This window comes from Enterobacter sp. Taxon_8, from assembly GCF_058354585.1.
Map to the genome: position 1 here is coordinate 2,798,586 of NZ_CM177989.1, position 57,671 is coordinate 2,856,256.

56 protein-coding genes (2 of these 56 cut by a window edge) are annotated in these 57,671 nt (G+C 55.0%); 21 read left to right on the forward strand and 35 right to left on the reverse strand.

From position 1 onward, the window contains the following. Nucleotides 1–18 carry the beginning of a transcriptional regulator gene (locus AC4IBF_RS13330; RefSeq protein ID WP_491462903.1) on the reverse strand. 225 nt of this gene lie to the left of the window's left edge, so the window shows 18 of its 243 coding nt (coding positions 1–18); it begins with the start codon at nt 16–18; its stop codon lies off the left edge, out of view. A 94-nt stretch (nt 19–112) separates the two neighbouring features. Between AC4IBF_RS13330 and AC4IBF_RS13335 the strand changes: the two genes are divergently transcribed. From AC4IBF_RS13335 to AC4IBF_RS13375, 9 genes are all read left to right on the forward strand, one after another. Beyond that, complete coding sequence (locus tag AC4IBF_RS13335) at nt 113–508, forward strand: hypothetical protein (RefSeq protein ID WP_236903562.1); 396 nt, start codon at nt 113–115, stop codon at nt 506–508. A gap of 859 nt (nt 509–1,367) precedes the next feature. Then, complete coding sequence (locus AC4IBF_RS13340; RefSeq protein WP_491462904.1) at nt 1,368–1,640, forward strand: hypothetical protein; 273 nt, start codon at nt 1,368–1,370, stop codon at nt 1,638–1,640. A gap of 220 nt (nt 1,641–1,860) precedes the next feature. Beyond that, a complete protein-coding gene (locus AC4IBF_RS13345; protein ID WP_491462905.1) occupies nt 1,861–3,765 on the forward strand; it encodes a RecE-related exodeoxyribonuclease in 1,905 nt (634 codons plus the stop codon). Beyond that, nucleotides 3,752–3,991 carry a DUF4060 family protein gene (locus AC4IBF_RS13350; RefSeq protein WP_157188947.1) on the forward strand — a complete coding sequence of 80 codons (240 nt, stop codon included), beginning with the start codon at nt 3,752–3,754 and terminating at the stop codon, nt 3,989–3,991. The genes AC4IBF_RS13345 and AC4IBF_RS13350 overlap by 14 nt, the downstream gene beginning before the upstream one ends. 61 nt (nt 3,992–4,052) lie before the next feature. Further along, a complete protein-coding gene (xisR, locus tag AC4IBF_RS13355) occupies nt 4,053–4,268 on the forward strand; it encodes an excisionase family protein (RefSeq protein WP_010429804.1) in 216 nt (71 codons plus the stop codon). Continuing rightward, on the forward strand, nt 4,268–5,554 hold the full coding sequence (locus AC4IBF_RS13360; protein ID WP_213374010.1) for a site-specific integrase: 1,287 nt from the start codon (nt 4,268–4,270) through the stop codon (nt 5,552–5,554). The genes xisR and AC4IBF_RS13360 overlap by 1 nt, the downstream gene beginning before the upstream one ends. A 73-nt stretch (nt 5,555–5,627) precedes the next feature. Next, the gene (phoP, locus tag AC4IBF_RS13365; protein ID WP_024908594.1) at nt 5,628–6,299 is read left to right on the forward strand and encodes a two-component system response regulator PhoP; all 672 of its coding nucleotides are present in this window, start codon (nt 5,628–5,630) and stop codon (nt 6,297–6,299) included. Next, nucleotides 6,300–7,763: a two-component system sensor histidine kinase PhoQ gene (gene phoQ, locus AC4IBF_RS13370; protein ID WP_133294180.1), complete on the forward strand. Its 1,464-nt coding sequence runs from the start codon at nt 6,300–6,302 to the stop codon at nt 7,761–7,763. A 92-nt stretch (nt 7,764–7,855) separates the two neighbouring features. Next, a complete protein-coding gene (locus tag AC4IBF_RS13375) occupies nt 7,856–8,977 on the forward strand; it encodes a ribosomal protein uL16 3-hydroxylase (RefSeq protein WP_111965561.1) in 1,122 nt (373 codons plus the stop codon). Between the two features lie 41 nt (nt 8,978–9,018). Here AC4IBF_RS13375 and pepT read toward each other — a convergent pair whose 3' ends face one another. Then, the gene (pepT, locus tag AC4IBF_RS13380) at nt 9,019–10,242 is read right to left on the reverse strand and encodes a peptidase T (RefSeq protein ID WP_133294179.1); all 1,224 of its coding nucleotides are present in this window, start codon (nt 10,240–10,242) and stop codon (nt 9,019–9,021) included. A gap of 237 nt (nt 10,243–10,479) precedes the next feature. Here pepT and potA point away from each other — a divergent pair, with 237 nt between their 5' ends. Genes potA through potD form a run of 4 tightly spaced genes read left to right on the forward strand, consistent with a single transcriptional unit; the run spans nt 10,480 to nt 14,282 of the window. Then, nucleotides 10,480–11,622 carry a spermidine/putrescine ABC transporter ATP-binding protein PotA gene (potA, locus tag AC4IBF_RS13385; protein ID WP_181574049.1) on the forward strand — a complete coding sequence of 381 codons (1,143 nt, stop codon included), beginning with the start codon at nt 10,480–10,482 and terminating at the stop codon, nt 11,620–11,622. Beyond that, nucleotides 11,606–12,463, forward strand: a complete 858-nt coding sequence (potB, locus tag AC4IBF_RS13390) for a spermidine/putrescine ABC transporter permease PotB (RefSeq protein ID WP_143344941.1) — start codon at nt 11,606–11,608, stop codon at nt 12,461–12,463. The genes potA and potB overlap by 17 nt, the downstream gene beginning before the upstream one ends. Next, the gene (gene potC / locus AC4IBF_RS13395; RefSeq protein WP_033145228.1) at nt 12,460–13,251 is read left to right on the forward strand and encodes a spermidine/putrescine ABC transporter permease PotC; all 792 of its coding nucleotides are present in this window, start codon (nt 12,460–12,462) and stop codon (nt 13,249–13,251) included. Before potB ends, potC begins: the two co-directional genes overlap by 4 nt. Next, nucleotides 13,248–14,282, forward strand: a complete 1,035-nt coding sequence (potD, locus tag AC4IBF_RS13400) for a spermidine/putrescine ABC transporter substrate-binding protein PotD (protein WP_133294177.1) — start codon at nt 13,248–13,250, stop codon at nt 14,280–14,282. The genes potC and potD overlap by 4 nt, the downstream gene beginning before the upstream one ends. A gap of 46 nt (nt 14,283–14,328) precedes the next feature. On the opposite strand, the gene AC4IBF_RS13405 is transcribed toward potD, so the two are convergent. Continuing rightward, nucleotides 14,329–15,558, reverse strand: a complete 1,230-nt coding sequence (locus tag AC4IBF_RS13405) for an EAL and HDOD domain-containing protein (RefSeq protein ID WP_115874747.1) — start codon at nt 15,556–15,558, stop codon at nt 14,329–14,331. A 237-nt stretch (nt 15,559–15,795) separates the two neighbouring features. Here AC4IBF_RS13405 and AC4IBF_RS13410 point away from each other — a divergent pair, with 237 nt between their 5' ends. Continuing rightward, the gene (locus AC4IBF_RS13410; RefSeq protein ID WP_491462906.1) at nt 15,796–17,727 is read left to right on the forward strand and encodes a methyl-accepting chemotaxis protein; all 1,932 of its coding nucleotides are present in this window, start codon (nt 15,796–15,798) and stop codon (nt 17,725–17,727) included. 45 nt (nt 17,728–17,772) lie between these two features. Here the strand turns inward: AC4IBF_RS13410 and cobB are convergent, their stop codons facing one another. The 5 genes from cobB to lolC are packed head-to-tail and all read right to left on the reverse strand — an operon-like array spanning nt 17,773 to nt 22,711. Next, nucleotides 17,773–18,594, reverse strand: a complete 822-nt coding sequence (cobB, locus tag AC4IBF_RS13415; RefSeq protein WP_021240739.1) for a Sir2 family NAD+-dependent deacetylase — start codon at nt 18,592–18,594, stop codon at nt 17,773–17,775. 14 nt (nt 18,595–18,608) lie between these two features. Beyond that, nucleotides 18,609–19,520: an N-acetylglucosamine kinase gene (gene nagK / locus AC4IBF_RS13420; RefSeq protein ID WP_491462907.1), complete on the reverse strand. Its 912-nt coding sequence runs from the start codon at nt 19,518–19,520 to the stop codon at nt 18,609–18,611. A 53-nt stretch (nt 19,521–19,573) separates the two neighbouring features. Beyond that, nucleotides 19,574–20,818, reverse strand: a complete 1,245-nt coding sequence (lolE, locus tag AC4IBF_RS13425; protein WP_127730412.1) for a lipoprotein-releasing ABC transporter permease subunit LolE — start codon at nt 20,816–20,818, stop codon at nt 19,574–19,576. Next, on the reverse strand, nt 20,818–21,519 hold the full coding sequence (gene lolD, locus AC4IBF_RS13430; protein ID WP_008500772.1) for a lipoprotein-releasing ABC transporter ATP-binding protein LolD: 702 nt from the start codon (nt 21,517–21,519) through the stop codon (nt 20,818–20,820). The genes lolE and lolD overlap by 1 nt, the downstream gene beginning before the upstream one ends. Continuing rightward, entirely contained in the window at nt 21,512–22,711 is a 1,200-nt protein-coding gene (gene lolC, locus AC4IBF_RS13435) for a lipoprotein-releasing ABC transporter permease subunit LolC (protein WP_127730410.1), read from the reverse strand. Before lolC ends, lolD begins: the two co-directional genes overlap by 8 nt. 256 nt (nt 22,712–22,967) lie before the next feature. On the opposite strand from lolC, the gene AC4IBF_RS13440 reads away from it, so the two are divergent. The 3 genes from AC4IBF_RS13440 to ldtC all read left to right on the forward strand — a co-directional run bounded on the left by AC4IBF_RS13440 (nt 22,968) and on the right by ldtC (nt 28,749). Then, the gene (locus tag AC4IBF_RS13440; protein WP_491462908.1) at nt 22,968–24,041 is read left to right on the forward strand and encodes an acyltransferase family protein; all 1,074 of its coding nucleotides are present in this window, start codon (nt 22,968–22,970) and stop codon (nt 24,039–24,041) included. Nucleotides 24,042–24,190: 149 nt separating this feature from the next. Beyond that, complete coding sequence (mfd, locus tag AC4IBF_RS13445) at nt 24,191–27,637, forward strand: transcription-repair coupling factor (protein WP_111965551.1); 3,447 nt, start codon at nt 24,191–24,193, stop codon at nt 27,635–27,637. Nucleotides 27,638–27,783: 146 nt separating this feature from the next. Then, nucleotides 27,784–28,749 carry a L,D-transpeptidase LdtC gene (ldtC, locus tag AC4IBF_RS13450; RefSeq protein WP_111965550.1) on the forward strand — a complete coding sequence of 322 codons (966 nt, stop codon included), beginning with the start codon at nt 27,784–27,786 and terminating at the stop codon, nt 28,747–28,749. Between the two features lie 75 nt (nt 28,750–28,824). On the opposite strand, the gene bhsA is transcribed toward ldtC, so the two are convergent. Next, nucleotides 28,825–29,082: a multiple stress resistance protein BhsA gene (bhsA, locus tag AC4IBF_RS13455; protein WP_023616599.1), complete on the reverse strand. Its 258-nt coding sequence runs from the start codon at nt 29,080–29,082 to the stop codon at nt 28,825–28,827. A gap of 244 nt (nt 29,083–29,326) precedes the next feature. Between bhsA and AC4IBF_RS13460 the strand changes: the two genes are divergently transcribed. Continuing rightward, nucleotides 29,327–29,962: a TetR/AcrR family transcriptional regulator gene (locus AC4IBF_RS13460; RefSeq protein ID WP_024909039.1), complete on the forward strand. Its 636-nt coding sequence runs from the start codon at nt 29,327–29,329 to the stop codon at nt 29,960–29,962. Nucleotides 29,963–30,022: 60 nt separating this feature from the next. On the opposite strand, the gene AC4IBF_RS13465 is transcribed toward AC4IBF_RS13460, so the two are convergent. The 22 genes from AC4IBF_RS13465 to yceD form a co-directional block, all read right to left on the reverse strand. Further along, nucleotides 30,023–30,562, reverse strand: coding sequence for a glycine zipper 2TM domain-containing protein (locus tag AC4IBF_RS13465; protein WP_133294172.1), 540 nt, complete (start codon nt 30,560–30,562; stop codon nt 30,023–30,025). A gap of 193 nt (nt 30,563–30,755) precedes the next feature. Continuing rightward, on the reverse strand, nt 30,756–32,060 hold the full coding sequence (locus AC4IBF_RS13470) for an NAD(P)/FAD-dependent oxidoreductase (protein WP_127730402.1): 1,305 nt from the start codon (nt 32,058–32,060) through the stop codon (nt 30,756–30,758). A 238-nt stretch (nt 32,061–32,298) separates the two neighbouring features. After that, a complete protein-coding gene (gene ycfP, locus AC4IBF_RS13475) occupies nt 32,299–32,841 on the reverse strand; it encodes an alpha/beta hydrolase YcfP (protein WP_008500781.1) in 543 nt (180 codons plus the stop codon). A 34-nt stretch (nt 32,842–32,875) separates the two neighbouring features. After that, entirely contained in the window at nt 32,876–33,901 is a 1,026-nt protein-coding gene (nagZ, locus tag AC4IBF_RS13480; RefSeq protein ID WP_136195008.1) for a beta-N-acetylhexosaminidase, read from the reverse strand. Nucleotides 33,902–33,912: 11 nt separating this feature from the next. After that, nucleotides 33,913–34,737: a thiamine kinase gene (gene thiK, locus AC4IBF_RS13485; protein ID WP_136194686.1), complete on the reverse strand. Its 825-nt coding sequence runs from the start codon at nt 34,735–34,737 to the stop codon at nt 33,913–33,915. Further along, nucleotides 34,718–35,362: a penicillin-binding protein activator LpoB gene (gene lpoB, locus AC4IBF_RS13490; protein ID WP_197737691.1), complete on the reverse strand. Its 645-nt coding sequence runs from the start codon at nt 35,360–35,362 to the stop codon at nt 34,718–34,720. The genes thiK and lpoB overlap by 20 nt, the downstream gene beginning before the upstream one ends. 13 nt (nt 35,363–35,375) lie before the next feature. After that, entirely contained in the window at nt 35,376–35,750 is a 375-nt protein-coding gene (locus AC4IBF_RS13495; protein ID WP_111965547.1) for a YcfL family putative periplasmic lipoprotein, read from the reverse strand. Between the two features lies 1 nt (nt 35,751). After that, a complete protein-coding gene (hinT, locus tag AC4IBF_RS13500; protein WP_491462909.1) occupies nt 35,752–36,111 on the reverse strand; it encodes a purine nucleoside phosphoramidase in 360 nt (119 codons plus the stop codon). A gap of 247 nt (nt 36,112–36,358) precedes the next feature. Further along, nucleotides 36,359–37,792 carry a PTS glucose transporter subunit IIBC gene (ptsG, locus tag AC4IBF_RS13505; protein WP_023311158.1) on the reverse strand — a complete coding sequence of 478 codons (1,434 nt, stop codon included), beginning with the start codon at nt 37,790–37,792 and terminating at the stop codon, nt 36,359–36,361. 297 nt (nt 37,793–38,089) lie between these two features. Next, nucleotides 38,090–38,884 carry a metal-dependent hydrolase gene (locus AC4IBF_RS13510; protein WP_252092735.1) on the reverse strand — a complete coding sequence of 265 codons (795 nt, stop codon included), beginning with the start codon at nt 38,882–38,884 and terminating at the stop codon, nt 38,090–38,092. A gap of 10 nt (nt 38,885–38,894) precedes the next feature. Continuing rightward, the gene (gene holB, locus AC4IBF_RS13515; RefSeq protein WP_133294168.1) at nt 38,895–39,899 is read right to left on the reverse strand and encodes a DNA polymerase III subunit delta'; all 1,005 of its coding nucleotides are present in this window, start codon (nt 39,897–39,899) and stop codon (nt 38,895–38,897) included. After that, nucleotides 39,896–40,537 carry a dTMP kinase gene (tmk, locus tag AC4IBF_RS13520; RefSeq protein WP_133294167.1) on the reverse strand — a complete coding sequence of 214 codons (642 nt, stop codon included), beginning with the start codon at nt 40,535–40,537 and terminating at the stop codon, nt 39,896–39,898. The genes holB and tmk overlap by 4 nt, the downstream gene beginning before the upstream one ends. Next, nucleotides 40,527–41,549: a cell division protein YceG gene (yceG, locus tag AC4IBF_RS13525; protein WP_111965543.1), complete on the reverse strand. Its 1,023-nt coding sequence runs from the start codon at nt 41,547–41,549 to the stop codon at nt 40,527–40,529. Before yceG ends, tmk begins: the two co-directional genes overlap by 11 nt. 2 nt (nt 41,550–41,551) lie before the next feature. Then, nucleotides 41,552–42,361 carry an aminodeoxychorismate lyase gene (pabC, locus tag AC4IBF_RS13530; protein WP_491462910.1) on the reverse strand — a complete coding sequence of 270 codons (810 nt, stop codon included), beginning with the start codon at nt 42,359–42,361 and terminating at the stop codon, nt 41,552–41,554. Between the two features lie 120 nt (nt 42,362–42,481). Beyond that, the gene (gene fabF / locus AC4IBF_RS13535) at nt 42,482–43,723 is read right to left on the reverse strand and encodes a beta-ketoacyl-ACP synthase II (RefSeq protein ID WP_032639670.1); all 1,242 of its coding nucleotides are present in this window, start codon (nt 43,721–43,723) and stop codon (nt 42,482–42,484) included. A gap of 91 nt (nt 43,724–43,814) precedes the next feature. After that, nucleotides 43,815–44,051 carry an acyl carrier protein gene (acpP, locus tag AC4IBF_RS13540; RefSeq protein ID WP_003857954.1) on the reverse strand — a complete coding sequence of 79 codons (237 nt, stop codon included), beginning with the start codon at nt 44,049–44,051 and terminating at the stop codon, nt 43,815–43,817. A 153-nt stretch (nt 44,052–44,204) separates the two neighbouring features. Continuing rightward, complete coding sequence (gene fabG, locus AC4IBF_RS13545; protein ID WP_008500795.1) at nt 44,205–44,939, reverse strand: 3-oxoacyl-ACP reductase FabG; 735 nt, start codon at nt 44,937–44,939, stop codon at nt 44,205–44,207. 12 nt (nt 44,940–44,951) lie between these two features. Then, nucleotides 44,952–45,881, reverse strand: a complete 930-nt coding sequence (gene fabD, locus AC4IBF_RS13550) for an ACP S-malonyltransferase (protein WP_111965541.1) — start codon at nt 45,879–45,881, stop codon at nt 44,952–44,954. 15 nt (nt 45,882–45,896) lie between these two features. Continuing rightward, nucleotides 45,897–46,850: a beta-ketoacyl-ACP synthase III gene (locus AC4IBF_RS13555; protein WP_115874729.1), complete on the reverse strand. Its 954-nt coding sequence runs from the start codon at nt 46,848–46,850 to the stop codon at nt 45,897–45,899. Between the two features lie 6 nt (nt 46,851–46,856). Continuing rightward, nucleotides 46,857–47,891, reverse strand: a complete 1,035-nt coding sequence (gene plsX, locus AC4IBF_RS13560; RefSeq protein WP_060568787.1) for a phosphate acyltransferase PlsX — start codon at nt 47,889–47,891, stop codon at nt 46,857–46,859. 80 nt (nt 47,892–47,971) lie between these two features. Next, complete coding sequence (rpmF, locus tag AC4IBF_RS13565; RefSeq protein ID WP_003857964.1) at nt 47,972–48,145, reverse strand: 50S ribosomal protein L32; 174 nt, start codon at nt 48,143–48,145, stop codon at nt 47,972–47,974. Between the two features lie 16 nt (nt 48,146–48,161). Then, the gene (yceD, locus tag AC4IBF_RS13570; RefSeq protein ID WP_014883375.1) at nt 48,162–48,683 is read right to left on the reverse strand and encodes a 23S rRNA accumulation protein YceD; all 522 of its coding nucleotides are present in this window, start codon (nt 48,681–48,683) and stop codon (nt 48,162–48,164) included. A 140-nt stretch (nt 48,684–48,823) separates the two neighbouring features. Between yceD and AC4IBF_RS13575 the strand changes: the two genes are divergently transcribed. Beyond that, on the forward strand, nt 48,824–49,408 hold the full coding sequence (locus tag AC4IBF_RS13575; protein WP_115874728.1) for a Maf family protein: 585 nt from the start codon (nt 48,824–48,826) through the stop codon (nt 49,406–49,408). A gap of 66 nt (nt 49,409–49,474) precedes the next feature. On the opposite strand, the gene rluC is transcribed toward AC4IBF_RS13575, so the two are convergent. Next, complete coding sequence (gene rluC / locus AC4IBF_RS13580) at nt 49,475–50,422, reverse strand: 23S rRNA pseudouridine(955/2504/2580) synthase RluC (RefSeq protein ID WP_021240761.1); 948 nt, start codon at nt 50,420–50,422, stop codon at nt 49,475–49,477. 572 nt (nt 50,423–50,994) lie between these two features. On the opposite strand from rluC, the gene rne reads away from it, so the two are divergent. After that, nucleotides 50,995–54,114, forward strand: a complete 3,120-nt coding sequence (gene rne, locus AC4IBF_RS13585; RefSeq protein WP_133294164.1) for a ribonuclease E — start codon at nt 50,995–50,997, stop codon at nt 54,112–54,114. Nucleotides 54,115–54,171: 57 nt separating this feature from the next. Here the strand turns inward: rne and AC4IBF_RS13590 are convergent, their stop codons facing one another. Next, a complete protein-coding gene (locus AC4IBF_RS13590) occupies nt 54,172–55,065 on the reverse strand; it encodes a LysR family transcriptional regulator (protein ID WP_434088384.1) in 894 nt (297 codons plus the stop codon). A gap of 145 nt (nt 55,066–55,210) precedes the next feature. Between AC4IBF_RS13590 and AC4IBF_RS13595 the strand changes: the two genes are divergently transcribed. Further along, on the forward strand, nt 55,211–56,425 hold the full coding sequence (locus AC4IBF_RS13595) for an MFS transporter (protein WP_115874725.1): 1,215 nt from the start codon (nt 55,211–55,213) through the stop codon (nt 56,423–56,425). Nucleotides 56,426–56,500: 75 nt separating this feature from the next. Here the strand turns inward: AC4IBF_RS13595 and flgL are convergent, their stop codons facing one another. Continuing rightward, nucleotides 56,501–57,454 carry a flagellar hook-associated protein FlgL gene (gene flgL / locus AC4IBF_RS13600; RefSeq protein ID WP_136194682.1) on the reverse strand — a complete coding sequence of 318 codons (954 nt, stop codon included), beginning with the start codon at nt 57,452–57,454 and terminating at the stop codon, nt 56,501–56,503. A gap of 14 nt (nt 57,455–57,468) precedes the next feature. Further along, on the reverse strand, nt 57,469–57,671 hold the 3' portion of the coding sequence (gene flgK / locus AC4IBF_RS13605; protein ID WP_111965536.1) for a flagellar hook-associated protein FlgK. Its footprint extends 1,438 nt past the window's final position; only the last 203 of its 1,641 coding nucleotides appear in the window; its start codon lies off the right edge, out of view — the gene reads right to left on this strand; the stop codon is at nt 57,469–57,471.

Consider the following 57,671-nt stretch of genomic DNA (forward strand, 5'->3'; position numbering starts at 1 on the left):
AAAGTCATTGAGTTGCATAATTGCTCCTGTGTGTTGAGTTGTAAGTTTATAAAATACTAAACATTGATGTCAAGTTTTTGCTTGTTTAGAAATTACTAATCAAAATGACTGCATGGACACAAAAGAAATCAGGCGTAAGCGCCTAGCGGCATGGTTTTCCAGCAGAACCCTGCCGGAGAAAGAGAAGAGCTACCTTTCACAGCTGATCAACGGCAAAGCGTCGTTCGGCGAGAGAGCTGCGCGCCGTATTGAACGAGATTACGGCATGGCTCCTGGTTATCTTGATGAAGAACCTATGGGTGAAGATATAAGATCCCCTCGCCCATTTGACGCGCGCCATGAAGAATTACTAGACCTTTTCGACAGCCTTGCTGAATGGGAAAAAGAGCAGCACATGGTAAACCTCAGGGCCCAAGTTAACTCCATTGACAATGAGCTCAAGGCAAGGCTGAAAGGCAAGAGCAAACAAGAAATCCTTCAGATGCTCAAAGACCTCGAAATAGACTAACTCCCCTATATAGACCGCCTGTTGCGGTCTTTTTTTTCTCCAAATTCAACCACATCCAATTTTTCACGCCTTTTTGTTTACTATTAACTTTACATGTTGGTTTATTTGTTTATAAACTTAGACCAACAAAACACGCAGTAATCAGTAAACGTTCCGCCTACCCGGCGATAAGGGTGATAAGCCGAGCAAAGCAGCAACAGGGGTTCGAGATGGAAAAAGCATACGAAGAGTATTTCAACAGTCTGGCGGAAGGTGAAGAAGCACTGAGCTTTTCCGAGTTCGTCCAGGCAGTTTCATGAATGTGGCGTAAGCCAAAGGCTTGAAGGCGGTTTTCTCAGGTTGCGCGCTAAAGCATAGCGGGGAGAACCTGGGGCGGAGAGCAAACCCCGCGATGCAGGACATGAAATACCTGCGCAGACCAATAAGCCGCATGGCAGCGTAACTGCCCTTTACATCTGCCCTGGCGAGGTGGCGCCGCCGGACCAGGGCAGATGAATCGTCCACAACATGGAAGCGCATTCCACTCTGTCACTAATGGGGATTGGTTTGTTAGCTGGCGGAGTGTGCTTCCAGTTGTGGACAATCGAAAATTCTAGATGGCTGTTAATAACCTTAATAGGGGATTCATTATGACAGACTTTAATCGTCAACCATCACGGCAACAGGCAGTCCGCCTTAACTGGTTTGAAATAAAACTTCGACAACTTTGTTATTTTCTTGCTCAAAAAGGCAACCCTGAACTCTGACTGTTAATAGCATCGATAAAAACGCAATAACCTGACTGTCATTTAATTATATACGATTAAAAACCATGCTTTAAACGGCAGGGAGTTTCACACCCCGAACTAAGGAGCTTAAAATGAAAGTAAGCGTTGCAACTGTTGAGCTTAATATTGTTATCGTAAATAAAGAAATTGCCACTTTTAATATTAACGGTGCCATTTCAGGTGTGGTTCATGTGCCATATTCAGGCCCTGTAACCGTCGTGCTAGACGGTGGCTACGTATTCGGTGAGTTTCATTGCCCGGTTTGCGCTGTTAAGCACATTAGCTTGCTGTGTGTGAATTTTGCAGAAGCGCAGAACGCTTGTGGCATGTCTTATTACGATCACAAACGCCAACAACTTAACTGATATGGATGACATCATTTGTCATTGCGCTGTTTGCTGCCACGAATATAAAAAATCGGAAATGCATGAAAGGAAAACAGACATATACCCCTTTAAGCGCACGATTTATTTATGTGAGCAATGCAATGAAAAAAGAGAAAGGCGTAACGCGTTAAAAAATGTAAAGCGCGTTATTCGAAAACCATATCGCTAAAAATCACCCCCTATAATTATAGAGGTAATTATGTCTGTTGAATTAAAAATATTCGGCGGTGCTTATTTCCCAAAAGATAAAGCATTGAAAAAACACCCAGATTTAAAACCGCTTGCTACAGCAGTAAACTCGGCCACAAAAGCCATTGCAGAAGCTGTTATTTTCGGCAAGCTGGCAGCTGAACATCCTGAACATATTGATGATTATTTCAAGGTGAAAATATGGGAGCACCATGAAGAACTCCCCTGCCCTGAGCTTGATGTGTTTAGCTCTGACTTCTTTGGTGAGCACGTTGTCTGGAATACCAACCGAGGTGAACCAGCTGCGGCACCACAGCCTGAATCTGAGGAAAAGACGGAATGGGACGACAACAAGGCAGTGGAAGAAATTAAAACTGTTGCACGGCTCGACCAGGCATCCCGCGCAGCATGTCTGGCACTGTTCGGCCCGGTCCCTGGAATCACTACGGCGCAGTACGGCCAGATCGTAGACCTGATTAACGATGATGCTAGCAGTTTTACCCGAGAACTGGCAGATGCACTGGCGAAAGAGACCCGCGCGCTGGCTCTGGCTCCGGAACGGCAGGAGCAGCTGCTCGCATGGATACGTGAGAACACAAAAGACTCTGCACAGTGGCCGGACATTAAAAAGCAGATCGCTAAATGGATCGATACGCCGATTGAAAAGCGACCTCAGGTTGTAAGCACTACCACCGCAGAAAACTGCACAGACACTGGCTCCACTCTGGGTGGAGGAAACAAGACAGACCGTAGCCCGGATCTGGTGCACAACCTGTCTACGCTCAAGATAGAGGTTGCTGTTGCAATTCTGGGCATGTACGACGAGATCGACATTTACTGGATCCCGAACAGATTATTGATTCCGGCGAAAGCCATGGCCGAAGCAGAACAGGATCCCCGCTTTACTGCATGGTGGAAAAAACTGCGCGGTACCCCCGGTATTTTGGATTATTCCCGCGCAGCCATCATCGCCTTGATTAAATCAGCTCCGGAAGAACTTTGGATAGATCCTGTCGCATTGCGCGAGTACATCAATCGTGAGTTAGTTGAATGTAATCACGCGCACCCAGAACAGAAAACGGTTGATATGGCTTGTCGTCCAAAATCTCGCGCCAATCATGAGGGAAACGAACATGATGAAGCCAAACCGCCTGTACCTGGCGAAACTCAGCCACCAGCAGTTTGCCCTGCCAAAGCTGCGCAGCTCGACAAAGAACTCAATGAGGCATTCGCTCAGAGCTCTGCGCCAGTGCAGCAGCCCACGGACCAGCCGAAAGTGGAGAACCTGGGAGGAGGCGTCTTTTCTGTCGATGCACTGATAAATACCGCCCCCTCAAATGAAGTCGAAAAACAGGAAGTGCCACCAGCGCTAAGTGTTCGCGAGATTGAAATTGCCCATGCATTAAACGAGCTAATGTCCGGGCGCACAAACATCGGTGACCAGGATGATATCGAAAATCTCATCACCACCACGGGTAAAGACATCGAGCATATTTTCCCGTTACTGATTGCAGATATCACCACGACTGAATTCTGTCTGTCGCCTGATTTCAGTGATGAAGAAGTACAGGACGTTGCTACTACGATTCTTGAACAGTGGTCTGACGATATCAGCGTTCGCCAGAAAATAGCTCTTGATGCGATCGTGGAATACCGACGTCCGGAACCACCAAAATCTGTCGTGCTCGATCCGCCGGCAGTTACTGCAAAGCCGAAAGCAGAGCCCGAACCAGCACCTGAAACAAACGCTCCGCATTCTTCTGTTACCTACCTGCAGCAGCTGACCATTGCAGCGCTACAGGGCTTATGTTCCAACCCGGCATATTGCAATCAGTATGACGAATTACCGGCTATGGCCGCCGGGCTTGCACACAGCGTTATCAACCATCAGGAAGGCTCCTATGCGTCTGATTAACCGTAGCAAGGGAGACAGCATCGGCGGACCAGCATGCGCCGCCGCGCTCAAATGTCATCTTGAGAAATATGGCGAGCATGGCCGCAGTGACAAACAGACTTTTTACACCATCAAGCTCCAAGGGAGAAAAATTACGGTCGAGGTTGTTAACAGGCCACGCAGCTATGTGGCCACGGCAATGACCAGGGCCAGACATCTGCAATGCCTCCCTGGGCTTGGTCGGTGATTTTTGACAATCAATATACTATCTGCCGCTGCGGTATCGTGGCGGCGTCATGGAGTTAAGCATGGCGCAAATCATTTTCGATGAAGAGTGGATGGTGGCGGGAAAGCTAACTGAGAAAACGGGGCTGGATGACAGGCAAATAAAAGCTTATCGCCTCGGATGCTGGATTGAAGGGGTTCATTTTAAGCGAGTACCCGCGGTACCCGGTGGAGAAAGCAAACGCGCTTTGGTCTGGTACAACTTTCCGCTGATTAATAGATTTATTCAGGAAGCATGATGAACTTTCCAACCGGCGTTGAACTTCATAACGGAAAAATCAGGATCACGTTTACCTATCGCGGCATTCGCTGCCGCGAAGTTCTCCGTGGCTGGGTGGTTAACAGCAGTAATATCAAGAAGGCAGGAAACCTTCGCGCCGTCATCGTGAGTGAGATCCAGTTCGGCCAGTTCGACTACGCGGCGCGATTCCCTGAATCAAAGGCTCTTAAAAAATTCTCATCAATAAAGCGGATCACGACATTTAAAGAGCTGAGCGATTTTTTCATTGATACAAAGGCACTGGAGGTGTCAGGGGCTACGCTGCATTCACTCACATCTGCCGTTAACACACTGAAACGTGTTGTGGGAGAAAATACTCCCCTGGCTGATATTCAGCACGCCGATATTCTGAATTACCGCAAAGAGCTGCTGACCGGCAGCGTATTAAACCCTTCAATGCCTAACCTGGTTAAAAAGGGACGCGCGCCCTCAACAGTCAATAAACAGATGGCGGTTTTATCAGAAATGCTGAAGCTTGCGAATCGAAGTCAGTTTATATTACACGCTCCTTATGAGGGCGTATCCCGGCTCAAGCTATCTAAGGCAGCCCCCGATCCGCTTCTACTTCATGAGTACCAGGCACTGATTGCCGCCCTTCCCCGAAAACTGGCTTTGATCATCATTGTAGCCGTCCACACGGGAATGAGGCCCGGCGAGATCTGTGCCCTGGCGTGGGAGGATATCGATCTGAGAAAAGGTGAAATTCACGTATCAAGAAGCCTGACGAACAAGCGGGTGTTTGTGCCGCCGAAAACAGATGCTGGTATACGAACGATCACCCTGCTTAAGCCTGCACATGATGCGCTGCTGGAGCAGTTCGACATCACAGGCAATAACCCAAGGCAGCAGATCATTTTCCATCACAGGGAAATCGGCAAAACAGAGCCACAAAATCTGCGTTTTGTGTTTTCTCCTGAAAAGAAATCGTCAGTGAATGAGAGCTTTTTTTCGAAAAACTCGATTTCGTATGGATGGAAACGGGGCACTAAACTTTCGGGAATACGTGAGAGAAATCCTTATCAGTCCCGACACACATACGCCTGCTGGACGCTTATGGCCGGTGCTAACCCTTCCTTTATCGCCAGCCAGATGGGTCATGAGGATGCGCGTATGGTGTACGAGGTGTATTCGAAGTGGATCGGAGATATGAACCAGGATCAGGTCAACATGTTGAACAATCAGATGCCGACAGCCTTGCCCCCAGGACGCCCCCAAGGTATTGGGAACATTAAAAAAGTCATTTAATTTCATGACGCTGGTTTCAAACTACATAATCAGCGTTAAACTATTCATACCAATTATTTAGGGAGAAGAGATGATGCGCGTACTGGTTGTTGAGGATAACGCATTGCTACGTCATCACCTGAAGGTTCAGCTTCAGGAGATGGGACATCAGGTGGACGATGCTGAAGACGCAAAAGAAGCCGATTATTATCTCAATGAACACCTGCCGGATATCGCCATTGTCGATTTAGGGCTGCCTGACGAAGACGGTCTGTCGTTGATTCGCCGCTGGCGCAGCCATGATGTCTCCCTACCGGTTCTGGTTCTGACCGCCCGTGAAGGCTGGCAGGATAAGGTCGAAGTGCTGAGCGCGGGTGCGGATGATTACGTCACCAAGCCGTTTCATATTGAAGAGGTGGCGGCGCGCATGCAGGCGCTGTTACGCCGCAACAGCGGTCTGGCGTCTCAGGTTATCTCCATCCCGCCTTTCCAGGTCGATCTCTCCCGCCGGGAATTATCCATCAATGATGAAGTGATCAAGCTCACCGCCTTCGAATACACCATTATGGAAACGCTGATCCGTAACAACGGCAAAGTGGTAAGCAAAGATTCCTTAATGCTCCAGCTTTACCCTGATGCTGAACTGCGCGAGAGCCATACCATTGACGTGCTGATGGGCCGTTTGCGCAAGAAAATTCAGGCGCAGTATCCGCAGGATGTGATCACCACCGTCCGTGGTCAGGGCTACCTGTTCGAATTACGCTAAATGAGAGTGATTTTGCGCCACATTCTGCCCCTCTCGCTGCGGGTTCGTTTCTTACTGGCAACGGCCGCCGTCGTGCTGGTGCTGTCACTCTCCTACGGCATGGTCGCCCTGGTGGGCTATAGCGTCAGCTTTGATAAAACCACCTTTCGGCTGCTGCGTGGCGAAAGCAATCTTTTTTATACCCTGGCGAAGTGGGAAAACAATCAAATCACCGTCGAAATGCCGGAAAACCTCAACCAGCAGAGTCCAACGCTGGCCCTGATTTATGACGAAAAGGGCAAGCTACTGTGGGCGCAGCGTGACATCCCATGGCTGGTCAAAAGCATTCGTCCGGACTGGCTCAGAACCAACGGGTTTCATGAAATTGAAGCCGATCTCAACACCACCAGCTCGCTGATCCGTGAAGATCGCTCCCTGCAGCAAAAGCTGAACGAGATCCGCGCCGACAATGCCGAAACGGAGATGACGCACTCCGTCGCGATTAACCTCTATCCGGCGACGCTAAACATGCCGCAGCTGACCATTGTGGTGATCGACACCATTCCGGTCGAGCTGAAGCGTTCTTATATGGTCTGGAGCTGGTTCATCTATGTTCTGGCTGCGAATCTCCTGCTGGTGATCCCGCTGCTGTGGGTGGCGGCATGGTGGAGCTTGCGCCCCATTGAATCACTGGCGAAAGAGGTTCGCGAGCTGGAGGAACATCATCGCGAGAAGCTGAACCCGGAAACCACGCGCGAGCTCACCAGCCTGGTGCGAAACCTCAACCGCCTGCTGAAAAGCGAACGCGAACGCTATGATAAATACCGTACGACGCTTACCGACCTGACCCACAGCCTGAAAACCCCGCTCGCGGTCATGCAAAGTACCCTCCGTTCAATGCGCAGTTCGAAGCTGAGCGTCGACGATGCTGAGCCGGTGATGCTGGAACAGATCAGCCGTATTTCACAGCAAATTGGCTATTACCTGCATCGCGCCAGCATGCGTTCCGGCAGCGCGCTGCTGAGCCGCGAGCTGCACCCGGTTGCCCCGCTTCTGGATAACCTCACGTCCGCCCTCAACAAGGTGTATCAGCGTAAAGGGGTGAATATCAGCCTCGATATCTCGCCAGAGATAAGCTTTGTGGGTGAAAAAAATGACTTCATGGAAGTGATGGGTAACCTGCTGGATAACGCCTGCAAATACTGCCTGGAGTTCGTGGAAGTATCTGCGCGCCAGACGGAAACCGAGCTGCATATTATCGTTGAGGATGATGGTCCGGGGATCCCGCGCAATAAGCGTGACGTGGTGTTCGATCGCGGTCAGCGCGCCGATACGCTACGTCCTGGCCAGGGCGTAGGATTAGCCGTCGCGCGCGAGATTGTCGACCAGTACGACGGGAAAATCGAAACCAGCGAGAGCCTGCTGGGCGGCGCCAGAATGGAGGTCATTTTTGGTCGCCAGCAGCCCACATTGAGCGATAGTTAACCCGTTATGTGAAAAATGCGAGGATCTCGCAGCCGGGGGGCTGAGCTTCCGTTATAATCCGAGTCAGTAAGAGCCTGCGGAATAAAAAAATTATGGATTATCACTTAACGCTTAACTGGCCCGAGTTTATTGAACGTTACTGGCAAAAACGCCCGGTGGTTCTGAAACGCGGATTCAGCAATTTTGTCGACCCTATCTCGCCTGACGAGCTGGCAGGTCTGGCCATGGAAAACGAAGTCGACAGCCGTCTGGTCAGCCACCAGGACGGGAAATGGCAGGTTAGCCACGGTCCTTTCGAAAGCTACGATCACCTCGGTGAAAACAACTGGTCGCTGCTGGTGCAGGCGGTCAACCACTGGCACGAGCCGACTGCCGCCTTAATGCGTCCGTTCCGCGCCCTGCCCGACTGGCGCATGGACGATCTGATGATCTCCTTCTCCGTGCCTGGCGGCGGCGTGGGTCCGCATCTGGACCAGTACGACGTATTCATCATTCAGGGTACGGGCCGCCGCCGCTGGCGCGTGGGCGAAAAAGTGCCGATGAAGCAGCACTGCCCGCATCCGGACCTGCTGCAGGTTGATCCGTTTGAAGGGATTATCGACGAAGAGCTGGAGCCGGGCGATATTCTCTACATTCCGCCTGGATTCCCTCACGAGGGTTACTCCCTGGAAAACTCCCTCAACTACTCCGTGGGGTTCCGCGCGCCAAGCGGCCGCGAGATGATCAGCGGATTTGCCGACTACGTTCTGCAACGCGAGCTGGGCAGCTATCGTTACAGCGACCCCGATGTGCCTGCACGCGAGCATCCGGCCGATATCCTGCCCGCAGAGCTGGATAAGCTGCGCGGCATGATGCTGGATTTGATCAACGAACCGGAACATTTCCGTCAGTGGTTTGGCGAGTTTATCAGCCAGTCTCGTCATGAGCTGGACGTTGCGCCACCGGAGCCGCCTTATCAGGCTGACGAGATTTATGATGCGCTCCAGCAGGGCGACAAGCTGGTACGTCTGGGCGGGTTGCGCGTGCTGCGCATTGGCGAGGAGGTATTCGTCAACGGCGAGAAGCTGGACTCTCCGCACCGTCCAGCGCTCGAATCCATTGCCAGCCATCTGGTGCTGACTGCCGATACCTTTGGCGATGCGCTGGAAGACCCGTCTTTCCTCGCGATGCTTGCCGCGCTGGTTAACAGCGGGTACTGGTTCTTTGAGGACTGAGTCGCCTTAATGCCCGGTGGCGCTTCGCCACCGGGCTTTTCTTACCGCTTAGCGGTCAACTCCGCTATCCGCACTATCACCTTCACCGCTTTTTCCATTCCTTCCAGCGTCACAAACTCATGCTTGCCATGGTAGTTGTAGCCACCGGTAAACAGGTTCGGGCACGGTAGCCCCATGAATGACAGCTGAGAGCCGTCGGTGCCGCCACGAATCGGTTTTAATGTCGGTTCAATATCGCAGTCGCGCATCGCCTGCTGGGCGATATCGAGAATATGCGGATGCGCCATCACCTTCTCGCGCATATTGTAATAGCTGTCTTCGATGATGAGCTCAATGTAGCAATCGGGATGCAGGCCCTTACCCACCTTCTTGGCGATCTCCATCATCTTACGCTTGCGTGCCTCAAAGGCTTTACGGTCGAAATCGCGGATGATGTAGTGCATCTGCGCGCTGTCCACGGTGCCTTTGATGCTGGTCAGGTGATAGAAACCTTCATACCCCTCGGTCTGTTCGGGGCTCTCTTCCGCCGGGACTTCCGCATGAATTCGCGACGCCAGCGACAGCGCGTTCACCATGACGCCTTTCGCCGAACCGGGATGAACGTTGTTGCCGACAATTTTGATCGTGACGGACGCGGCATTGAAGTTTTCATATTCCAGCTCACCGACGCCGCCACCGTCGACGGTGTAGGCCCACTGGGCGTTAAAGGCGTCCACGTCGAAGTGCTTCGCGCCCTTGCCGACCTCTTCATCCGGCGTAAAGGCCACGCGGATGTCGCCGTGCGGAATATCTTTGCCCTTCAGCACCGCCAGCGCCGTCATGATTTCCGCGATCCCCGCTTTGTCATCCGCCCCCAGCAGGGTTTTCCCGTCGGTGGTGATCAGCGTCTGGCCCAGCAGCTGATGCAGCACCGGGAACATCACGGGCGAGAGCACTTCGTCGCCAATGCCCAGCGCAATGTCGCCGCCGCGGTAATTTTCCACAATCTGCGGGTTCACATTTTTACCGCTAAAATCAGGAGAGGTGTCGACATGGGAGATAAAGCCAATCGCCGGAATGTCACCCGGGACATTCGCCGGCAGCGTTCCCATCACAGTGCCTTTCTCGCTTAACGTGACGTTGACCAGCCCCATGGCGTCAAGCTGCTCTTTCAGCAGGTTTAATAACTTCCACTGGCCTTCGGTGCTCGGCACCTGGCGAACACCCGGCTTAGATTGGGTATCCAGCGAAACGTACTGTAAAAAACGCTCAAGTAATTTATCCATGCAGTCACCCTCACTTTTTGTGACAACATTATCAATAAGCATCAAAACGCAAATATTGCGTCAGGTCACTTTTATCCCGCAAACGAGAATATTTTCCGTTTATATCGTTATGCGTTAGTAAATGTAGCTTATGAATCAGTGACAAGGATTGGCGATTACCGGGGATTGCCGTAGAATGTCCGCCCTCATTACGAGTCACCAAGGTGGTTACACACAAACCCCGCTTCAGTCTGCTGCCTGAGGCGTCTATATGGGACAGCGCAAAAATTGAATACACAAACCCGTTCACCGCTGGTGAAACTGGAACGAATTCGTAAAAGTTTTGATGGCAAAGACGTTATTTCCGACCTCACTCTCACCATCAATGACGGTGAGTTTCTGACGCTGCTTGGCCCCTCCGGCTGCGGCAAAACAACCGTACTGCGCCTTATCGCCGGGCTGGAAAGCGTCGATAACGGCCATATCCATCTAGAGAACCAGGACATTACCCGGGTTCCTGCCGAAGATCGCCACGTTAATACCGTCTTTCAGAGCTATGCCCTGTTCCCGCACATGACCGTTTTTGAAAACGTGGCGTTTGGCCTGCGGATGCAAAAAACCCCGGCGCATGAGATCGAACCGCGCGTCACCGACGCCCTGCGCATGGTTCAGCTTGAGACGTTTGCCCAGCGTAAACCCCATCAGCTTTCCGGCGGCCAGCAGCAGCGCGTGGCCATCGCCCGCGCCGTGGTTAACAAGCCGCGTCTGCTCCTGCTGGATGAATCCCTCTCCGCGCTGGATTACAAGCTGCGCAAGCAGATGCAGAACGAGCTCAAAGCCCTGCAGCGCAAGCTCGGCATTACCTTTGTCTTCGTCACCCACGATCAGGAAGAAGCCCTGACCATGTCAGACCGCATCGTGGTGATGCGCGACGGCAAAATCGAGCAGGACGGCACGCCGCGCGAAATCTACGAAGAGCCGAAGAACCTGTTTGTCGCCAGCTTCATTGGCGAGATCAATATCTTTGACGCCACGGTGATTGAACGTCTGGACGACCAGCGCGTGCTCGCCAGCGTCGAAGGACGCGAATGCAATATCACGGTGAATTTCCCCGTCGAGAAGGGACAAAAGCTCAACGTTCTGCTGCGCCCGGAAGATCTGCGCGTCGATGAAATCCACGGCAATACCGAGGCCGAAGGGTTAATCGGCTATATCCGCGAGCGCAACTACAAAGGGATGACCCTGGAGTCTGTCGTCGAGCTGGAGAACGGTAAAATGGTGATGGTCAGCGAGTTCTTTAACGAGGACGACCCTGACTTCGACCACTCGCTCGACCAGAAAATGGTTGTCAACTGGGTAGAAAGCTGGGAGGTTGTGCTGGCTGATGAAGAACACAAGTAAGTTCCAGAATGTGGTGATTGCCACGATCGTCGGTTGGCTTGTGTTGTTTGTCTTTTTACCCAACCTGATGATCATCGCCACCAGCTTCCTGACCCGCGACGACGCTAACTTCGTTTCGCTGGTCTTTACGCTGGATAACTACGCGCGCCTGCTCGATCCGCTCTATTTTGACGTGCTGCTGCACTCGCTCAATATGGCGCTAATTGCCACCGTTGCCTGTCTGGTGCTCGGGTATCCCTTCGCATGGTTCCTCGCGGGCCTGCCGCAAAAGGTGCGGCCCCTGCTGCTGTTTTTACTGATTGTTCCATTCTGGACCAACTCGTTAATCCGCATCTACGGGCTGAAAATCTTCCTCAGCACCAAAGGCTACCTCAATGAGTTTCTACTGTGGCTGGGGGTGATTGATACGCCGATCCGCATCATGTTTACCCCGAGCGCGGTCATTATCGGCCTGGTCTATATCCTGCTGCCGTTTATGGTGATGCCGCTCTACTCCAGCATAGAGAAGCTGGATAAACCGCTGCTGGAAGCGGCAAGAGATCTGGGTGCCAACAAGCTCCAGACCTTTACCCGCATTATCATCCCGTTGACCATGCCCGGCATTATCGCGGGCTGTTTGCTGGTAATGCTTCCGGCCATGGGTCTGTTCTACGTTTCTGACCTGATGGGTGGCGCGAAAAACCTGCTGATTGGGAATGTGATCAAGAGTCAGTTCCTGAACATTCGCGACTGGCCGTTCGGGTCCGCCACCAGCATCACGCTGACGGTGGTGATGGGTCTGATGCTGCTGGTCTACTGGCGCGCTTCACGGCTGCTGAACAAGAAGGTGGAACTCGAATGATCGGTCGACTGCTTCGCGGCGGTTTTATGACCGCCATTTACGCTTACCTGTATATCCCGATCGTTATTTTGATCGTGAACTCGTTTAACAGCTCACGCTTCGGGATTAACTGGCAGGGCTTTACCACCAGCTGGTACAGCCTGCTGATGAACAACGACAGCCTGCTGCAGGCCGCTCAGCACTCGCTGACGATGGCGATCTTCTCCGCCACCTTCGCCACGCTAATTGGTTCACTGACCGCCGTGGCGCTCTACCGCTACCGCTTTCGCGGTAAACCGTTCGTCAGCGGCATGCTGTTTGTGGTGATGATGTCGCCGGATATCGTGATGGCGATTTCGCTGCTGGTGCTGTTTATGCTGCTGGGCGTACAGCTTGGCTTCTGGTCGCTGCTGTTTTCCCATATCACCTTCTGCCTGCCGTTTGTGGTGGTGACCGTCTTTGCGCGCCTGAAAGGGTTCGACGTGCGCATGCTGGAGGCGGCGAAAGATCTGGGCGCCAGCGAGATGACAATCCTGCGCAAAATCATCCTGCCGCTGGCGATGCCCGCCGTGGCGGCCGGATGGCTGCTGAGCTTTACCCTGTCGATGGATGACGTGGTGGTCTCCTCCTTCGTGACCGGGCCGAGCTATGAAATTCTGCCGTTGAAAATCTATTCGATGGTGAAAGTCGGCGTTTCACCCGAGGTGAACGCGCTGGCGACCATTCTGCTGGTATTTTCGCTGGTTCTGGTGATCGCCAGCCAGGTTATTGCTCGTGATAAAACAAAATCTCAGGGGACAATGAAATGAAAAAAATGCTCGCCGCTGCGGCGCTGGTGCTCGGCATGGGTGCCGCGCACGCTGATGACAGCAAAACGCTCTACTTCTACAACTGGACTGAGTACGTGCCGCCGGGCCTGCTGGAACAGTTCACAAAGGAGACGGGCATCAAAGTGATCTACTCGACCTACGAGTCGAATGAAACCATGTACGCCAAGCTGAAAACTTACAAAGATGGCGCGTACGATCTGGTGGTTCCTTCCACCTACTTTGTCGACAAAATGCGCAAAGAGGGCATGATCCAGAGGATCGACAAAACGAAGCTTACCCATTTTTCAAACCTCGATCCTGAGATGCTCAACAAGCCGTTCGACCCGAATAACGACTACTCCATTCCGTATATCTGGGGGGCAACCGCGATTGGCGTTAACAGCGAGGCCGTCGATCCGAAATCGGTGACAAGCTGGGCCGATCTGTGGAAACCGGAATACAAGGGCAGCCTGCTGTTGACCGACGACGCGCGCGAAGTCTTCCAGGTGGCGCTGCGCAAGCTTGGCTACTCTGGCAACACGACGGATCCTAAAGAGATTGAAGCGGCATATGCCGAGCTGAAAAAGCTGATGCCTAACGTGGCGGCGTTCAACTCTGATAACCCGGCAAACCCGTATATGGAAGGCGAAGTAAACCTGGGGATGGTGTGGAACGGCTCCGCGTATGTGGCCCGCCAGGCCGGTACGCCGCTTGAGGTAGTCTGGCCAAAAGAAGGCGGGATCTTCTGGATGGACAGCCTCTCCATTCCGGCTAACGCGAAAAATGTGGATGGGGCGCTGAAGCTGATTAACTTCCTGCTGCGCCCGGACGTGGCGAAACAGGTTGCCGAGACGATTGGCTACCCGACGCCAAACCTGGCCGCACGCAAGCTGCTGAAGCCGGAAGTGGCTAACGATAAGTCGCTCTACCCGGATGCGGAAACCATCAGCAAAGGCGAATGGCAGAACGATGTCGGCGACGCCAGCCGCCTCTACGAAGAGTATTACCAGAAGTTAAAAGCGGGCCGGTAACGGTATCGCGTTCTTCCTCACGCCGCCTGTACGGCGTGAGGAAGGATTAACTGACCGCATTCTCTCCTGCCCAGATCGTCGCCTTTCGCATCGCCTCAACCACTTCTTCATCCGACAGCCCCAGCCTCTGACGTACTCTGGTCGCTTCGTCCCACTGCTGCTGTTCATAGTAACGGCAAAGGTTAATCATATCGGCTAACCGTCCTTCCTGATGACAAAGCGCGTTGCTCACGCTCTGCGGGACCGCAATTTGCTTCATCAACTCTGCCATCGGCAGCTCAAGGAGGGTATCCAGAAGAGAAAACAGGCCGCACATGAACGCATTTTCAGCCAGAATCGGTTCGTTCATCGTCTCTGCGATCAGCTCGCAGAACTTGCCGCGCATCATGCTCAGCGGATAAAGCTCGCTGACGGTATCATTGCCCGCACTGGCGAGGACCACGACGGCAACAAACCGTCGGAGCTGATTTTCGCCAAGATACCTGAGCACCTCGCTCAGGGTTAACTTGCTGAAATTACAGGCGCCGACATGCTTAAACGCCGTATGCTTCATATAGCGCATGATTTTATAAGAGAGCGTGAGATCGGTTTTTATCAACGACTCGATAATTCGAAAATCAGGCTTATTGCGTCCGACCTCCATTTGCAGTCGAAAAATCGCCAGCTGATTTTGCGACAGCCGTTTATATTTAATGACCTCCGGGCGGCAGAAAAAATAGCCCTGAAAAAGGGAAAACCCTTCGTCCCTGTATTGGTTGAATTCCTCTTTAGTCTCAATTTTTTCAGCGAGATATTTAATATGACCGGTCAGATGTTTACGCGTTTTCAGATACTGTTTAATTTGCGCTAAGGTGTAATTTCTGACGTCAAATTTCAGTATTGAAATATAGGGTAAAAAAGCATCCCATTCTGGTGCAAGGGTGAAATCATCAAGCGCAAACTGATAACCATGCGCATTCATCTCCCTGACGGCCTGCAGCAGTTCCGCTCCCGGCACAGCATCTTCAAGGATCTCAATGACCACGCTCTCTTTATCCAGCGCTTCTCCACTGCGGTCTATGACCATTCGCGAAGGGAAATTAATAAACGACGTATGAGCCCCGGCGATGCGCTGGGACGGCACGCATAAAAACTGATCGGATATCATTCTGGAGGTGGCATATTCCGCCGACACATCCGGAAAACGGTTTGTCATCCCGTCTCTGAAGAGCAGCTCATAGGCCACCGTCTTCATCTCAGGGTTAAAAATGGGTTGTCGCGCAATAAATCCGTACATATCCCATCCTCCTTTACCACTTAATATTTATTAGCATCCTCTTTCTACACGATGATAACGAGCATTATCGAGCGCTATTTTGATTGAATGCACAAAATAAAAGCATCCACACTAATTAACGGGATTAAATATTCTGGAATTTAAATTAAATATATCCGGCGCTCTACAGAAAGAGGATGAAATATCCGATAAGTACTGTGTGCCTGCCCGACATGCACAACATTACGGGAGATGAGAATGAAAGACGCCATGGTCCGAAAACAAAAAATAAGAGTCAAGACGTTGATGCTATTGTCCATTTTCCTCACCGTGACGGTGGGCTTTACGGCAACGATCGGGTTTATGATGTGGCAGTGGATGGCGCAGCAGGAGGTGCTGGCCAAAAAACATATCCGCCAGATAGCCGAGGTACAGGCTTTACAGGTCAGCAAACAGCTGGATTCCGCCCTGACTGCCGCCCGGGATATGGGCAACAGCGCCCTGGCACTGCGCGAGGCGGGCGTATCCGACCGCCAGAGCCTGAACCAGCTGCTTATCCACTACCTCTCGGCTCACCCACAGTTTCTCTCCATGTCGATGGCCTTTGAGCCCAACGCGTTCGACGATAAAGATGCCGCCTTTGCCGGTCAGAGCGGTGAAGATCCTGCCGGACGCTACGCCCGCTACGTCGACCGCGATGCCACCGGCAAACCGGCATTACACCTGCTGACTGACATCGAAACACCCGGCAGTGGTGATTATTATTTGCTGCCGAAACAGCGGCATAAAGATGTGATCATCGAGCCCTATATTTACCCCTACAACGGCGTGGACGTGATGCTCACCTCGATTGCCGCACCCATCATGCGTGACGGACAGTTTCTGGGTTCGGTCACCTCTGACTTCTCCCTCGCCACGCTGCAGTCCACGATCGGCGCGATTAAACCGTGGAACGGCACAGGCTACGCCCTGCTCCTCTCAGCGGGTAATAACGTGGTGTCCAGCCCGGACAAACGCGCGGCAGGCAAGCCATACGCCGGTCCGATTGCCGGTCATGACGTCACCCGGGTAAACGATCCGCTGCTGAAGGAGGACGTGTTCATCACCTGGCAGGACATCGCCGTCGGTAACAGCCAGACGCCGTGGAAGCTGGCCATTATCACTCCGGTTAGCGAAGTGATGGCCGAAGCGCGGGCATTTTTACTGAAAGCCATCATCATGATGGTGTTAAGCATCGTTGCGGTCAGCCTGGTGATGGCCCAGATCTTTACCCGCAAGGTTGATCGTCCGGTTGGAGGGGAACCTTCGGAGGCCGCAGGGATCGCCCTGGCCGTTGCCCGGGGAGAGCTGAACAACACCATCCCGGTACGTTCCGGGGATACCCACAGCATTTTTTATGCCCTGCACACCATGCAGACGCAGCTCAAGCGCATCGTCGACAACATCAGCGAAGCCAGCCACTCCGTGCACGGCGGCACCAGCGAAATTTCGGCGGGCAACCTTGACCTCGCCTCACGTACCGAAGAACAGGCGGCGGCGATTGTTGAAACAGCAGCCAGCATGGAAGAGATTTCGGTCACGGTGAAAAATAATGCCAACAACGCCCACAAGGCGACCGCGCTGACCGATCGCGCCGCGAGCCTCGCCGGGCATGGCGAAACGCTGGTAAACGACGTGGTGATGGTCATCGGGGAGATTGACGAGAGCGCGCGTAAGATCGGTGAGATTAACAGCATCGTCGACGGCATCGCCTTCCAGACCAATATTCTGGCGCTGAATGCGGCCGTTGAAGCGGCGCGCGCGGGCGAACAGGGTCGCGGTTTCGCAGTTGTCGCAGGTGAAGTGCGCAACCTGGCCCAGCGAAGCGCTAACGCGGCTAAAGAAATTTCCCAGCTGATTGCCGAGTCCTCAGGCCGCGTCAGCAAAGGCGTTGAGCTGGTCAATGAAACCGGCGTAATGATGAAACAGGTGATTGAGGCGGTGTCGCACGTGCATCTGGTCATCAACGACATTGTTCAGGCGCTGGACGAGCAGAACCGCGGGATAAGCCAGGTCAGTACCGCCGTTAACCAGATGGACAGCACCACCCAGCAGAACGCCTCTCTGGTTCAGCAGATCTCCGCTGCGGCGCTCTCGCTGGATGAGCAGGCTAATTCTCTCGAGAAGACGCTGGCGTTCTTCCATTCATAAATAAAAAGGCACCCGCTGGACGGGTGCCTTTTCAGGCGATTGCCGTTACAGCCCTTTCAGCAGCTTGTCGACAAACTCCGGGACGACCGTGCTTGCCAGGCCATAGTGTTTCTCTTCAAACTCGCTGCCTACCTGGCTTGGCTCAAGGTTGAGCTCTACCGTATGCGCACCGTGCAGTCGCGCTTCGTGGACAAACCCTGCCGCAGGGTAAACGTGGCCGGATGTTCCGATGGCGATAAACACGTCGGCCATCGCCAGCGCGCTGTAGATCTCATCCATTCCCAGCGGCATTTCGCCAAACCAGACCACGTGAGGACGCAGGCGCGACGGGAACTGGCAGCAGTGGCACTTATCCTCTGGCAGCACGTCCTCTTTCCAGTCCAGCACCTGACCGCTCCATGCGCAGCGAACCTTGAGCAGCTCGCCGTGCATGTGGATGATGTTCTTGTTACCGGCCCGTTCGTGGAGGTTGTCGATATTCTGCGTCACCAGCAGAAAACGATCGCCCAGCGCCTCTTCCAGCTTCGCCAGCGCCAGATGCGCCGCATTCGGCGCGACGTCAGGCTGCTGAAGCTGACGACGGCGTGCGTTGTAAAATGCCTGCACGAGATCCGGGTCACGGGCAAAGCCTTCCGGCGTGGCGACATCCTCCACGCGGTGCTCTTCCCACAGCCCGTCCGCCGCGCGGAAGGTTCGAATTCCTGACTCGGCCGAGATCCCCGCTCCGGTCAGCACCACCACTCTGGGTTTATCCATCGCTTCTGGCATCATTCTGTCTCTGAAAAAGATCCGCTGGCGCAAGCGCTCACGCAAGCGGCGTTTGTTTTTGCGAAAACGGCTGAGTCGACCCTGGCGACGCGACAGCATAGAAACCTCGTAAACTAATCGGTGAGATGAAGGAATGCGGCTCCGCGCATGCCTCCTGCGTCCCCGTGTCGCGCGCGTTCAATACGCGGCACGCGGGCAACCGGCAATAAATGTCGGGGCAAACGCCCGGACAACCGTTCCGTAATCGCGGTAAAGTTTGAAAGCCCTCCCCCGATCACCAGCAGATCCGGGTCGACGATGGTGAGAATATTTCCCAGACACACCGCCAGCAGATCCAGGTAGCGCTCGACGTGCTCACACGCCTGCGCATCCCCTTGCTCCCACAGGGTAATGATTTGAGGGGCCTCAAGTTTCTGATGATAGAAGTGTTCGTAAAGCCATGCAAACCCGCGGCCTGACAGGTAGTTCTCAATACAGCCGTGCTGCCCGCAGCCGCAGCGTGTCAGCGGGAAATCACGCCCCACCACTTCCAGCGCGTCCACCGGCAGGCGGATATGGCCAAACTCGCCGGTAATGTAGCTGCGGCCGGTGATGGGCTTACCGTTGATGACGATTCCTCCGCCGACGCCGGTACCGAGGATCAGCCCCATCACCAGAGAATATTGACGGAATTCATCATCCCAGGCTTCAGAGAGCGCGAAGCAGTTGGCATCGTTGTCTAAACGCACGTCGCGTTCAAGGAGAGCTGAGAGATCGGCACGCAGCGGTTTACCGCTGGCGGCAGGCACGTTGGCCGCGTACAGCGTACCGTCGTCGGTTTCGGGCATGCCCGGAATGCCAATGCCGACGCTGCCTTTGACCCCAAAGCGTTCATCCGCCTGAGCCACCAGCGCGGCAATGGCGGTTAAAAATTCGTCATAACTTTCGCGCGGCGTAGGAACACGGGTTTCCCACTGCAGTTTGAGGTTTTTATCAAACACGCCGAGCGCAATCTTGGTGCCGCCAATATCAAATCCATAATACATAACGCATTCCTCTTTCGATCTGGCGACCCGAAAGCCGCTAGATCATGACGTAATTACTGGCCACTTAATACCCTCGCCGGATCAATTCGGCTTGCGCGACGCGCCGGATACCAGCTTGCCAGCAGACTCAGTAAAAGTGCTGTAAGCAGCACATAAAAAACATCCAGCCAGTGCAGTTCAGACGGCAGGAAGTCAATAAAATAGATATCACCCGACAGGAACTGGTGGCCAATAAGCTTTTCAATCCCGTTGATAATCGGCGTCAGCTGCAGGGAAACCACCACGCCAATCACTACGCCGCACAGGCTGCCAAACAGCCCTGCCAGCAAACCGTACCAGACGAAAATGGCGCGAATAAGACCGTCTTTCGCCCCCAGCGTACGCAGCACGGCGATGTCGCCGCTCTTGTCCTTGACCGCCATCACCAGCGTCGAAACGATATTAAAGCACGCCACGCCAATCACCAGCACCATCGCCAGATACATGATGGCGCGGATCATCTGGATATCACGGTACATATACCCGTAAGTGCCGATCCAGCTTTTGATGTAGACATAGTTATTGGTCACGCTGCCCGCGTCACGCACCAGTTTGTTGGCGTTAAAGACGTCGTTCACCTTAATGGCAATGCCCGTCACGCTGTTGCCCATGTCGAGATACTGCCGCGCATCCTCCATCGGCACCATCGCAAAGCTGTGGTCAAGCTGACCGCTCAGCTGAAGAATACCGGTAACGTGCAGGCGCACGCGTTTTGGCTGCTGCAGTTTGTGGTCGGTGCTGGCGTTCGGGATCATGATTGACACCCAGTCGCCCTGCTTCACCTTCAGAGCATCGGCAACGCCTTTACCCATGATGATCTGCTGCTCGCCAGCCTTAAAGTTGGCCCACGCGCCGTTCTGCACATAGTTTGGCAGCGCGCTGAGACGCGCTTCCTGCGCCGGGTTCACCCCTTTCACCTGAATGGCGCGCAGGTTTACCCCGCTTTCCACCAGCCCGGTAAAGTTAATGTAGGGCGCGGCCGCGGCGATGCCCGGCACTTTTTCAACTTTGGCGAGCGCATCGCTCCAGTTCGTCCACGGCTGGTTAACCGGCTCGATCTCCCCGTGCGGCACCACCGCCAGAATGCGGTTATTCAGCTCACGCTCGAAGCCGTTCATGGCGCTTAAGCCCACAATCAGCACCGCCACACCCAGCGCAATACCGATGGTCGAGATAACGGAGATCAGCGACACCATGCCGCCGCGACGGCGGCCGCGGCTAAAACGTAAACCGATGAGTAACGATAACGGTGACGCCATTACTCTGCTCCCATCAGGGTCAGTTCCGCGTTCAGATGGCCGTCGCGCATCTCAAGCTGACGTCCCATGCGTTTTGCCAGCTGCAGATCGTGGGTTACGACCAGAAACGCGGTGCCCTGCGAGGCGTTCAGCTCGCCCAGAAGCTGGAAAATACTGTCCGCATTACGGGCGTCCAGGTTCCCGGTGGGCTCATCCGCCAGCACCAGACGCGGGTTGTTGACCAGCGCACGGGCAATCGCCACGCGCTGGCGCTCGCCGCCGGAGAGCTCCGACGGACGGTGGTTACCGCGATGCCCCAGCCCTACCGCTTTGAGCATATCGCTGGCGCGAGCGTTAATCTCTGCCGGTTTCTTTTTGCCAATCAGCAGCGGCATCGCGACGTTTTCCAGCGCCGTGAAGTCCGGCAGCAGATGGTGAAACTGGTAGATAAAGCCCAGCTCGCGGTTGCGCAGCTCGGCCTTCGCCGCCGAGGACATTTTGCTCATCGGCTGGCCGGAGAAAATCACGTCGCCGTTGGTTGGCGTATCCAGCCCGCCCAGCAGATGCAGCAGCGTACTTTTGCCCGAGCCGGAGCTGCCGACAATCGCCATCATCTCGCCTTCGCCCACGCTGAAGCTCACATTGTGCAGCACGTCGGTTTGCACAGTGCCTTCCTGATAGCGTTTGGACAGGTTGTCGCATTGCAACAGGATCTTATTCATAACGTAAAGCCTCAGCGGGTTGAGTGGCGGCGGCGCGCCAGGAAGGATAAAGCGTAGAAAGCAGCGCAATGGCCATCGCGGCCAGCGCAATACCGACCACCTGCAGCGGCTCGATAGCCACCGGCAGCGCCGCGCCGTCGAGCAGGGCGCCGATGATCGGCATTAAGTTATTAAGCTGACTGGCAAGCAGCGCACCCAGCACCGCCCCGAGCAGCGCGCCGATGATACCGGCGCTGGCGCCCTGCACCATAAACACCGCCATGATCTGGCGCGGCGTGAGCCCCTGGGTTTGCAGGATAGCAACCTCGCCCTGCTTCTCCATCACCATCAGACCCAGCGAGGTGATGATGTTAAATGCCGCCACGGCGACGATCAGGCTCAGCAGCAGCCCCATCATGTTTTTCTCCATCCGCACGGCCTGGAACAGCTCGCCTTTACGCTCGCGCCAGTCCTGCCATTTGGTGCCGTCCGGCAGTTTTTGCTGGCTGAGAGTATCGACCTTCAGCGGCGCGTCGAGCCACAGTCGCCAGCCGGTGATATTTCCTGCCGGGTAGCGCATCAGGCGTGACGCGTCCTGAATGTTAACCAGCATCTGGTAGCCATCGACTTCGCTGTTGGCAGCAAAAGTACCAATCACGTTAAACAGACGCTGGCTTGGCAGGCGCCCCATCGGCGTAAACTGGCTGGCAGAAGGGACCATTACGCGCAGCTGATCGCCACGGTTGACGCCAAGCTGTCCGGCAAGCTGCTCGCCCAGAATCACGTTGTATTTCCCGGCTTCCAGGTCGGTCTGCTTCACGTTAACGAGATACGGCGTCAGCGGATCGTTTTGCGTCGGGTCGATACCCAGCATCACGCCGACCGCCACGCTGCGGGCGCTTTGCAGCACCACGTCGCCGGTGGTCAACGGCGCTACGCGCGTGACGCCCTGTAACTTCGCCGCGCTTTCCGGCAGCTGCTGCGGGTTAACCGAGCCGTTAGTGGATGAGAGTACGGCCTGCGGCATCAGCCCCAGGATGTTGTTTTGCAGCTCGCGCTCAAAGCCATTCATGACGGAAAGCACCGTCACCAGAGCCATCACGCCAAGCGTAATGCCAATAGTCGATAGCCAGGAGACAAAGCGACCGAAGCGGTCCGCGGCGCGCCCACGCATGTAGCGTAAGCCTATGAAGAGTGCGACAGGTTGATACATGAAGTCCGTCTGTTTGCTGATAGCAGACCCACGAGTATATAAGCGAATCCGTTAAGCGTAAATGACTGAAACCGTAAGCTTTGGTAATCATTTTTCCAAAAAATTCAGATAAATCAGGATACTAATATCTGAAACCGCACCTCATAACCTCCACCTTTTCCGAAAAACCTCCTGATACAGACTATTACCCATTACAGCACGGTTTCGTTTAACAACAATTGCTCGTTCGTCTATGGCAATAAGGTAGTTGCGAACAATGAAGCAAAAAGCATTATGGATTAACCAGATAAAAGGGCTGTGTATCTGCCTGGTGGTTATCTATCATTCGGTTATCACGTTTTATCCGCATCTGATCGGGCTGCAACACCCGCTCTCCGGCCTTCTCGCCAAATGCTGGGTCTATTTTAATCTCTATCTTGCCCCCTTCCGTATGCCTGTCTTTTTCTTTATCTCCGGCTATCTGATCCGTCGTTATATTGACGAGGTGGACTGGCGAACCAGTCTCGACAAGCGAATCTGGAGCATTGTCTGGGTCCTGGCGCTGTGGGGGATTCTGCAATGGCAGGCGCTGACCCACCTGAATGCCTGGCTGGCCCCCGATCGCGAGCTTGCCACCTCGTCGAACGCGGCCTACGCCGACTCGTTCTCAGGATTTGTGCTGGGGATGCTCACTGCCAGCACCAGCCTGTGGTATCTGTATGCCCTGGTCGTGTACTTCACGCTGTGTAAACTGCTGAGCCGCTGGAAGCTGCCGATGCTGGGGCTGCTGGCGCTGGCAAGCATCGCGATCAACTTCCTGCCGCTGCCGTGGTGGGGAATGAACAGCGTGGTCCGCAACATGATCTACTACAGTCTCGGGGCGTGGTATGGCGCGACGCTGATGGCGTGGATGAAAAGCGTCAGCCTGCGCCGCCTCTGGCTGGCAACCGTCGCTTTCGCCGCCGTCTCCGTGGTGCTGTGGTTTGCTAACGTTCCGCTGCTGCTCTCATTGCTGTCGATTGTGCTGATCATGAAGCTATTCTACAGCTTTGAGCAGCGCTATGCCGTTCACCCTGACAACCTGTTGAACGTGATTGGCTCCAATACCATTGCGATTTATACCACCCACCGCATCTTAATTGAGGCCTTCAGCCTGTTCCTGATTGGCGAGATGAATGCCGCTTACTGGCCGGTCTGGGCTGAACTCACCTTAATTCTTGTCTACCCGTTTGCCAGCCTGCTGATCTGTACCCTGGCCGGGCTCGGGGTGCGTAAAATTTCCACCGCGCTGTTTGGCGACGTTTTCTTCTCTCCTCCGTCTACGCTGACCCTGTCCCCCTCAACGCGTTAATGCCCTCTCCGCCCCCGCTTCGGGGGCGTTTAGCCCTGCCGTGCGGTTACGATTTGCTTATGCAAAACGATCGAGGATAATAAAGACATTGCGTATCAGTGATATGCCCCAATACTGTTGGTATATCCATAAGAGACTCTGACATAGCCATGCCTGAACACTATCGTTATTCCTTGCCTGTCAAAGCGGGCGACCAGCGCCAGCTGGGTGAACTCACGGGCGCGGCGTGCGCCACGCTGGTGGCGGAAATCGCCGAGCGTCATCAAGGGCCGGTGATCCTGGTTGCCCCGGATATGCAAAACGCCCTGCGCCTGCACGATGAAATTCGCCAGTTCACCGATAATCTGGTGTTCAGCCTGGCCGACTGGGAAACGCTGCCCTATGACAGCTTCTCTCCGCATCAGGAGATCATCTCCTCGCGCCTGTCGACGCTCTACCAGCTTCCGACCATGCAGCGCGGCGTGCTGATTGTGCCGGTGAATACCCTGATGCAGCGCGTCTGTCCGCACAGCTACCTGCACGGCCACGCGCTGGTGATGAAAAAAGGCCAGCGCCTGTCCCGTGATGCCCTGCGGGCGCAGCTTGACGGGGCCGGCTATCGCCACGTCGATCAGGTGATGGAGCACGGGGAATACGCGACCCGCGGCGCGCTGCTCGACCTTTACCCGATGGGCAGCGACCAGCCGTATCGTCTGGACTTTTTTGATGATGAAATCGACAGCCTGCGCGTCTTCGACGCCGATACGCAGCGCACGCTGGAGGAAGTGGAGTCCATCAATTTACTGCCCGCGCATGAGTTCCCCACGGACAAAACCGCTATCGAACTGTTCCGCAGCCAGTGGCGCGATAGGTTCGAGGTGAAGCGCGACGCGGAACATATTTATCAGCAGGTCAGCAAAGGCACGCTGCCTGCCGGGATCGAATACTGGCAGCCGCTATTCTTTAACGAGCCGCTGCCTGCCCTGTTCAGCTACTTCCCAGCGAATACGCTGATTGTTAACACCGGCGATATCGACGCCAGCGCCAGCCGCTTTGAAAGCGAAACCCGCGCCCGCTTTGAAAACCGGGGCGTTGACCCGATGCGTCCGCTGCTGCCGCCGGAAGCGCTGTGGCTGCGTACCGACGAGCTCAACGCCGAGCTGAAGCGCTGGCCGCGCATGCAGCTGAAAACCGATTCGCTTGCCGACAAGGCCGCCAACACCAACCTCGCCTTCCGGACGCTGCCGGACCTGGCCGTCCAGGCGCAGCAGAAATCCCCGCTGGATAATCTGCGCAAGTTCCTGGAGTCCTTTACCGGCCCGGTGGTGTTCTCCGTTGAGAGTGAAGGCCGCCGCGAAGCTTTGGGTGAGCTGCTGGGACGCATTAAGGTGGCGCCGAAGCGCATCCTGCGCCTGAGCGAAGCGACCGGAAACGGCCGTTACCTGATGATTGGCGCCGCCGAGCACGGTTTTATCGACACGCTCAACAACCTGGCGCTGATTTGCGAAAGCGACCTGCTGGGCGAGCGCGTCGCGCGCCGCCGTCAGGACAGCCGTCGAACCATCAACCCGGACACGCTGATCCGTAACCTGGCCGAGCTGCATCCGGGCCAGCCGATTGTTCACCTGGAGCATGGCGTTGGACGCTATCAGGGGATGACCACGCTGGAAGCGGGCGGTATTAAAGGTGAATACCTGATGCTCACCTACGCGAACGACGCCAAACTGTATGTTCCGGTGTCGTCCCTGCATCTGATCAGCCGCTACGCGGGCGGTGCCGAAGAGAACGCGCCGCTGCATAAGCTGGGCGGCGACGCCTGGGCGCGCGCGCGCCAGAAGGCCGCGGAAAAAGTGCGCGACGTGGCCGCCGAGCTGCTGGATATCTACGCCCAGCGCGCGGCCAAAGAGGGATTCGCCTTTAAGCATGATAAGGAACAGTATCAGCTGTTCTGCGACAGCTTCCCGTTTGAAACCACGCCGGATCAGGCTCAGGCTATTAACGCCGTGCTGAGCGATATGTGCCAGCCGCTGGCAATGGACCGTTTAGTGTGCGGCGACGTCGGCTTCGGTAAAACCGAAGTGGCGATGCGCGCCGCCTTCCTTGCGGTGGAAAACAACAAGCAGGTGGCGGTGCTGGTGCCGACCACCCTGCTCGCTCAGCAGCACTTCGACAACTTCCGCGACCGCTTCGCCAACTGGCCGGTACGCATCGAGATGCTGTCGCGTTTTCGCAGCACCAAAGAACAGACGCAGATCCTCGAACAGGCAAGCGAAGGCAAAATCGATATTCTGATCGGCACCCACAAGCTGCTGCAAAGCGACGTGAAGTGGAAAGATCTGGGGCTGCTGATCGTCGACGAAGAGCACCGCTTCGGGGTGCGCCATAAAGAGCGCATCAAAGCGATGCGCGCCGACGTCGACATCCTGACCCTGACCGCAACGCCGATCCCGAGAACCCTGAACATGGCGATGAGCGGCATGCGCGATCTGTCGATTATTGCCACGCCGCCGGCGCGCCGTCTGGCGGTAAAAACCTTCGTCCGCGAGTACGATAATCTGGTGGTGCGTGAGGCAATACTGCGTGAAGTCCTGCGCGGGGGTCAGGTCTATTACCTGTACAACGACGTGGAAAACATCCAGAAAGCGGCCGACAGGCTGGCGGAGCTGGTGCCGGAAGCGCGCATTGCTATCGGTCACGGGCAGATGCGCGAGCGCGAGCTGGAACGGGTGATGAACGACTTCCACCACCAGCGCTTTAACGTGCTGGTGTGCACCACTATCATCGAAACGGGGATCGACATTCCGACGGCGAACACCATCATTATTGAACGCGCGGATCACTTTGGTCTGGCGCAGCTTCACCAGCTGCGCGGCCGCGTCGGGCGTTCGCACCATCAGGCTTACGCCTGGCTGCTGACGCCGCATCCGAAAGCGATGACCACCGACGCGCAAAAGCGTCTGGAAGCCATCGCCTCGCTGGAAGACCTCGGCGCAGGCTTCGCGCTGGCCACGCACGATCTCGAGATCCGCGGCGCCGGCGAGCTGCTGGGTGAGGACCAGAGCGGCTCCATGGAGACCATCGGCTTCTCGCTCTATATGGAGCTGCTTGAGAACGCGGTTGATGCCCTGAAGGCCGGTCGCGAGCCGTCGCTGGAAGATCTCACCAGCCAGCAGACCGAGGTCGAGTTGCGTATGCCTTCCCTGCTGCCGGACGATTTCATTCCGGACGTGAATACCCGACTGTCGTTCTACAAGCGCATCGCCAGTGCGAAGACGGAAAACGAGCTGGAAGAGATTAAGGTTGAGCTGATCGACCGCTTTGGTCTGCTGCCCGATGCGGCGCGAAATCTGCTGGATATCGCGCGCCTGCGCCAGCAGGCGCAGAAGCTGGGCATTCGTAAGCTCGAAGGCAACGAAAAAGGCGGCGTGATTGAGTTCGCGGAGAAGAACCACGTCAACCCGATGTGGCTGATCGGCCTGCTGCAAAAACAGCCGCAGCATTTCCGTCTGGATGGCCCAACGCGTCTGAAATTTACCCAGGAGCTGACGGAGCGCAAAACCCGCATGGACTGGGTGCGTAACTTTATGCGCCAGCTGGAAGAGAACGCGATCGCCTGACCTCCCTTCCCCCGTTAGCCCAGCGCTAACGGGGGACAATTTACAAACTCTTTGCACTTCACCCGATCTTCCCGACACACCCATTCGCCATAATTATCGTAACGCCTTATAAAACAATAAACTTATCATTTGCATGGATTATGGTGATGATGACCTCTTCGCGTTTTACTCGCTGGTTAACCCTGATTGCGCTGGCAGCCACCGTCGCGGTGGCGCTTCCCGCTCGCGCAAATACCTGGCCCCTTCCTCCGCCCGGCAGCAAGGTGGTGGGTGAAAACCGCTTTCATGTGGTTGAAAATAATGGCGGTTCGCTGGAAGCCATTGCCAAAAAATATAACGTCGGTTTTCTGGCTCTGCTGCAGGCGAACCCCGGCGTCGACCCGTACGTCCCGCGCGCGGGCAGCGTATTGACAATCCCGTTACAGACTATCCTTCCGGACGCCCCGCGCGAGGGGATCGTGATAAACCTGGCGGAGCTACGCCTGTACTATTATCCGCCGGGTAAAAATGAGGTGACTGTCTACCCGATTGGTATTGGTCAGCTGGGCGGCGACACCCTGACGCCGACGATGGTCACAACCGTCTCGGATAAACGCGCGAATCCAACCTGGACCCCGACGGCCAATATTCGTGCCCGTTATAAAGCTCAGGGCATCGATCTTCCGGCCGTGGTGCCAGCAGGCCCGGATAACCCGATGGGTCACCACGCAATCCGTCTGGCGGCCTACGGCGGCGTTTACCTGCTGCACGGAACGAATGCGGACTTTGGCATCGGCATGCGCGTCAGCTCCGGCTGCATTCGTCTGCGCGATGACGATATCAAAACGCTGTTTAACGTCGTTACGCCGGGTACCAAAGTGAATATTATCAATACGCCGATTAAGGTTTCTGAGGAGCCGGGCGGAGTGCGGCTGGTTGAAATTCATCAGCCGCTATCGAAAAACATTGGCGACGATCCTCAGACGCTGCCCATTAACCTGAATGCCGCGATGGTAAGCTTCAAAACGAATGCGAATACCAACAGCGAGGTGATGGAGCGCGCAATGGAGGCCCGCTCAGGCATGCCGACCGATGTCACCCGGCATCACGATGTTGCCCAGCAGTCGATGTAAATCAGAAATAAAAAAACGCCCTGCTCAGCAGGGCGTTTTCTATTGCAGTGGCATAAATGAGGGTTTATGCCCGGCTTATTTGTAGATGACGGCGGTGCCGTGCAGGGTGTTAGGACCGGTCACAGAGGTGATGCGGTAAGATTTTGCACCCATCTCTTGCGCTTTTTGCGCCAGCTGATCTTCCAGGGAACCCAGGTTAGTCCCGGCAGAGGCAGAGATCGTCCCGACTTTATGCTGGTCAGCAGGGGTGGATTGCACCTGTACAGCAGCAAAGCTTGCGAAAGAGAGTGAACTCAGAACAGCGGCAGCGATGAGGGTTTTTACGTTTTTCATGATGTTTACCTTTAGCAGATGAATTTGGAGGTCGTTAATCATTTAGTTAACGATCGATAGGTAAATCATAAATGTGATCCACATCACGCGTCAACACAATTTTATAATGGTCGTTAACTTAATTTTAAAGTCGTTATTTTTCATACTCATATGATTAATTTATTTTTAAGCATTCAGCGCTGGTGGTGACTTGCGTTTATTTTTATAATGGTCATTCAACAAACCAACAGAGGACCAACGGCACATGACAACCGACGTCACGAGTTGTGCGAAGAAAAGCCGTGGCCGACCAAAAGTGTTTGACAGGGATGCAGCGCTTGATAAGGCCATGACTCTCTTCTGGCAACATGGGTATGAAGCAACCTCGCTTTCCGATCTGGTAGAAGCTACCGGAGCAAAAGCGCCGACGCTGTATGCCGAATTTACCAATAAAGAGGGGCTGTTCAGGGCGGTGCTGGACAGATACATTTCGCGCTTTGCGGCGAAACACGAAGCCCAGCTGTTTTGTGAAGAGAAAAGCGTCGAACAGGCGCTTCGGGATTATTTCACCGCCGTCGCGACCTGCTTCACCAGTAAAGAGACGCCTGCGGGCTGCTTTATGATTAATACCTCTGCCACCCTGGCGGCGTCCTCTAAAGAGATTGCCAATACGGTGAAATCGCGGCATGCCATGCAGGAGGAGACGCTTAGCGCATTTCTGGCTCAGCGCCAGCAGCGCGGTGAAATCCCTGCCCAGTGCAACCCACAGCTGCTGGCGCAATACCTGAGCTGTATTTTGCAGGGGATGTCGATCAGCGCCCGTGAAGGGGCTACGCTGGAAAAACTGCAGAATATAAGCGAAACCACGCTGCGGCTGTGGCCTGAGCTACTGAAAATCTGAAGCAAAAAAAAAGCTCCTCAGCCTGAGCGCATGAGGAGCTAAATTCAGAGAACATCTTTTTTACACTTTGTTATTCAGAACCAGCTGGCCATTTCCATCCAGTGGAATTTGCGTGCCCGGGTCTTTATCCATGCGGATTTTGCCCTGCTGATCGCCAATTTTATACGTCACGTCATAGCCCAGCATTTTTTCCGACTTGTCATAGACGGTTTTGCAGCGCTGCTGAGTCGTGGTGTAGGTATCGTTATCCTGCATCGCGCCCTGCACCTGGTTACCGGCATAGCCGCCACCCAGCGCGCCGACCACGGTCGCCACATCTTTACCCCGGCCGCCGCCGAACTGGTGACCAATCACGCCACCCGCTACCGCGCCCAGAACAGAACCGGCAATGCGGTTCTCATCCTGCACCGGACGACGATGCGTCACGGAGACGTTACGGCACTCCTGACGAGGCGTTTTTACCGTTTCTTTAATCGGTGTAGCAGAAACCACCTGCGCATAATGCGGGCCGCGATCTAATACGTTGAGACTGGCAACGGCAGCCACACCTAACGCAGCCGCGACGCCAATCCCTATACCCGCCAACATTGATTTATTCACGGGACTTCCTCCTTTGTTGCTATTGGTAACAATTTTGCAATGGAGGCACGGCTTCGCCAATCAGATAAAGGATCAAAAAAGGGGCGTTCAGAGGAGATATATTGTATTTAGGAGAACTCTTAAGCACTCAATCTGTGATCTACAGCATGAAATGCTAAAAACTCCCTCCGGAGAGCCCGGAGGGAGTGAAAGATTAGTGCAGCTTCAGACGCGGACGGATCACGCGGTTGATTCTGCCGACCAGCATCATCAGCCCGGTTTTGAAATAGCCGTGCAGCGCAATCTGGTGCATACGATACAGGGAGATATACACGAAGCGGGCAATGCGCCCTTCTACCATCATCGAGCCGCGCATCAGGTTACCCATCAGGCTGCCGACGGTAGAGAAGTTTGACAGAGACACCAGAGAACCATGGTCTTTGTAGACATAGGCCTTCATTGGCTTGCCTTTGTACTGCGCCAGAATGTTGTGCAGGACCAGGCTTGCCATCTGGTGTGCGGCCTGCGCGCGCGGCGGCACAAATCCACCTTCAGGACGCGCGCAGGAGGCGCAGTCACCGATAGCAAAGATTTCAGGGTCACGCGTGGTTTGCAGCGTCGGCTCCGTCACCAGCTGATTGATGCGGTTGGTTTCCAGGCCGCCGATATCTTTCATAAAGTCAGGCGCTTTGATGCCGGCCGCCCAGACCATCAGATCCGCTTTGATATACTCGCCGTCTTTGGTGTGCAGGCCGCCTTCGTCGGCGCTGGTCACCATGGTCTGCGTCAGCACCCGCACGCCCAGCTTGGTGAGTTCATTGTGCGCCGCACCGGAAATACGCGGAGGCAGCGCAGGCAGAATGCGTTCACCGGCTTCGACCAGCGTGACGTTCAGCGCTTCATTCGTTAATCCTTTGTAACCGTAGCTGTGCAGCTGCTTCACCGCATTGTGCAGCTCCGCAGACAGCTCAACGCCCGTCGCACCGCCGCCGACAATGGCGATATTCACCTTACCGTTCGCACCCATATTGCTGGTGTACTTCAGAAACAGGTTCAGCATTTCCTGATGGAAACGACGCGCCTGGTGCGGGTTATCGAGGAAGATACAGTGCTCTTTCACGCCCGGCGTGTTGAAGTCGTTGGAGGTACTGCCCAGCGCCATGACCAGCGTGTCATACGCCAGTTTACGCTCGGGAACCAGCAGCTCCCCTTTTTCATCGCGCAGCTCTGCCAGGGTGATGGTTTTGCTTTCACGGTTGATGTCCACCACCGAGCCCAGCTGGAACTGGAAATGGTGGTTGCGCGCGTGCGCCAGATAGCTGAGCGCGTCCACGCCCTCGTCCAGAGAGCCGGTCGCCACTTCGTGCAGCAGCGGTTTCCACAGGTGGCTGTGGTTACGATCCACGAGCGTGATTTTGGCTTTTTTACCGCGACCCAGCTTCTTGCCCAACTGTGTCGCCAGCTCCAGCCCGCCAGCACCACCGCCTACAATCACTATCTTTTTCAATGGCGTAGTCAACGTGACCCCCTCAAATTATTAACCAATTGTTAATTAAAAGTTATAAAAATAACCCTTAATTAACAACAGGTTACAGCACTGAAACCATTCAGGTGCATTGAGAATACCACGTCAGGCGCATTGGTCATACCAAAATTGATATGCATCAAGTTTTGATGGCTTAAAAGTAGACAATTCTGGTCAAAAAGAAAGCCCGGCACGCTTTCACGGCCGGGCTTCGACGCCTGCAGGCAAGGAATTAACCCAGCGTTTTAAATGCTTTGATACGCTGCAGGTGCGGGGAGATGTTTTTGAACTTGTGGGTCTGTTCTTCGTCCCAGACAATTTCGTAATAATGATGCAGCAGCTCTGCCGCCCGGTGGCTGTTGAGCGCCTCATCGTTACGCGACAGGATCACCAGACAGCGGTCACGGTTTTTCTCACGAAAATTACTCACGCACTTGGTTGCAATATCGACATACTCTTCCGGGCGGTCAATTTTGCCTTCCATGTTCTCGTTCGGGAACAGGTTAGGATTGAATACTACCTGACGGATGTCGCACAGGAAGCCAATGCGCTCCGCCCAGTAGCCGCCCAGCCCCACGCCGCAGATCAACGGGCGATCGTCGACGTTGAGCTGCAACATCTTGTCTACCTCTTTGAGCAGATGCTGCATATCGTGCTTCGGATGGCGCGTGCTGTAGCTGATCAACCGTACATCCGGATCGATAAACTGCAGCTGCAGCACCTTCTCATGATTACCAGGGCTGTTTGAGTCAAAACCGTGTAAATAGATGATCATCGTCTTCTCACCACGCTACGCCTTCCGGGAGGGTTTACAGGCTGGCTTTATGTGCCTGCCAGCGCTCATTCAGGTCTTCAAGCCGGGCGTTGACCGTCTTCCAGCGCGCCGAATCCATCAGCTCCTGACGGCTAAATGAACCTTTATGATACAATTTTGTAACACGCTCAGCTTTGATCGGCGACAGGTTATCCAGCACGCTAACGGCACCTTTACGATTATTGCAGACCAGGATCATATCGCAACCTGCATCCAGCGACGCCTGACCGCGCTCAGCGTAGCTGCCCATGATCGCCGCCCCTTCCATCGATAAATCATCAGAGAAGATCACGCCATTGAAGCCCAGCTCCTGACGCAAAACGGTTTTCAGCCAGTGCGGAGAGCCGCTGGCAGGGCGCGGGTCAACGTCGCTATAAATCACGTGCGCAGGCATGATGGCATCAAGCTTGTTGTCGGTGATAAGCGACCTGAACACCGACATATCTTTGGCGCGAATTTCCGCTTCCGGGCGCGGATCGCGAGGGGTCTCTTTATGCGAGTCCGCCGTCACGGCCCCATGGCCCGGGAAGTGTTTGCCGGTGGTTTTCATTCCGGCTTCGTGCATGCCGTCAATGAACCGGGTCGCCATGGTCAGCGCAATACGCGGATCGTCATGGTACGAGCGCTCGCCAATGGCGGCGCTGATATGCCCCACGTCCAGAACCGGGGCAAAACTGATGTCGATATCCATGGCAATCATTTCGCTAGCCATCAGCCAGCCGGCCTCCTGCGCCAGTTTCCCGCCCTCTTCCGTGCCGAGCAGCGCGGCAAAAGACTGGGCTGCCGGCAGGCGGGTAAATCCTTCGCGAAAACGCTGCACGCGTCCGCCTTCCTGATCGACGGCGACCACCAGATGGTTGCGCGACGCGGCGCGGATCTGACGCACCAGCTCACGCAGCTGCGCCGGATCGTGATAGTTGCGGGTAAACAGGATAAGCCCCCCCACCAGCGGATGCGCCAGAATTTCACGCTCCTCCGCATCCAGCTCAAACCCTTCTACATCCAACATGACTGGACCCACATCCACCTCTCTTATCCTTTAGTTTGTAACTGACGCCAGGCATCGTCTGCCAGCGCAATAAATTGTTTGTCTCTGGACTGCCGATAGCGCATTTCAAACCAGCCAGCCATTAACATGACGACCCAGGGTCGCCAGCGTTTAACCTGACGCTTCAGCGCGTCGGCGTTAATGTGTGCTACCTGGGCGTAGTCCATGATGAGCATCTGCCGCGCGGCTTCACTCTCCGTCCAGACGGCCGCCAGCTCCAGCGCCACATCGCCATCTCCGGCATATTCCCAGTCGATAAGCCTGATGCCCGCTGACGTATGCACAATATTTCCGGCATGAACATCCATGTGCAGCGGCGAGAGCCGTATCGGCTGCGGCTCGCCCGTTTTATGCAGCCGCTTGAGATGCGCCAGCCACATTGGGGTGCGCCTGTCAGGCAGGGCCTGCTGCCAGTAGTGTTCAAGCAGCGGGAATAACGTAATTCGCCATCCCAGACGTGGCTGCTGGTGCAGATGATACAGCATCGCCGCGAGCACAGGCGTGTCCGGCAGCGCGCTTTTAACATCACCTTCCAGATAGTCGACGGCCATCCAGCCCTGTCTGAAAAAACGAGGGGCAGGCACGAGATCTGACGGTAGACGCCTCAGGGCGCGAAACTGACGACGGAAATGGGAGGCAGGCGCATCGGGGTCATGGTTTTGCCGCAAGACCAGACGTTGTTCGCCCTGCGCTATAATGCAACTCGCGCCGCCAAGCCCGGAATGGGCCTGCGGCGCGATAAGGCGGTACTGAGGAAAATAGCGCGTCAGAATCTCTTCAAGCGTGCTGTCATTGTTGCGTAACCGCACCTTTACCTGACCAGATAATTTCGCCTGTCTGAACCAGCATCAGCTGCATCTGCAGGGCTGGTGTATTCACGTTACCGGTGGCGTTAGAGTAAAGCACATACTGTGCGCCAACGTTACGGGCAATACCGATCGCCTTGCTGCGGGTACCGAGGCTATCCTGCGGCGAAAGGCCCAGCTGCTGTTTGGCTACCGCGAGCTGTTGAGCCGAGACCAGCGTAAACTTACCGTTGTTTGCCAGGGCATTGCGCAGAGTTTCCGTCGCTTCACCCGCATTCAGCGAACCGTTGGTACGGTTGTTCACGCTATCAACCAGCAACACGCTACCTGCCGTCACGCCCTGTGCCTGCAGCATTTTGCCGACCATGGGCTGCATTGCGCCGTTCCAGTCGTAATGACGCACGCGCGGCGTGGGTTGTGACGTCTGGTCCGGATGTTCAATCGGGCCTGGCTGTGACGGAATAGACGGCACAGACGGCACGGTTGGCTGCTGCTGCGTTGGCGGCGTCGGCTGTTCAGTGCCCGGTTTCGCCTCTTCCACAGGCGCTGGCTGTTCAGTTCGGGTCACACACCCTGCCAGGAACAGAGCGAAAGCTGTCACGAGCGCATAGCGGCTCAAATTTTTAATCAAGGTTCACCCCTCAGAGATAAAGATAAAGTCTCACCTTATGTGCACCCAGATAGTTGGCGCTGCCATAGAGCGTTACCGACGACCTGGCCGGAATCGTGACGCTGCGAGGCGCCTCCAGCGGATGCATTTCAAGACCTCTTACGTCATACCAGAAAAAACGGTAGTGGACCGTCACAGGTTCATGTCTTTCATTAAAGAGCGTAGAGGAGGCAGATGAGTTGATTTCACTGATAGTCAACGCGGGCTGTTGCGCAGTGATGCCCGCGGCAAGCACGGAGGATTCCATGACCAGCGTCTGTTCATCATTCACGGGGATCGCCGGGCGTGAGCTACACCCAACAATCATCATCGTCATTATCAGCGCTGCAATACGCCCTTTAAGCATGTCAAAGACCTTTATGTACCAGCATCGGTCCCAGAGGACGTCCACCCAGCAGATGCATGTGAATATGATAAACTTCCTGGCCACCGTGACGGTTGCAGTTCATGATCAGACGATAACCGTCTTGTGCAATGCCTTCCTGTTCAGCGATTTTCGCGGCCACCGTCAGCATACGACCTAACGCCACTTCATGCTCGGTTTTTACGTCGTTTACAGTCGGAATCAGAATATTGGGAATAATAAGGATGTGCGTCGGGGCCTGAGGGGAAATGTCCCGGAAAGCCGTCACCAGTTCATCCTGATAGACGATATCCGACGGAATTTCGCGGCGGATAATTTTACTGAAAATCGTTTCTTCAGCCATGACCTTTTCCTTTTTTGTTTAATCTGGCGCAATGCGTCCGCTGTAAACACACTCCCGGGATCGGTGTGTGACACAATGCAAGAGTATGAGCGAGTTTCTCCTGTCCTTTCAACCTCCTCCCTCGATTTCTTTCCTGAATGTTCATCAGCTGACTGAAGAGTGACCGCTCTTGTGCCTCAGTGGCGTTTTTTAAGACACAAATAAAAAAGGCAGCCATTCGGCTGCCTTAGTCTCCCCAGGTCACAACTTAGTTGCTGCGGATGTACTCATCCATTTCGGTTTTCAGGTTATCGGATTTGGTACCGAAGATTGCCTGTACACCAGAACCTGCAACAACTACGCCCGCTGCGCCCAGTTTTTTCAGACCCGGCTGGTCTACTTTCGCTACGTCGGCAACGCTCACACGCAGACGAGTGATGCACGCGTCCAGGTTAGTGATGTTCTCTTTACCGCCGAACGCTGCGACCAGTGCCGGAGCCATTTCGCTGGTAGCGCCAGCTTTGCTGTCTTCTGTCGCATCTTCACGACCCGGAGTTTTCAGGTCCAGTGCTTTAATCAGCACGCGGAAGATGGTGTAGTAAACAACGGCATAGCACGCACCCACGATAGGGAACAGCCACAGTTTGCTGCTGTTACCGGACAGAACGATGAAGTCGATCAGGCCGTGAGAGAAGGACGTACCGTCACGCATACCCAGCAGGATACAGATTGGGAACGCCAGGCCCGCCAGAATCGCGTGGATAACGTACAGGATCGGCGCAACGAACATGAAGGAGAACTCGATCGGCTCGGTGATACCGGTCAGGAACGAGGTCAGCGCTGCGGAGATCATGATACCGCCCACTTTTGCACGGTTCTCTGGCTTAGCAGAGTGCCAGATAGCAATCGCCGCTGCTGGCAGACCGTACATTTTGAACAGGAAGCCACCAGACAGTTTACCTGCAGTTGGGTCGCCCGCCATGTAACGTGGGATATCGCCGTGGAATACCTGGCCTGCTGCGTTGGTGAATTCACCAATCTGCATCTGGAAAGGAACGTTCCAGATGTGGTGCAGACCGAATGGCACCAGGCAACGCTCGATGAAGCCGTAGATACCAAACGCCACGACCGGGTTCTGGTAAGCAGCCCACTGAGAGAAGGTCTGGATAGCAGAGCCGATTGGTGGCCAGATGAAGGAAAGGATCACGCCAGTGAAAATCGCTGCCAGACCAGAAATGATCGGAACGAAACGCTTGCCCGCAAAGAAGCCCAGATACTCAGGCAGCTTGATGCGATAGAAGCGGTTAAACATATACGCTGCAATCGCACCGGAGATGATACCGCCCAGAACACCGGTGTCTGCCAGGTGTTTCGCGGCGATCTCTTCTGCCGGTAAATGCAGAACCAGCGGCGCAACAACAGCCATGGTTTTCACCATGATGCCGTAGGCAACCACTGCAGCCAGCGCAGAAACGCCGTCGTTATTGGTGAAGCCCAGAGCCACACCGATCGCGAAGATCAGTGGCATGTTAGCAAAGACAGAACCGCCTGCTTCGGCCATCACGTGGGACACTACGGCTGGCAGCCAGCTGAAGTTAGCAGAACCGACACCCAGCAGGATACCTGCGATAGGCAGTACGGATACTGGCAGCATCAGCGATTTACCGACCTTTTGCAGGTTAGCAAATGCATTCTTAAACATAATTGAGAGTGCTCCTGAGTATTTGTGCTTTTTTTACGCTTTCACGCATTGGCCCGGGGGGAGTACCGTGCCGTGGACAGGACATCTAAGCGCCCTTTATTTATTACACAGAGTAAAATAATTCCCTCTGAGTTTGTTTGACGGCTATCACGTTTCAGCTTAAGGCGGTCGAAAAACTTTCAGTTATTTACAAAAAGCATGTCCGGATGTGTCTAAAAACACCCTCACCGCCCCAAATGAGGCGGTGAACTTTACTCGCTTTACTTATTAATTACGAGCCTAAAAAAAACAGGTGTATCAGACAGATTGCAGGCGGGCGGGGTCAATATGGAACAGCGCGGAGAAGTTTTCCGTCGTCACGCGGGCCAGCTCATCGATACTGACGCCCTTCAGAACGGCCATGTACTCAGCCACATCTCTGGTCATTGCGGGCTGGTTCTCTTTACCGCGATGCGGTACCGGTGCCAGGTACGGAGAATCTGTCTCCACCAGAATGCGATCGAGCGGAACATAACGTGCAGCATCACGCAGCTGCTCAGCGTTACGGAACGTCACGATCCCCGAAAACGAGATATAAAAGCCTAAATCAAGCAGCTTACCCGCCGTTTCTCTGTCTTCTGTGAAACAGTGTAGTACGCCACCGCAATCCGTCACGTTTTCTTCCCGGAGGATCGCCAGCGTATCCGCACGTGCATCGCGGGTGTGGACGATAACCGGCTTATTCAGTTCACGGCCAATGCGAATATGGTTGCGGAAGGACTCCTGCTGGCGAGATTTGGTTTCCGGCGTGTAAAAATAGTCCAGACCGGTTTCGCCCATCGCCACCACGCCCTCTTCTGCTGCCAGGCGGCGAAGATCCTCAACGTCGTAGGCCTCTTCCTGATTCAGCGGGTGCACGCCGCAGGAGAACACCACGTTATCGCGAACGCCCACCAGCTCACGCATGGAGCGATAGCCCGGCAGCGTCGTCGCCACCGCAAGGCAAAATTTCACATCGCGGGCAGCGGCTTTTGCCAGCACGTCATCCACGTTTTCATGCAGGGATTGATAATCCAGGCCATCAAGATGGCAGTGTGAGTCGACTAAAAACATAATGTCTCTCTCAGAGATGGGAAACAGGCGGTGTGACGCCGGGTTGCAGGTAATGTTCGATACGCAGTAACTGGTCGGTCAGTAAAAGCTCGCGATTAAGCCCCGTTACGGTTAAAAGCTGTTCACGGCTTTGGCAAATTTCATGAAGCATAGCGTGAAGAACCGTCCCTGAGAGGCGGTTCGCCAGCGTATTCACAAGCGGCCACGCATCCGGGTTGGTCAAAAGCGTTGCCCCTTGCTGGATTTTGAGCGCATCCAGCAGCAAGGAGGCCAGCCAGTGCAGCCGATCAACGGCCCGATCGCTGTTAAGCGCAGGCAGTAAACTTAGCCAGTCGTGGTTATTCAGTGCCGTTTCGATGGCACGGCAGAGCGTTTCTCGCTCTGACCAGACGTCAGGCTGCAGTAATGCCAGCGCCGCCGCAGGCGCGCCGCTGCTCAGGCGCAAGGCGGACAGCGCGCTCTCAGGTGACGTTGTCACCTCTCGTTCCAGCCAGCTCAGCGCCCACGATTCCTGAGGAACCGCAAGGTGATGAAGACGACAGCGGCTACGCAGCGTCGCCAGTAATCGTCCCGGATCGCGGCACGAGAGGAAAAACCACGTTTTCACCGGTGGCTCTTCCAGGGTTTTCAGCAGGGCATTAGCGGCCGCCTCGGTCAGCTGCGTGGCGTCTTTAAGCCAGACCACTTTAGCGCCGCCCAGCCGCGCGTGTTCATACAATTTTTCACTGACTTCCCGCACGGCATCGATACCCAGCGCGCTTTTACCCTTCTCAGGCTCAAGGGTGTAGTAGTCAGGATGTGTACCCGCCTGCATCAGCTGGCAGCCGCGGCATTTGCCGCAGCTCTTATGCCCTTCCGGCTGCTGGCACATCAGAAAACGGGTGATGGCATAAATCAACGCGTCATCGCCCATTCCCGGCAATGCCTGAATCAGTAACGCATGATGCCCCCGCCCCGCCTGATAGCTGCCGATCAGCTGTTCAAAGTGCGGGCGCAACCATGGATACCATTTCATGCCTGCTGCTCCTGCACCCACTGCGTCACGGTTTGCTGAATGTCACGCGTGACGTCGTCCAGGGATTGCGTCGCATCGATGGTACAAATTGAGCTGTCCTGTGCGGCCAGTTCAAGATAGCGCGCACGGGTGCGGTTAAAGAAATCAAACGACTCTTGTTCTATGCGGTCCAGCTCGCCGCGCGCGCGGGCACGCTTGAGGCCCACTTCCGGGGTTACATCCAGATAGAGCGTCAGGTCGGGGCGAAAATCTCCCAGTACGGCATTACGCAGCGTTGCCAGCATGGTCTGGTCGATGCCGCGTCCGCCGCCCTGATACGCCTGAGTCGACAGATCGTGACGGTCACCGATCACCCACTTACCCTCGGCCAGGGCGGGTTTGATCACCGTCTCAACCAGCTGCACGCGCGCCGCGTAGAACATCAGCACTTCGGCTTTGTCAGTGATAACTTCGTCGCCGACGGATTTAATATCCAGCACCAGGCTGCGCAGCTTTTCAGCCAGCTGCGTGCCGCCCGGCTCACGGGTAAACACCATGTCCGCCACGCCAAGTGATTTGAGCGTATCCACTACCACGTTGCGGGCAGTGGTTTTACCCGCCCCTTCAAGTCCCTCAATGACAATGTATTTACTGCGCATTTTTTTCCTTAAGTGCCTTCAGATAGTCCTGAACAGAGCGGTTGTGGCTGGCAAGGTTGGTGTTAAAGGTGTGCCCCCCTTTTCCATCAGCCACAAAATAGAGATACGGTGTTTTAGCCGGATGCGCGGCTGCTTTTAGCGACGCCTCGCTCGGCGTGGCAATCGGGCCTGGCGGTAAACCGCTAATCACGTAGGTATTATACGCCGTTGGCGTCTCCAGATCTTTTCGTGAGATCTTGCCGGCGTAGCTCTCGCCCATGCCGTAGATAACGGTAGGATCGGTTTGCAGACGCATGCCGATACGCAGACGGTTGATAAACACCGACGCCACCCGATCGCGCTCGGCGGCAACGGCGGTCTCTTTCTCAATGATCGAGGCCATGGTTACGAACTGGTTCTGATCGCTGTAAGGCAATCCTTCCATTCGCCCCTGCCAGGCGGCATCCACTGCGGCGACCATTTTTTTGTGCGCCCGCTTAAGGATGGCCACATCGGTCGTGCCTGCCGTGTACATCCAGGTGTCTGGCCAGAACCAGCCTTCCACCCATTCCGGATGCTCAAGCTTCAGCGCTTCTGCTACCGTCTGATAGCTATCGTCTTTTAACGTATGTTTGATATACGGCGCATCGCGCAGCTGTTTAAGGTAATCGCTCAGGCGCATCCCTTCCACAAACCGCAGAGGGAACTGGGCTTCTTTGCCGCTTTCGAGCAGCTGCAGCATCTCTCTGACGGTCATTCCAGGCGTAAAGCGATAGGTCCCGGCTTTGAAATGTGACAGCTCAGGCTCCACGCGCAATAACCACTGGAAGACCCGTGGACGATTAATAATCTTGTCGCCATAGAGCTGTTCCCCAAGCGCCTGACGGCCGGTTCCCGCTTTCAGGGTAAAGATCGTTTCGTCTTTAACCAGGATCTTGCTGTCAGCCAGCTGGCGAACTTTCCATACGCCTGCTCCGCCAGCGATGCCCAGCGCGACGATGAGGATAAGGACAAAGCGCAACATTTTTTTCATGACTATCTGATTTGCTCACATATCGGGGCTAAAAACTGAAACAGCTCGCGCGAGGACCAGCGTTGTTGGCCATACGCACGGACGGGTACAACAGGCATCAGCGCGTTGCAGATGATGACTTCATCTGCGGCCTTTAGCGCGGTTTCTCCTGCACTAACTTCGACAACGCGAAAGCCAGAGCGTGCCAGCTGTTCCAGACAAAACTGACGCATTAACCCATTTACGCCAGCGTGTTCCAGCGACGGAGTGAACACCTCTCCTCCCTGCCGCCAGAGTAAATTAGCCGCACAGCATTCCGTAATGAACCCTTCGCTGTCAAGAACCAGCGCCTCATCGGCGTCCGCCTGTTCAAGATGAGTACGAATGAGCACCTGCTCCAGGCGATTGAGATGCTTAAGCCCGGCCAGCATCGGGTTTCGTCCCAGTCGCACCGGGCTCAGCGTCAGCGTGACGCCGTCTTCTCGCCAGCGAGAGTAATGCGCGGGATAAGCAGATACGGAGAGGATTCGCGTTGGGTTGAGACATGATGCAGCGCTATACCCCCGGCCACCACTGCCGCGGCTGATGATAACCTTGAGTACGCCGCTGTGCTTCTTTGACGCGAGCTGGCACATTTCCTGACGTAAGGTGTCCCAGTGCGTAAAGGGGATCATTAGCTTTTCACAGCCATGCTGCAGGCGTCGAATATGCGCCTCCAGCAGGCAGACATCGCCATCCAGAATGCGCGCCGTCGTAAAGCAACCATCACCGAACTGTATCGCCCTGTCGCTGGCAGGCAGCGTGTCCTGCTCAAGGCCATTGATTAAAAACATGGTGGCTCCTTATGCGTGGGCGTTTAGTCTGGCAGGATGTCATGCAGCCGACAAGAAGATTAGCCTTAATAAAAAAGGCCCGGCAAGCGGACCTTTTTAAAAGCTATCGGGAGGTCAGGATCAGATCTTTTTGAAGATCAGAGAACCGTTGGTGCCGCCGAAGCCGAAGGAGTTACACAGGGTGTACTCCATACCGCTAACCTGACGCGCTTCGTGAGGAACGAAGTCCAGATCGCAACCTTCATCCGGGTTATCCAGGTTGATGGTTGGCGGAACAGCCTGATCGCGCAGCGCAAGGATGGAGTAGATTGACTCTACTGCACCCGCCGCGCCCAGCAGGTGACCGGTCATGGACTTCGTGGAGCTCACCAGTACGCGGCTGGCAGACTCGCCGAAGATAGATTTAACCGCCTGAGCTTCAGCTTTATCGCCTGCAGGAGTAGACGTGCCGTGCGCGTTAACATAGCCAATCTGAGCCGGGGTAATACCCGCATCACGGATTGCGTTTTCCATCGCCAGCGCAGCACCTGCACCGTTCTCCGGAGGAGACGTCATGTGGTACGCATCGCTGCTCATACCAAAGCCAACGACTTCAGCATAAATTTTCGCACCGCGTTTTTTCGCGTGTTCGTACTCTTCCAGTACGATCATGCCCGCCCCGTCGCCCAGCACGAAGCCGTCACGGTCTTTATCCCACGGACGGCTTGCCGCCTGCGGGTTATCATTACGGGTAGACAGCGCACGGGCTGCGCCGAAACCGCCAACACCCAGCGGGGTACTGGCTTTTTCAGCACCGCCGGCAACCATAGCATCTGCATCGCCGTACGCAATAATGCGCGCGGCCTGGCCGATGTTATGTACGCCAGACGTACAGGCGGTCGCGATAGAAATGCTTGGCCCACGCAGGCCGAACATGATGGTCAGGTGACCCGCCACCATATTAACAATCGTGGACGGAACGAAGAACGGGCTGATCTTACGCGGGCCGCCATTCATCAGAGATGTATGGTTTTCCTCGATCAGGCCAAGACCGCCAATCCCGGAGCCGATAGCGGCGCCGATACGGGTTGCGTTCTCTTCCGTAATCTCAAGGCCAGAATCCTGCATGGCCTGAACGCCAGCGACAATTCCATATTGAATGAAGGCATCCATCTTGCGCTGTTCTTTGCGCGAGATGATCTCTTCACAGTTAAAATCCTTTACTAAGCCAGCAAATTTCGTTGCATAGGCGCTAGTATCGAAATGGTCGATTAGGCTGATGCCGCTCTGACCGGCAAGGAGAGCTTTCCAGGTGGACTCTACGGTATTGCCGACAGGAGACAACATGCCAAGTCCGGTCACAACTACACGACGCTTAGACACGTTTGTCCTCCAGGGAGGGATAAAAAAAGAGATTCGTGGGACTAAAAAAGATAAAACTCAGGCGGTCGAATGACCGCCTGGAGATGTTCACTTACGCCTGGTGACCGTTGATGTAATCAATGGCAGCCTGAACGGTGGTGATCTTCTCAGCTTCTTCGTCCGGAATCTCAGTATCAAACTCTTCTTCCAGAGCCATTACCAGCTCAACGGTGTCAAGAGAATCTGCGCCCAGGTCTTCAACGAAGGAAGCGGAGTTCACAACTTCTTCCTGCTTAACGCCCAGCTGTTCGCCGATAATTTTCTTAACGCGTTCTTCGATAGTGCTCATACTCTTAAATTTCCTATCAAAACTCGCTTTCGCGATGGTTTTCGTAGTGTATAAAATGTTGAAAAATTTGCAACTAAATCCCGGCAGTTCTTACCACGATTTTACGTTATTTTGAGGCCTTTTACCCAAATAACGCAAATTTTTTTATCGTGGTTAAACCATATACATCCCGCCGTTGACGTGGAGGGTCTCACCAGTGATGTAACCCGCTTCGTCAGAGGCTAAAAATGCAACCGCACTGGCGATTTCTTTAGGGTCGCCAAGACGACCCGCCGGAACTGCCGCCAGCGTACCCGCACGCTGCTCATCAGTCAGCGCACGCGTCATGTCCGTTTCAATAAAGCCCGGAGCAACAACGTTTACCGTAATACCGCGGGACGCAACTTCACGCGCCAGCGACTTACTGAAACCAATCAGACCTGCTTTCGCCGCAGCGTAGTTAGCCTGACCAGCATTTCCCATGGTACCTACCACAGAACCGACAGTGATAATACGACCATGACGCTTTTTCATCATAGCGCGCATTACCGCTTTTGACAGACGGAATACAGATGACAGGTTGGTTTCGATGATATCGTTCCACTCGTCGTCTTTCATTCGCATTAACAGGTTATCGCGAGTGATCCCGGCATTGTTTACCAGAATATCCACTTCGCCAAACTCTGCGCGAATATTTTCCAGAACAGATTCGATAGATGCAGGTTCAGTCACATTCAGTACCAGACCTTTACCGTTTGCACCCAGATACTCGCTGATGGCCTGAGCGCCATTCTCGCTGGTTGCTGTACCAATCACCTTCGCGCCGCGCGCAACCAGTGTTTCAGCAATTGCACGCCCGATACCGCGGCTTGCGCCAGTGACCAGGGCGATTTTTCCTTCAAAACTCATGGTATTCCTCTTTTATTGCGAGAGTGCCGCTGACATCGCTTCCGGCTCGTTAATCGCCGAGGCTGTCAGGGTGTCAACAATACGTTTTGTCAGACCGGTGAGGACTTTACCTGGGCCGACTTCATACAGATGCTCAACGCCCTGTGCGGCCATAAACTCAACGGTTTTGGTCCACTGTACCGGGCTATAGAGCTGGCGAACCAGCGCGTCACGGATAGCTTCCGGCGCGGTTTCGCATTTCACATCGACGTTGTTCACGACAGAAATCGTCGGTGCGTTAAAGGTAATTTTTTCCAGCTCAACCGCCAGCTTCTCGGCAGCAGGCTTCATCAGCGCGCAGTGAGACGGCACGCTGACAGGCAGCGGCAGCGCACGCTTAGCGCCCGCTGCTTTACAGGCCGCACCGGCACGTTCAACCGCTTCTTTATGACCTGCGATAACCACCTGACCGGGCGAGTTGAAGTTCACCGGCGAGACAACCTGGCCTTCAGCAGATTCTTCACACGCTTTTGCAATTGCAGCATCATCCAGACCGATAATGGCAGACATGCCGCCCGTGCCTTCCGGCACCGCTTCCTGCATGAATTTACCACGCAGTTCCACCAGACGTACCGCGTCAGCAAACGCGATCACGCCGGCGCACACCAGCGCAGAGTATTCACCCAGGCTATGGCCTGCGAGCAGCGCTGGCGCTTTACCGCCCTGCTGCTGCCAGACGCGCCACAGCGCAACAGATGCGGTCAGCAGCGCTGGCTGGGTCTGCCAGGTTTTGTTCAGCTCTTCGGCCGGCCCCTGCTGGGTCAGCGCCCATAAATCATAACCCAGTGCATCAGAAGCTTCACGGAAAGTCTCTTCAATGACCGGATAGTTTGCTGCCATTTCAGACAACATCCCAACGGTTTGAGAGCCCTGGCCCGGGAACACAAAAGCAAATTGCGTCATTTTTTATTCCTTATCCTAGAAACGAACCAGCGCGGAACCCCAGGTGAACCCGCCACCGAAGGCTTCAAGCAAGACCAGCTGGCCCCGTTTGATTCGTCCATCGCGTACCGCTTCATCAAATGCGCACGGTACCGACGCCGCAGAAGTGTTGCCGTGACGATCCAGGGTCACAACAACGTTATCCATCGACATGCCCAGCTTTTTCGCGGTCGCGCTGATGATGCGCAGGTTCGCCTGATGCGGCACAAGCCAGTCGAGCGAGGAACGCTCAAGGTTATTCGCTTCCAGCGTTTCATCAACGATGTGTGCCAGCTCAGTCACCGCCACCTTGAACACCTCGTTCCCTGCCATGGTCAGGTAAATCGAGTTGTCCGGATTAACGCGATCGGCGTTAGGCAGAGTCAACAGCTCGCCGTAGCTGCCATCAGCATGCAGATGCGTAGAGATGATACCCGGCTCTTCGGACTGCCCCAGCAGCACCGCGCCTGCGCCATCACCAAAAATAATGATCGTTCCGCGATCGGTTGGATCGCAGGTGCGCGCCAGCACGTCAGCACCGATCACCAGCGCATATTTAACGGCACCAGATTTCACGTACTGATCGGCAACGCTCAGCGCATAGGTGAAGCCTGCGCACGCTGCAGCGACGTCAAACGCCGGACAGCCTTTAATGCCGAGCATGTTTTGCACCTGGCACGCTGCACTTGGGAATGCATGCGTGGCAGACGTCGTGGCGACCACGATCAAACCAATCTGTTCTTTATCAATGCCCGCCATTTCGATAGCACGCTGTGCGGCTTCGTAACCCATGGTCGACACGGTTTCGTCTGGCGCGGCAATACGACGTTCACGGATACCTGTGCGCGTGACAATCCACTCGTCAGACGTATCTACCATTTTTTCCAGATCGGCGTTGGTACGCACTTGTTTTGGCAGGTAGCTGCCGGTACCTAAAATCTTCGTATACATGTACGCTCAGTCACTTTTAGCTAATACAGATTCCAGGCGAGCGGCAATCCGCTGAGGGACTTGTCGCTGCACCGCCTGCACTGCCTGTTCAATCGCGACAGCAAATGCTCGCTGATTGGCGGCGCCATGACTCTTAATCACGATGCCGCGCAATCCTAACAGACAGGCGCCATTATACTGGTCGGGGTTGAGGTGACTGAATCGCCGCGTCAGGCTCTTTTGTAGCCAACGCTTCAATAAAATCAGCCACCAGGCGCTTTTTTTGCCTTCTCCCTGAGATTTCAGCAGAGAAAGAAACATGCGCACGACCCCTTCCATGGTCTTCAACGTGACGTTTCCGGTGAAGCCATCGCACACCAGAACATCCGTTTTACCCGTCAACAACTCATTGGCTTCGAGATAACCAATATAGTTGATGGAGGGAACCTGTTTGAGCAATTCAGCCGCTTCGCGAATGCTGTCCAGGCCTTTGGTCTCTTCTTCACCAATGTTCAGTAACGCAACACGGGGAGTGTTGATCCCGACAACTTCTTCTGCCAGCACCGATCCCATCACGGCAAACTGTGCCAGCATAGTACTATCACAGTCGACGTTAGCGCCTAAATCGAGCACCACCGTCTTGCCCTTCTGCTGATGCGGTAATACCGTCACCAGCGCCGGGCGCTCAATACCTTCAATAGGTTTGAGCAGTAATTTCGACAGCCCCATCAGCGCGCCAGTATTCCCCGCGCTAACGCAAGCCTGGGCTCGCCCTTCTTTCACCAACTCCAGCGCTATCCGCATAGAGCTGCCACGACTGTTGCGAATAGCCTGCGAGGGTCGGGCATCACTGGCAATAACTGACTGCGCAGGAATAATCTGCAGACGCGAACGTTGTTCAAAGTCAGCTTTTGCGAGTAATGGCGTGATTGCGTCGGGATTGCCGACTAAAAGAAGTGTGAGTTGCGAATTAGAATTTAGTGCCTGCAATGCTGCAGGCACTGTCACGGAAGGGCCAAAATCTCCCCCCATGACATCTAACGCCAGGGTTAGACGTGTCAAGGTATCGTCGCAGCCTGGTTCGGTAAATTCCCCGTTTACACGGGGAAATCCTCACTAAGCCTAATCACGCTTGCGCGTGATTACTTAGTGATAACCTTGCGGCCACGGTAGAAACCGTCAGCGGTGATGTGGTGACGCAGGTGTTTCTCACCAGAAGTCTTGTCTACAGACAGGCTGGTAACTGCGGTCAGCGCGTCATGGGAACGACGCATGCCACGTTTGGAACGGGTTGGTTTATTCTGTTGTACGGCCATGGACCTTACTCCTCAATTACTTACGCTTTAAGCTGGCTAATACGGCAAATGGGTTTGGTTTTTGCGCTTCATCAGGCAGTTCCCCAAAGACCATGTCCGCCTCGGACACTTCACAGTGTTCAGAATCATGCACCGGAACTACTGGCAAGGTGAGGATGATTTCATCTTCAACCAGAGCCAGAAGATCGATTTCACCGAATTCGTTAACCTCAATCGGCTCATACGCTTCCGGGAGTGCTTCAGCCTGTTCGTCAGAACGGACCGGACTGAAACAATACGTTGTGTGAACATGCTGTACAAACGGTTTCCCGCAACGCTGACACTCGAGCGTTACCGTTACCTTCGCATCACCGGTTAAAACGGCGAGACGCTGGTTGTCGATAGCGAACGACATGGAGCATTCTACATCACTGTCCACACTGACTACGGATTCGGCAATACGCTCAGCCTGATCGGAAGTATAGATACCTTCATAATCGAGGCGTTTTTGAGCCGTACGAACCGGATCAAGAGTCAGGGGTAATTTTACCTTTTGCATAGGGCGCGCATATTAACTTTGTAACGTCATAGAGTCAAAGAAAAAGGCAACCAGAGCTGCCTTTTGCCAATTATTCGCACACATTGCGGCCTGTAGTTTAAAATGGCTGGCATCGATACGCTATATCTGGTGATAAAAATATGCCAAATCTCGTCCTTGCTTCCACGTCTCCCTATCGCCGAATGCTGCTGGAAAAGCTCGGGATCCCGTTTGAATGCGCCGCGCCAGAGGTTGATGAGACGCCACAGCCGGGTGAATCACCGCGTCATCTGGTGACGCGTCTCGCTAAAGAGAAAGCGCAGTCGCTGGCAGCACGTTATCCCGCACATTTGATTATAGGCTCCGATCAGGTTTGCGTACTGGACGGCGAAATCACCGGCAAGCCCCATACGGAGGAGAACGCCTGCCAGCAGCTTCTACGTGCACGAGGCAGTATCGTGACCTTTTATACCGGCCTGGCGCTTTACAACTCCGCTTCCGGTCATCTGCAAACTGAATGCGAACCGTTCGACGTGCACTTCCGCCATCTCAGCGAGCAGGAGATTATGGATTATGTGCGCCGTGAGCGACCGCTGAACTGCGCGGGGAGCTTTAAAAGTGAAGGATTGGGGATTGCACTTTTCGACAAGCTGGACGGTCGGGATCCCAACACCCTGGTGGGGTTACCGCTAATTGCCCTGTGTCAGATGTTAAGACGAGAAGAGTGTAATCCGCTGACGATGTGACTGGCACGTTGCGGCCTGATGCCCTCACCCGCCCCCTCTCCCACAGGGAGAGGGAGGAAGGCAAAATCAGCCGCGCAAAACCTTAAGACAGCGTTTCAGCTGCTCATCCAGCGGCGCTTCAATACGGATCACTTCACCGGTATTCGGATGGGTAAACTTCAGCGCTGCCGCATGCAGGAACAGACGCGACAGCCCCGTTCCCGCCAGCTGCTTATCAAACTCGCGGTCGCCATAGCGGTCATCAAACGCAATTGGATGCCCTGCAAACTGCGTATGCACGCGGATCTGGTGGGTGCGGCCGGTGACCGGACTGCAGCGCACCAGCGTGGCAAATTCATAGCGCTCTTCAACCTTAAAGCGCGTCTCAGACGGTTTCCCTTCCTGGCTCACGCGGACAATACGCTCACCGCTTTGCAGAATATTTTTCAGCAGCGGCGCCTGCACCACTTTAACATGGGACTGCCACTGGCCGCGCACCAGCGCCAGATAGTCTTTCTGCATCCCTTTTTCACGCAGCTGTTCATGCAGAGAACGCAGCGCGGAACGCTTTTTCGCCACCAGCAGAACGCCAGAGGTGTCGCGGTCAAGACGATGCACCAGTTCAAGGAAGCGCGCTTCCGGGCGCAGGGCTCGCAGCCCTTCAATCACCCCGAAGCTCAGACCGCTACCGCCATGAACAGCCGTCCCTGACGGTTTGTTCAGCACCAGAATGTGGTCGTCTTCATAAAGGATCACATCACTCAGGGCCGCCACTTTCTGTAGCTTCGGTGATACGGTCTCTTCTTCACGCTCTGCCACGCGCACCGGTGGAATACGCACTTCGTCACCGGCTTCGAGTTTGTACTCGGGCTTCACGCGTTTTTTGTTAACCCGCACCTCGCCCTTACGCAGAATGCGGTAAATCATGCTCTTTGGCACCCCTTTTAGCTGGGTGCGCAAAAAGTTATCGATACGCTGCCCCGCTTCATCTTCGGCGATGGCAACCATTTTTACGGCTGGAGTCTCTGTTTTCATGGTTGGCGATTCTAAATATCGCCAGCCATTAGCGCCACTCATTTTTCTATGCTTATATTTACTTTTATCCGGCCTGCTACCCGTTTCGCGCAACCGATTTGGTGGTTATTAAACCAATCGCCATTCTGAAGTGAAGAAACTGTGAGTAACCGGGTGATAATTGGTAAAAGTCATCTTGCTATAACCCGGCGAGCAGTGGAATAATGAGGCTGTTTTCCGTGTTAAATCCTGGTTAAGTAAGGATGTTGACGGAATGACCAATTTTGTCTGACCGATCATCCACGCAGCAATGGCGTAAGACGTATTGATCTTTCAGGCAGTTAGCGGGCTGCGGGTTGCAGTACTTCCCGGTATAAGGATTGTTCTCTGGAGAGTTCTACCCAGGCAATTCCCCTGATAATTGCGCTGTGTTTCCGTATGAAATACAGGCAACCGACACTCTGCGCCTCTTAAGCGAGCGACAACCGTGAGGTTGGCGACGTGAACAGACACGAGGCCATCGGTTCATACCCCGGAAAGCGTCACCTTGCCCGCAGCTTTGTCGTCAATGTAAGAATAACGAGTAAGTTACGATGAAAAGAATGTTAATCAACGCAACTCAGCAAGAAGAGTTGCGTGTCGCCCTTGTGGATGGGCAGCGCCTGTACGATCTGGATATCGAAAGTCCTGGACACGAACAGAAAAAAGCGAACATTTACAAAGGTAAAATCACCCGCATTGAACCAAGCCTTGAAGCTGCATTTGTCGATTACGGTGCTGAGCGTCATGGTTTCCTCCCTCTGAAAGAAATTGCCCGCGAATATTTCCCTGCAAACTACAACGCCCATGGCCGCCCAAACATCAAAGATGTGCTGCGTGAAGGTCAGGAAGTTATCGTTCAGATTGATAAAGAAGAGCGCGGCAACAAAGGTGCCGCACTAACAACCTTTATCAGCCTGGCAGGGAGCTATCTGGTTCTGATGCCAAACAACCCGCGTGCGGGTGGCATCTCTCGCCGTATCGAAGGTGATGACCGTACCGAGCTGAAAGAAGCGCTGGCAAGCCTCGAGCTGCCTGATGGCATGGGGCTTATCGTGCGTACCGCAGGCGTTGGCAAATCCGCCGAAGCGCTGCAGTGGGACCTGAGCTTCCGTCTGAAGCACTGGGAAGCCATCCAGAAAGCAGCGGAAAGCCGCCCTGCTCCGTTCCTGATCCACCAGGAAAGCAACGTTATCGTGCGTGCCTTCCGTGACTACCTGCGTCAGGACATCGGTGAGATTCTGATCGATAACCCGAAAGTGCTTGAGCTGGCGCGCCAGCACATTGCCGCGCTGGGTCGTCCGGATTTCACCAGCAAAATTAAACTGTACACCGGCGAAATCCCGCTGTTCAGCCACTATCAGATCGAATCCCAGATTGAGTCCGCCTTCCAGCGCGAAGTACGTCTGCCATCCGGCGGTTCTATCGTTATCGATACCACTGAAGCGCTGACCGCTATCGACATCAACTCCGCGCGTGCAACTCGCGGTGGCGATATCGAAGAGACTGCTTTCAACACTAACCTCGAAGCCGCTGATGAAATCGCCCGCCAGCTCCGCCTGCGCGACCTGGGTGGTCTGATTGTTATCGACTTCATCGACATGACCCCTGTTCGCCACCAGCGTGCGGTTGAAAACCGTCTGCGCGAAGCGGTGCGTCAGGACAGAGCGCGTATTCAGATTAGCCATATCTCACGCTTTGGCCTGCTGGAGATGTCCCGTCAGCGTCTGAGCCCGTCGCTGGGTGAGTCCAGCCATCACGTCTGCCCACGCTGCTCCGGCACCGGTACCGTGCGTGATAACGAATCGCTGTCCCTCTCGATTCTGCGTCTGATTGAAGAAGAAGCGCTGAAAGAGAATACCAAAGAGGTTCACGCGATTGTCCCTGTGCCAATTGCCTCTTACCTGCTGAACGAAAAACGTGCTGCGGTCAGTGCCATTGAAGCGCGTCAGGGTGGCGTTCGCTGCATCATCGTGCCAAACGATCAGATGGAAACCCCGCACTATCACGTGCTGCGTGTCCGTAAAGGCGAAGAGACGTCAACGCTCAGCTACCTGCTGCCGAAGCTGCACGAAGAAGAGATGGCCCTGCCTTCAGATGAAGAGCCAGCCGAGCGCAAGCTGCCTGAGCAGCCTGCGTTAGCGACCTTCATTATGCCTGAAGCACCGCCTGAAGCAGCCCTGGAAAAACCGGCGGCCAAACCTGCGGCGCAGAAACCTGAAGCAACGGCAGCGAAAGCCCAGCCGGCGCAGCCTGGTCTGCTGAGCCGCTTCTTCGGCGCGCTTAAGAAGATGTTTGCCGGTGAGGAAGTTCAGCCAGAGCAGCCGAAAGAAGAGCCAAAAGCGGCCAAGCCTGAGCGTCAGCAGGACCGCCGTAAGCGTCAGAACAACCGCCGCGACCGTAACGACCGTAGCGAGCGCAATGACCGCAGCGAGCGTCGTGACAACCGTGATAACCGCTCTGAGAATAACGAAGGCCGTGAGCAACGCGAAGACAACCGTCGCAACCGTCGCGAGAAACAACAGCAGAATGTTGAAGATCGTGAAATTCGCCAGCAGGCGGGCGATGAGTCTGAGAAGAGCAAACAGCGTGACGACCAGCAGCCGCGCCGTGAACGCAACCGTCGCCGTAACGACGAGAAGCGTCAGGCACAGCAGGAAGTCAAAAACCTGAACCGCGAAGAGCCTGTTGAACAGCAGGACGGCGAGCAGGAAGAACGTACTCAGGTCATGCCGCGTCGTAAGCAGCGCCAGCTTGCTCAGAAAGTTCGTTTCGCCTCCGAAGCAACCGAAGAGTCAGCAATTGTCCCGGTTGAAACCCGCGAGAGCGCAGCCGGTACTCAGCTTGCAAAAGTTGACCTGCCAGCGGTCGTTGATAACAACGTTGAGCAGGATGATAACGGTGAAAACCGTGATAACGCCGGCATGCCGCGCCGTTCACGTCGTTCCCCACGTCATCTGCGCGTCAGCGGCCAGCGCCGTCGTCGCTATCGTGACGAGCGTTACCCAACTCAGTCGCCAATGCCGCTGACCATTGCCTGTGCTTCACCAGAAATGGCCTCCGGCAAAGTCTGGATCCGCTACCCGGTAGCGCGTCCGGAGCAGGTTGTTGAAGAACAGCCAGTAACCGAAGAGGTTATTGCACCTGCGGCAGCGGTAGAAGAGGTCGTGACTGAAGCGGCAACCGTGGTAGAACCTCAGGTTGTTGAAACTGCAGCCCCTCAGGCAGCTGAAGTCGAAACCACGCATCCGGAAGTGATTGCCGCGCCGGTTGATGCCGCACCGCAGCTTATTGCTGAAGAAGATGTCGTGGTGGCTGAGGAAATCGCTGAAGAAGCTGAACCTGTAGCCGCAGTGGAAGACACCGCTGAAGCCATCGTCGAAACGACCGCTGAAGAAATCGTTCAGGACGTTGAGATTGAGGTTGAACCGGTTGTTGAAGAACCGAAAGCGCCTGAAGTGAAACCTGAGCCGGTTGTTTCTGCGCCAGCCGCTGCCCACGTGGCGACAGCACCAATGACGCGCGCTCCGGCGCCGGATTACGTGCCTGAAGCACCGCGTCACAGCGACTGGGTTCGCCCGGCATTCAGCTTCGAAGGTAAAGGCGCAGCCGGTGGCCACAGTGCAACGCATCAGGCGACTGCACCGGCAACGCGTCCACAGTCTGTCGAATAACGACAAACGACGCTGAAAGTAAAAAGCCGACCTGAGGGTCGGCTTTTTTTATGGCTGCTACACGGGCTTCCTCATCCCGGTCACCTCCGGCATGACCTGCCGCATCAACTCCAGAAAACGCCGCAAGCGTGCCGGATAATAACGGGACCAGGGATAAACCAGATGCACCGGTAGCGCCGCTGGCTGCCACTCCGGCAGCAAATGTACCAGCCGCCCTTCCTGAATATCGTCCTGTACCGTCCAGCTGGAGACCACCGCCACGCCAAGCCCGGTGAGTGCAGTGTTACGTGCGACATACAGGCTGTCGGTGCTGAGGCGTGGCGTAATAGCAATCCGCGCGGTGGCGGGCGAAGCATCGTGAAATAGCTCCACGTGGCGCTGGTAGAAAGAGCTGATCGCTATCCAGGGAAACTGCTGCAAATCCTCCGGCGTGGTAACCGCTGGAAAACGGGCCAGCAGTGCCGGAGAAGCGACCACCGAGCGCGGCACTTCCGCCAGCAGCACGGATACGGTCGCCGGATCGACCTCCACGCCTACCCGAATAGCACAGTCCAGGTTGTCACCGAGGAAATCCGCCGACCTGTCGTTGAGCATCCACTCAATCGAAAGCTGCGGATAGCGTTGCAAAAATTCGGTTACGGGTTTAAGAAGCTGATCCTGACCAAACGCGTGGGGAGCGCGCACCCGCAGCACGCCTACCGGCTCATCTTCCGTCTGCCCCACCTCATCTTCCAGCGCCAGCCAGCTGTCAATCACCCGACGGGCGTGCTGATAGCAGCGCTCGCCGTCATCCGTCAGCCGCGTCGTGTGGGTGGTGCGCAATATCAGGCGTACGCCCAGCATGGTCTCAAGCGACTGTAACCGTCTGCTCACAGTGGCCTGGGTGGTGGCCAGCTGCCGTGCAGCCGCAGAGAGGGAACCCGCCTCCACGATGCGAACAAACGTCCGCATTAGCTCCACCCTGTCTATACGCTCAGCTCTTTTCATTGCTTTTTCACTTATACGTTCAACGTATAAGCGTTTTACCACCGGGCCCGCTACCGTCGCAAGGCGTACTGATAAAAAATAGCCTCACACGACGAATGAGGAACTTCTTATGAACACAACAACCGCCGCCCATGCCGTGAGCCGCTGGGTGATTTTAATGCTGGCGATCGGTGCAGGTTTCAGCGTGGCATCAATCTATTATGCCCAGCCTCTGCTGCCGCTGATGGGCGCAGACCTTCATCTGAGTATCGAAGGAATGGGCATGGTCCCGACGCTCACCCAGGCGGGATATGCCCTGGGGATCCTGTTCCTGCTTCCGCTCGGCGATCGCCACGACCGCAGGACGTTAATCCTGATAAAGAGTGCGGCGCTGGCGCTGTTTCTTCTCGGCTGTAGCCTGACCGGGCAGATCCACTCTCTGCTGCTGGCAAGCCTGCTCATCGGCATGGCCGCCACCATGGCACAGGATATCGTCCCTGCCGCGGCCATCCTTGCGCCGGAAGGTAAACAGGGGAAAACCGTGGGCACGGTAATGACCGGGCTGCTGATGGGTATCTTATTATCAAGAACCGTGAGCGGCGTGGTGGGTGAAGCGTTTGGCTGGCGCGTCATGTACCAGCTGGCGGCGGCGAGCATTGCGTTCATCGGCGTGATGATGTGGTTTGTGCTTCCCCGTTTTGCCATTCACTCCACGCTGAGCTACCCCGCGCTGATGCGCTCAATGGAACACCTGTGGCGTCGCTATCCGGCGCTGCGCCGTGCGGCGCTGGCTCAGGGCTTTCTGTCGATTGCCTTTAGCGCCTTCTGGTCTACGCTTGCGGTCATGCTGCTTGAGCACTATCACCTGGGCAGTGCCGTAGCGGGTGGTTTTGGTATTGCAGGTGCCGCCGGTGCGTTAGCTGCCCCGCTGGCAGGGGGTCTGGCGGATAAACTGGGCGCAGGAAAAGTCACGCAGCTTGGTGCCGTTCTGGTGACCGTCTCATTTGCCCTGATGTTCCTGATGCCCGCGCTGGGCGTTCATGGACAGCTGATTCTGATCGCCATCTCTGCCGTCGGGTTCGACCTGGGTCTGCAGTCAAGCCTGGTCGCTCACCAGAACCTGGTATACAGCCTTGAACCGCAGGCTCGGGGTCGTCTCAACGCCCTGCTCTTTACGGTGGTCTTTATCGGAATGGCGCTGGGTTCCGCGTTAGGCAGCAATATCTACTCGCTGGCGGGCTGGACGGGTGTGGTCGCGCTGGCGACAGTCTGTGGCGTCATTGCACTGGCAATTCGTCTGATTGAAAGCGCACGTGTCGCCTCCGCATCAGCAGAAGTTGCATAAAAAAAATGCCCAATCCAGGCGGATTGGGCAGTAAAACATGCCCAGTTTCAAGACATGTTCCAAGAGGTCAAGATGTTATTTGTTCAGCTGGAACAGAGACATGCCCTGCATATCGCTAAACGCTTTATAAGACGCCTGCAAGGCCGCCTGCTGCATGGTGTAAGAGGAAATCGCTTCGTTCCAGTCGACATCCACCAGGTCACTCATCTGCTTGGTCTGACCCAGCGCGCGGTCATCACCCAGCGTATCGAGTTTTTCCAGCTCGTTCATCTTGGTTCCCACATCCGCAACGACCGTCAGGACATTGTTCTGGGAGTTTTTGATGCCGATTTGCGCATTGGCAATCACCTGGCTTTGCGCCGTTGCAGCAGCCGGATCGTTTTCAATCGGCGTCTTCAGCGAGGCAATGGCAGAATCCAGGATTTTGAACATGTTCGTCTGGCCATATCCACCGCCCGGCAGCTGTTCTGCATTACTGGTAATGCTTTCGAAAATTTGCTGGCCGGTATGACTAATGGTCATATTTCGCGCCGTATCAACCTGCTGCGTGATGGCCTCTGCGCCGCCCTTGTAATCCCCGGTCGCGGCATCAAACGGTGCGCTCTCGGTTTTGTATCCCGCAAAGATAAAGCGACCATTACCATCCGTCGTGTTGGCCAGGTTCATAAGCTGATCGCGGATCCCCTGAATATCGGTCGCCAGAGAAAGACGGTCGTCATCGCTTAACGTGCCGTTCGACGCATAAACGAGCTTCTCGCGCACGCTCGAGATCGCGGTGTTGACCTGGGTTAACACGTTATCTTCCAGCGAGACCTTCTGTGTAGCAAAGGTGCGCGCGAGCGCAAACTGGCTGTTTTGCGACTGAGACTGTGACAGAACGATGGCCTGCGACGCGGCGATAGGATCGTCCGAAGGACGATTGACGCGCTTGCCGGTGGACATCTGCTCACCGTAGCTCAGCCATCTGCTCTGGGAATCGGTGATCCCACGCATGTTCTGCTCGTACATCATCTGGGTGCTAATACGCATTGTTCACCTCAACCTTAACGAATGTTGATAATTGCATCGAAGAGCGTACTGGCAGTCTGGAGAACCTGGGCGTTCGCCAGGTAATACTGCTGATAACGCTGCAAATTGCCATACTCTTCGTCGAGGTTTACCCCAGAGATGGTCTGCTGCTGCTTGATTAACTGCGTCTCCACGTTGGCTTTCGTCTGGCTGCTCACCTTCAGTGACGCCGTTGAGC

Bases quoted from the DNA above. Each gene is read 5' to 3' on its own strand.
- rluC (WP_021240761.1), bottom strand. From the start codon at position 50,422: ATGAAAACAGAGACTCCAGCCGTAAAAATGGTTGCCATCGCCGAAGAT.
- ptsG (WP_023311158.1), bottom strand. From the start codon at position 37,792: ATGTTTAAGAATGCATTTGCTAACCTGCAAAAGGTCGGTAAATCGCTG.
- hinT (WP_491462909.1), bottom strand. From the start codon at position 36,111: ATGGCTGAAGAAACGATTTTCAGTAAAATTATCCGCCGCGAAATTCCG.
- AC4IBF_RS13410 (WP_491462906.1), top strand. From the start codon at position 15,796: ATGAAAGACGCCATGGTCCGAAAACAAAAAATAAGAGTCAAGACGTTG.
- xisR (WP_010429804.1), top strand. From the start codon at position 4,053: ATGGCGCAAATCATTTTCGATGAAGAGTGGATGGTGGCGGGAAAGCTA.
- acpP (WP_003857954.1), bottom strand. From the start codon at position 44,051: ATGAGCACTATCGAAGAACGCGTTAAGAAAATTATCGGCGAACAGCTG.
- AC4IBF_RS13350 (WP_157188947.1), top strand. From the start codon at position 3,752: ATGCGTCTGATTAACCGTAGCAAGGGAGACAGCATCGGCGGACCAGCA.
- AC4IBF_RS13335 (WP_236903562.1), top strand. From the start codon at position 113: ATGGACACAAAAGAAATCAGGCGTAAGCGCCTAGCGGCATGGTTTTCC.
- potD (WP_133294177.1), top strand. From the start codon at position 13,248: ATGAAAAAAATGCTCGCCGCTGCGGCGCTGGTGCTCGGCATGGGTGCC.
- AC4IBF_RS13440 (WP_491462908.1), top strand. From the start codon at position 22,968: ATGAAGCAAAAAGCATTATGGATTAACCAGATAAAAGGGCTGTGTATC.
- bhsA (WP_023616599.1), bottom strand. From the start codon at position 29,082: ATGAAAAACGTAAAAACCCTCATCGCTGCCGCTGTTCTGAGTTCACTC.
- AC4IBF_RS13360 (WP_213374010.1), top strand. From the start codon at position 4,268: ATGAACTTTCCAACCGGCGTTGAACTTCATAACGGAAAAATCAGGATC.
- lolE (WP_127730412.1), bottom strand. From the start codon at position 20,818: ATGGCGTCACCGTTATCGTTACTCATCGGTTTACGTTTTAGCCGCGGC.
- pepT (WP_133294179.1), bottom strand. From the start codon at position 10,242: ATGGATAAATTACTTGAGCGTTTTTTACAGTACGTTTCGCTGGATACC.
- AC4IBF_RS13345 (WP_491462905.1), top strand. From the start codon at position 1,861: ATGTCTGTTGAATTAAAAATATTCGGCGGTGCTTATTTCCCAAAAGAT.
- rpmF (WP_003857964.1), bottom strand. From the start codon at position 48,145: ATGGCCGTACAACAGAATAAACCAACCCGTTCCAAACGTGGCATGCGT.
- AC4IBF_RS13375 (WP_111965561.1), top strand. From the start codon at position 7,856: ATGGATTATCACTTAACGCTTAACTGGCCCGAGTTTATTGAACGTTAC.
- nagK (WP_491462907.1), bottom strand. From the start codon at position 19,520: ATGTATTATGGATTTGATATTGGCGGCACCAAGATTGCGCTCGGCGTG.
- flgL (WP_136194682.1), bottom strand. From the start codon at position 57,454: ATGCGTATTAGCACCCAGATGATGTACGAGCAGAACATGCGTGGGATC.
- AC4IBF_RS13460 (WP_024909039.1), top strand. From the start codon at position 29,327: ATGACAACCGACGTCACGAGTTGTGCGAAGAAAAGCCGTGGCCGACCA.
- AC4IBF_RS13575 (WP_115874728.1), top strand. From the start codon at position 48,824: ATGCCAAATCTCGTCCTTGCTTCCACGTCTCCCTATCGCCGAATGCTG.
- AC4IBF_RS13555 (WP_115874729.1), bottom strand. From the start codon at position 46,850: ATGTATACGAAGATTTTAGGTACCGGCAGCTACCTGCCAAAACAAGTG.
- yceG (WP_111965543.1), bottom strand. From the start codon at position 41,549: ATGAAAAAAATGTTGCGCTTTGTCCTTATCCTCATCGTCGCGCTGGGC.
- AC4IBF_RS13340 (WP_491462904.1), top strand. From the start codon at position 1,368: ATGAAAGTAAGCGTTGCAACTGTTGAGCTTAATATTGTTATCGTAAAT.
- holB (WP_133294168.1), bottom strand. From the start codon at position 39,899: ATGAAATGGTATCCATGGTTGCGCCCGCACTTTGAACAGCTGATCGGC.
- rne (WP_133294164.1), top strand. From the start codon at position 50,995: ATGAAAAGAATGTTAATCAACGCAACTCAGCAAGAAGAGTTGCGTGTC.
- lolC (WP_127730410.1), bottom strand. From the start codon at position 22,711: ATGTATCAACCTGTCGCACTCTTCATAGGCTTACGCTACATGCGTGGG.
- fabD (WP_111965541.1), bottom strand. From the start codon at position 45,881: ATGACGCAATTTGCTTTTGTGTTCCCGGGCCAGGGCTCTCAAACCGTT.
- AC4IBF_RS13495 (WP_111965547.1), bottom strand. From the start codon at position 35,750: ATGCTTAAAGGGCGTATTGCAGCGCTGATAATGACGATGATGATTGTT.
- potB (WP_143344941.1), top strand. From the start codon at position 11,606: ATGAAGAACACAAGTAAGTTCCAGAATGTGGTGATTGCCACGATCGTC.
- AC4IBF_RS13405 (WP_115874747.1), bottom strand. From the start codon at position 15,558: ATGTACGGATTTATTGCGCGACAACCCATTTTTAACCCTGAGATGAAG.
- potC (WP_033145228.1), top strand. From the start codon at position 12,460: ATGATCGGTCGACTGCTTCGCGGCGGTTTTATGACCGCCATTTACGCT.
- tmk (WP_133294167.1), bottom strand. From the start codon at position 40,537: ATGCGCAGTAAATACATTGTCATTGAGGGACTTGAAGGGGCGGGTAAA.
- mfd (WP_111965551.1), top strand. From the start codon at position 24,191: ATGCCTGAACACTATCGTTATTCCTTGCCTGTCAAAGCGGGCGACCAG.
- AC4IBF_RS13595 (WP_115874725.1), top strand. From the start codon at position 55,211: ATGAACACAACAACCGCCGCCCATGCCGTGAGCCGCTGGGTGATTTTA.
- phoP (WP_024908594.1), top strand. From the start codon at position 5,628: ATGCGCGTACTGGTTGTTGAGGATAACGCATTGCTACGTCATCACCTG.
- ycfP (WP_008500781.1), bottom strand. From the start codon at position 32,841: ATGATCATCTATTTACACGGTTTTGACTCAAACAGCCCTGGTAATCAT.
- ldtC (WP_111965550.1), top strand. From the start codon at position 27,784: ATGATGACCTCTTCGCGTTTTACTCGCTGGTTAACCCTGATTGCGCTG.
- cobB (WP_021240739.1), bottom strand. From the start codon at position 18,594: ATGCTGTCGCGTCGCCAGGGTCGACTCAGCCGTTTTCGCAAAAACAAA.
- fabG (WP_008500795.1), bottom strand. From the start codon at position 44,939: ATGAGTTTTGAAGGAAAAATCGCCCTGGTCACTGGCGCAAGCCGCGGT.
- yceD (WP_014883375.1), bottom strand. From the start codon at position 48,683: ATGCAAAAGGTAAAATTACCCCTGACTCTTGATCCGGTTCGTACGGCT.
- AC4IBF_RS13510 (WP_252092735.1), bottom strand. From the start codon at position 38,884: ATGTTTTTAGTCGACTCACACTGCCATCTTGATGGCCTGGATTATCAA.
- AC4IBF_RS13590 (WP_434088384.1), bottom strand. From the start codon at position 55,065: ATGCGGACGTTTGTTCGCATCGTGGAGGCGGGTTCCCTCTCTGCGGCT.
- pabC (WP_491462910.1), bottom strand. From the start codon at position 42,361: ATGTTTTTAATCAATGGCCTTGAGCAGGACACGCTGCCTGCCAGCGAC.
- lolD (WP_008500772.1), bottom strand. From the start codon at position 21,519: ATGAATAAGATCCTGTTGCAATGCGACAACCTGTCCAAACGCTATCAG.
- phoQ (WP_133294180.1), top strand. From the start codon at position 6,300: ATGAGAGTGATTTTGCGCCACATTCTGCCCCTCTCGCTGCGGGTTCGT.